This window comes from Pseudomonas sp. MIS38 (assembly GCF_019891575.1).
GTDB classification, from domain to species: Bacteria; Pseudomonadota; Gammaproteobacteria; order Pseudomonadales; family Pseudomonadaceae; genus Aquipseudomonas; species Aquipseudomonas putida_A.
The window spans coordinates 344,381-401,087 of sequence record NZ_JAFLXF010000001.1; the positions used below are offsets into that span (position 1 = coordinate 344,381).

At 61.4% G+C, this 56,707-nt stretch carries 52 protein-coding genes and 1 other RNA gene (1 of these 53 only partly in view); 22 read left to right on the forward strand and 31 right to left on the reverse strand.

All coding sequences use genetic code 11. The features are described 5' to 3' along the window. Positions 1-32 precede the first annotated feature (32 nt). From ssuB to J1G18_RS01565, 7 genes are all read right to left on the reverse strand, one after another. A complete protein-coding gene (ssuB, locus tag J1G18_RS01535) occupies positions 33-839 on the reverse strand; it encodes an aliphatic sulfonates ABC transporter ATP-binding protein (protein WP_223006991.1) in 807 nt (268 codons plus the stop codon). Continuing rightward, complete coding sequence (ssuC, locus tag J1G18_RS01540; protein ID WP_027610511.1) at positions 836-1,618, reverse strand: aliphatic sulfonate ABC transporter permease SsuC; 783 nt, start codon at positions 1,616-1,618, stop codon at positions 836-838. The genes ssuB and ssuC overlap by 4 nt, the downstream gene beginning before the upstream one ends. A gap of 8 nt (positions 1,619-1,626) precedes the next feature. Then, positions 1,627-2,775 carry an FMNH2-dependent alkanesulfonate monooxygenase gene (gene ssuD, locus J1G18_RS01545; RefSeq protein WP_210556381.1) on the reverse strand — a complete coding sequence of 383 codons (1,149 nt, stop codon included), beginning with the start codon at positions 2,773-2,775 and terminating at the stop codon, positions 1,627-1,629. 25 nt (positions 2,776-2,800) lie between these two features. Continuing rightward, complete coding sequence (locus J1G18_RS01550; RefSeq protein WP_223006992.1) at positions 2,801-3,781, reverse strand: sulfonate ABC transporter substrate-binding protein; 981 nt, start codon at positions 3,779-3,781, stop codon at positions 2,801-2,803. Between the two features lie 89 nt (positions 3,782-3,870). Continuing rightward, complete coding sequence (gene ssuE / locus J1G18_RS01555) at positions 3,871-4,464, reverse strand: NADPH-dependent FMN reductase (RefSeq protein WP_096797603.1); 594 nt, start codon at positions 4,462-4,464, stop codon at positions 3,871-3,873. 324 nt (positions 4,465-4,788) lie between these two features. Next, positions 4,789-5,427 (reverse strand): peroxiredoxin, encoded by a 639-nt coding sequence (locus J1G18_RS01560; RefSeq protein ID WP_223006993.1) that lies wholly within the window; start codon positions 5,425-5,427, stop codon positions 4,789-4,791. A gap of 296 nt (positions 5,428-5,723) precedes the next feature. Beyond that, positions 5,724-7,073: an OprD family porin gene (locus J1G18_RS01565; RefSeq protein ID WP_096797605.1), complete on the reverse strand. Its 1,350-nt coding sequence runs from the start codon at positions 7,071-7,073 to the stop codon at positions 5,724-5,726. Between the two features lie 364 nt (positions 7,074-7,437). On the opposite strand from J1G18_RS01565, the gene tauA reads away from it, so the two are divergent. Beyond that, positions 7,438-8,433, forward strand: a complete 996-nt coding sequence (gene tauA / locus J1G18_RS01570) for a taurine ABC transporter substrate-binding protein (RefSeq protein WP_098966160.1) — start codon at positions 7,438-7,440, stop codon at positions 8,431-8,433. 122 nt (positions 8,434-8,555) lie between these two features. On the opposite strand, the gene argA is transcribed toward tauA, so the two are convergent. Beyond that, a complete protein-coding gene (argA, locus tag J1G18_RS01575) occupies positions 8,556-9,854 on the reverse strand; it encodes an amino-acid N-acetyltransferase (RefSeq protein WP_007967974.1) in 1,299 nt (432 codons plus the stop codon). A gap of 267 nt (positions 9,855-10,121) precedes the next feature. After that, a complete protein-coding gene (argE, locus tag J1G18_RS01580; RefSeq protein WP_223006994.1) occupies positions 10,122-11,276 on the reverse strand; it encodes an acetylornithine deacetylase in 1,155 nt (384 codons plus the stop codon). 156 nt (positions 11,277-11,432) lie between these two features. On the opposite strand from argE, the gene J1G18_RS01585 reads away from it, so the two are divergent. After that, a complete protein-coding gene (locus J1G18_RS01585) occupies positions 11,433-12,803 on the forward strand; it encodes an inorganic triphosphatase (protein ID WP_096796143.1) in 1,371 nt (456 codons plus the stop codon). A 121-nt stretch (positions 12,804-12,924) separates the two neighbouring features. On the opposite strand, the gene J1G18_RS01590 is transcribed toward J1G18_RS01585, so the two are convergent. Then, positions 12,925-13,389, reverse strand: coding sequence for an Lrp/AsnC family transcriptional regulator (locus tag J1G18_RS01590; protein ID WP_223006995.1), 465 nt, complete (start codon positions 13,387-13,389; stop codon positions 12,925-12,927). 126 nt (positions 13,390-13,515) lie between these two features. Here J1G18_RS01590 and J1G18_RS01595 point away from each other — a divergent pair, with 126 nt between their 5' ends. From J1G18_RS01595 to J1G18_RS01605, 3 genes are all read left to right on the forward strand, one after another. Then, entirely contained in the window at positions 13,516-13,854 is a 339-nt protein-coding gene (locus J1G18_RS01595; RefSeq protein WP_103368200.1) for a hypothetical protein, read from the forward strand. Positions 13,855-13,944: 90 nt separating this feature from the next. After that, positions 13,945-15,729, forward strand: coding sequence for a GspE/PulE family protein (locus tag J1G18_RS01600; protein ID WP_007967966.1), 1,785 nt, complete (start codon positions 13,945-13,947; stop codon positions 15,727-15,729). A gap of 65 nt (positions 15,730-15,794) precedes the next feature. Then, entirely contained in the window at positions 15,795-16,115 is a 321-nt protein-coding gene (locus J1G18_RS01605) for a DUF2388 domain-containing protein (RefSeq protein ID WP_177409030.1), read from the forward strand. A 187-nt stretch (positions 16,116-16,302) separates the two neighbouring features. Here the strand turns inward: J1G18_RS01605 and gcvP are convergent, their stop codons facing one another. Continuing rightward, positions 16,303-19,176 carry an aminomethyl-transferring glycine dehydrogenase gene (gene gcvP / locus J1G18_RS01610; RefSeq protein ID WP_223006996.1) on the reverse strand — a complete coding sequence of 958 codons (2,874 nt, stop codon included), beginning with the start codon at positions 19,174-19,176 and terminating at the stop codon, positions 16,303-16,305. 156 nt (positions 19,177-19,332) lie between these two features. Here gcvP and J1G18_RS01615 point away from each other — a divergent pair, with 156 nt between their 5' ends. Continuing rightward, positions 19,333-20,475, forward strand: a complete 1,143-nt coding sequence (locus J1G18_RS01615) for a DegT/DnrJ/EryC1/StrS family aminotransferase (protein WP_223006997.1) — start codon at positions 19,333-19,335, stop codon at positions 20,473-20,475. A 56-nt stretch (positions 20,476-20,531) separates the two neighbouring features. On the opposite strand, the gene gcvH is transcribed toward J1G18_RS01615, so the two are convergent. The 8 genes from gcvH to J1G18_RS01655 all read right to left on the reverse strand — a co-directional run bounded on the left by gcvH (position 20,532) and on the right by J1G18_RS01655 (position 29,724). Continuing rightward, positions 20,532-20,915 (reverse strand): glycine cleavage system protein GcvH, encoded by a 384-nt coding sequence (gene gcvH, locus J1G18_RS01620; protein WP_027610498.1) that lies wholly within the window; start codon positions 20,913-20,915, stop codon positions 20,532-20,534. 49 nt (positions 20,916-20,964) lie between these two features. Beyond that, positions 20,965-22,047 carry a glycine cleavage system aminomethyltransferase GcvT gene (gcvT, locus tag J1G18_RS01625; RefSeq protein WP_027610497.1) on the reverse strand — a complete coding sequence of 361 codons (1,083 nt, stop codon included), beginning with the start codon at positions 22,045-22,047 and terminating at the stop codon, positions 20,965-20,967. A 156-nt stretch (positions 22,048-22,203) separates the two neighbouring features. After that, positions 22,204-23,820 carry an ABC transporter permease gene (locus tag J1G18_RS01630; protein WP_223006998.1) on the reverse strand — a complete coding sequence of 539 codons (1,617 nt, stop codon included), beginning with the start codon at positions 23,818-23,820 and terminating at the stop codon, positions 22,204-22,206. Between the two features lie 245 nt (positions 23,821-24,065). Next, positions 24,066-25,070 carry an extracellular solute-binding protein gene (locus J1G18_RS01635; RefSeq protein ID WP_135296801.1) on the reverse strand — a complete coding sequence of 335 codons (1,005 nt, stop codon included), beginning with the start codon at positions 25,068-25,070 and terminating at the stop codon, positions 24,066-24,068. A 220-nt stretch (positions 25,071-25,290) separates the two neighbouring features. Next, positions 25,291-26,508 carry a 2-octaprenyl-3-methyl-6-methoxy-1,4-benzoquinol hydroxylase gene (locus tag J1G18_RS01640; protein WP_171061890.1) on the reverse strand — a complete coding sequence of 406 codons (1,218 nt, stop codon included), beginning with the start codon at positions 26,506-26,508 and terminating at the stop codon, positions 25,291-25,293. A gap of 109 nt (positions 26,509-26,617) precedes the next feature. Next, positions 26,618-27,805 carry a 2-octaprenyl-6-methoxyphenyl hydroxylase gene (gene ubiH, locus J1G18_RS01645; RefSeq protein ID WP_098966175.1) on the reverse strand — a complete coding sequence of 396 codons (1,188 nt, stop codon included), beginning with the start codon at positions 27,803-27,805 and terminating at the stop codon, positions 26,618-26,620. Further along, the gene (pepP, locus tag J1G18_RS01650; protein WP_135296803.1) at positions 27,802-29,136 is read right to left on the reverse strand and encodes a Xaa-Pro aminopeptidase; all 1,335 of its coding nucleotides are present in this window, start codon (positions 29,134-29,136) and stop codon (positions 27,802-27,804) included. The genes ubiH and pepP overlap by 4 nt, the downstream gene beginning before the upstream one ends. Positions 29,137-29,163: 27 nt before the next feature. Further along, complete coding sequence (locus J1G18_RS01655) at positions 29,164-29,724, reverse strand: YecA family protein (protein WP_098966178.1); 561 nt, start codon at positions 29,722-29,724, stop codon at positions 29,164-29,166. 134 nt (positions 29,725-29,858) lie between these two features. Between J1G18_RS01655 and J1G18_RS01660 the strand changes: the two genes are divergently transcribed. The 4 genes from J1G18_RS01660 to J1G18_RS01675 all read left to right on the forward strand — a co-directional run bounded on the left by J1G18_RS01660 (position 29,859) and on the right by J1G18_RS01675 (position 31,277). Next, on the forward strand, positions 29,859-30,068 hold the full coding sequence (locus J1G18_RS01660; protein ID WP_047597101.1) for a TIGR02449 family protein: 210 nt from the start codon (positions 29,859-29,861) through the stop codon (positions 30,066-30,068). Beyond that, on the forward strand, positions 30,065-30,382 hold the full coding sequence (locus J1G18_RS01665; protein WP_007967943.1) for a cell division protein ZapA: 318 nt from the start codon (positions 30,065-30,067) through the stop codon (positions 30,380-30,382). The genes J1G18_RS01660 and J1G18_RS01665 overlap by 4 nt, the downstream gene beginning before the upstream one ends. 30 nt (positions 30,383-30,412) lie before the next feature. Beyond that, positions 30,413-30,591, forward strand: a non-coding RNA gene (ssrS, locus tag J1G18_RS01670) — 6S RNA. Positions 30,592-30,671: 80 nt separating this feature from the next. Next, complete coding sequence (locus J1G18_RS01675) at positions 30,672-31,277, forward strand: 5-formyltetrahydrofolate cyclo-ligase (RefSeq protein ID WP_003229306.1); 606 nt, start codon at positions 30,672-30,674, stop codon at positions 31,275-31,277. Between the two features lie 35 nt (positions 31,278-31,312). Here the strand turns inward: J1G18_RS01675 and J1G18_RS01680 are convergent, their stop codons facing one another. Beyond that, positions 31,313-31,468, reverse strand: coding sequence for a hypothetical protein (locus tag J1G18_RS01680; RefSeq protein WP_003229308.1), 156 nt, complete (start codon positions 31,466-31,468; stop codon positions 31,313-31,315). A gap of 197 nt (positions 31,469-31,665) precedes the next feature. On the opposite strand from J1G18_RS01680, the gene J1G18_RS01685 reads away from it, so the two are divergent. The 4 genes from J1G18_RS01685 to J1G18_RS01700 all read left to right on the forward strand — a co-directional run bounded on the left by J1G18_RS01685 (position 31,666) and on the right by J1G18_RS01700 (position 37,043). After that, a complete protein-coding gene (locus tag J1G18_RS01685; RefSeq protein ID WP_003229310.1) occupies positions 31,666-32,115 on the forward strand; it encodes an EVE domain-containing protein in 450 nt (149 codons plus the stop codon). Positions 32,116-32,236: 121 nt separating this feature from the next. Continuing rightward, positions 32,237-33,202, forward strand: a complete 966-nt coding sequence (locus J1G18_RS01690) for an HlyD family secretion protein (protein ID WP_098966184.1) — start codon at positions 32,237-32,239, stop codon at positions 33,200-33,202. Next, the gene (gene rbbA / locus J1G18_RS01695; protein ID WP_223006999.1) at positions 33,199-35,925 is read left to right on the forward strand and encodes a ribosome-associated ATPase/putative transporter RbbA; all 2,727 of its coding nucleotides are present in this window, start codon (positions 33,199-33,201) and stop codon (positions 35,923-35,925) included. Before J1G18_RS01690 ends, rbbA begins: the two co-directional genes overlap by 4 nt. Continuing rightward, positions 35,925-37,043 (forward strand): ABC transporter permease, encoded by a 1,119-nt coding sequence (locus J1G18_RS01700; protein ID WP_210556363.1) that lies wholly within the window; start codon positions 35,925-35,927, stop codon positions 37,041-37,043. Before rbbA ends, J1G18_RS01700 begins: the two co-directional genes overlap by 1 nt. Positions 37,044-37,059: 16 nt before the next feature. On the opposite strand, the gene J1G18_RS01705 is transcribed toward J1G18_RS01700, so the two are convergent. Beyond that, positions 37,060-37,467, reverse strand: coding sequence for a flagellar basal body-associated protein FliL (locus J1G18_RS01705; protein ID WP_027610485.1), 408 nt, complete (start codon positions 37,465-37,467; stop codon positions 37,060-37,062). Positions 37,468-37,617: 150 nt separating this feature from the next. Here J1G18_RS01705 and J1G18_RS01710 point away from each other — a divergent pair, with 150 nt between their 5' ends. Then, positions 37,618-38,595: an NADPH:quinone oxidoreductase family protein gene (locus J1G18_RS01710; RefSeq protein WP_098966187.1), complete on the forward strand. Its 978-nt coding sequence runs from the start codon at positions 37,618-37,620 to the stop codon at positions 38,593-38,595. Between the two features lie 71 nt (positions 38,596-38,666). Here J1G18_RS01710 and J1G18_RS01715 read toward each other — a convergent pair whose 3' ends face one another. Both J1G18_RS01715 and J1G18_RS01720 read right to left on the reverse strand, forming a co-directional pair. Then, positions 38,667-39,281 carry an energy transducer TonB gene (locus tag J1G18_RS01715; RefSeq protein WP_223007000.1) on the reverse strand — a complete coding sequence of 205 codons (615 nt, stop codon included), beginning with the start codon at positions 39,279-39,281 and terminating at the stop codon, positions 38,667-38,669. Between the two features lie 177 nt (positions 39,282-39,458). Then, on the reverse strand, positions 39,459-40,088 hold the full coding sequence (locus J1G18_RS01720; protein ID WP_223007001.1) for a flagellar basal body-associated protein FliL: 630 nt from the start codon (positions 40,086-40,088) through the stop codon (positions 39,459-39,461). 226 nt (positions 40,089-40,314) lie between these two features. Here J1G18_RS01720 and glpT point away from each other — a divergent pair, with 226 nt between their 5' ends. After that, positions 40,315-41,664, forward strand: a complete 1,350-nt coding sequence (glpT, locus tag J1G18_RS01725; RefSeq protein WP_027610481.1) for a glycerol-3-phosphate transporter — start codon at positions 40,315-40,317, stop codon at positions 41,662-41,664. On the opposite strand, the gene J1G18_RS01730 is transcribed toward glpT, so the two are convergent. Next, positions 41,640-42,308, reverse strand: coding sequence for a gamma-glutamylcyclotransferase (locus J1G18_RS01730; protein WP_098966192.1), 669 nt, complete (start codon positions 42,306-42,308; stop codon positions 41,640-41,642). The genes glpT and J1G18_RS01730 overlap by 25 nt on opposite strands. Before the next feature lie 354 nt (positions 42,309-42,662). Between J1G18_RS01730 and J1G18_RS01735 the strand changes: the two genes are divergently transcribed. After that, positions 42,663-43,136, forward strand: coding sequence for a sn-glycerol-3-phosphate transporter (locus J1G18_RS01735; RefSeq protein ID WP_139055148.1), 474 nt, complete (start codon positions 42,663-42,665; stop codon positions 43,134-43,136). A gap of 35 nt (positions 43,137-43,171) precedes the next feature. On the opposite strand, the gene J1G18_RS01740 is transcribed toward J1G18_RS01735, so the two are convergent. The 6 genes from J1G18_RS01740 to J1G18_RS01765 all read right to left on the reverse strand — a co-directional run bounded on the left by J1G18_RS01740 (position 43,172) and on the right by J1G18_RS01765 (position 50,536). Continuing rightward, a complete protein-coding gene (locus J1G18_RS01740; RefSeq protein WP_134784928.1) occupies positions 43,172-44,140 on the reverse strand; it encodes a CDP-6-deoxy-delta-3,4-glucoseen reductase in 969 nt (322 codons plus the stop codon). Continuing rightward, entirely contained in the window at positions 44,140-45,606 is a 1,467-nt protein-coding gene (gene ubiD, locus J1G18_RS01745; RefSeq protein ID WP_003229330.1) for a 4-hydroxy-3-polyprenylbenzoate decarboxylase, read from the reverse strand. Before ubiD ends, J1G18_RS01740 begins: the two co-directional genes overlap by 1 nt. Before the next feature lie 69 nt (positions 45,607-45,675). After that, positions 45,676-47,676: an acyltransferase family protein gene (locus J1G18_RS01750; RefSeq protein ID WP_223007002.1), complete on the reverse strand. Its 2,001-nt coding sequence runs from the start codon at positions 47,674-47,676 to the stop codon at positions 45,676-45,678. Positions 47,677-47,871: 195 nt separating this feature from the next. Next, on the reverse strand, positions 47,872-49,131 hold the full coding sequence (rho, locus tag J1G18_RS01755; protein WP_003229334.1) for a transcription termination factor Rho: 1,260 nt from the start codon (positions 49,129-49,131) through the stop codon (positions 47,872-47,874). Between the two features lie 247 nt (positions 49,132-49,378). Beyond that, on the reverse strand, positions 49,379-49,708 hold the full coding sequence (gene trxA / locus J1G18_RS01760) for a thioredoxin TrxA (RefSeq protein WP_003177349.1): 330 nt from the start codon (positions 49,706-49,708) through the stop codon (positions 49,379-49,381). A gap of 120 nt (positions 49,709-49,828) precedes the next feature. After that, positions 49,829-50,536: a FadR/GntR family transcriptional regulator gene (locus tag J1G18_RS01765; protein ID WP_223007003.1), complete on the reverse strand. Its 708-nt coding sequence runs from the start codon at positions 50,534-50,536 to the stop codon at positions 49,829-49,831. 256 nt (positions 50,537-50,792) lie between these two features. Here J1G18_RS01765 and J1G18_RS01770 point away from each other — a divergent pair, with 256 nt between their 5' ends. The 5 genes from J1G18_RS01770 (at position 50,793) to ppx (ending at position 55,378) form a co-directional block, all read left to right on the forward strand. Further along, positions 50,793-51,578, forward strand: a complete 786-nt coding sequence (locus tag J1G18_RS01770) for a transporter substrate-binding domain-containing protein (protein WP_103368182.1) — start codon at positions 50,793-50,795, stop codon at positions 51,576-51,578. 22 nt (positions 51,579-51,600) lie between these two features. Further along, entirely contained in the window at positions 51,601-52,269 is a 669-nt protein-coding gene (locus tag J1G18_RS01775; protein ID WP_027610474.1) for an amino acid ABC transporter permease, read from the forward strand. Then, entirely contained in the window at positions 52,266-52,916 is a 651-nt protein-coding gene (locus tag J1G18_RS01780; protein WP_095137639.1) for an amino acid ABC transporter permease, read from the forward strand. Before J1G18_RS01775 ends, J1G18_RS01780 begins: the two co-directional genes overlap by 4 nt. Next, a complete protein-coding gene (locus J1G18_RS01785) occupies positions 52,903-53,640 on the forward strand; it encodes an amino acid ABC transporter ATP-binding protein (protein WP_095137640.1) in 738 nt (245 codons plus the stop codon). The genes J1G18_RS01780 and J1G18_RS01785 overlap by 14 nt, the downstream gene beginning before the upstream one ends. Positions 53,641-53,875: 235 nt before the next feature. Then, a complete protein-coding gene (gene ppx, locus J1G18_RS01790) occupies positions 53,876-55,378 on the forward strand; it encodes an exopolyphosphatase (RefSeq protein WP_027610472.1) in 1,503 nt (500 codons plus the stop codon). Positions 55,379-55,620: 242 nt separating this feature from the next. Here the strand turns inward: ppx and ppk1 are convergent, their stop codons facing one another. After that, a protein-coding gene (ppk1, locus tag J1G18_RS01795) for a polyphosphate kinase 1 (protein WP_123585821.1) crosses the window boundary here: on the reverse strand, positions 55,621-56,707 show its final stretch. It continues 1,139 nt past the right edge of the window; 1,087 of the gene's 2,226 nt are visible here — the last part of the coding sequence; its start codon lies beyond the right edge, outside the window; the stop codon is at positions 55,621-55,623.

A 56,707-nucleotide genomic window follows, 5' to 3' on the forward strand; every position in this document is an offset into this window, starting at 1 on the left:
GCTTTGATTCCTGTCGTTGGATGTAACTTGAGTTATTGAGCCCAGCGCAATTGCGTAGGCAGTGGTGAAACAGGTTCCGGCTCCGGCGGCTCGCCGGGCAGGGACAGAACACGGTTGAGCACTTCGGTTTCCAGCGCCGCCAGTCGATGCGATCCGCGCACTCGCGGGCGTGGCAGTTCCACTTGCAGGTCGAGACCGACTTCGCCGTCCTCGATCAGAATCACCCGGTCGGCAATCGCCACCGCTTCGCTGACGTCATGGGTCACCAGCAGCACGGTGAACCCATGCTGCTGCCAGAGGCGTTCGATCAGTTGCTGCATCTCGATGCGGGTCAGCGCATCCAGCGCACCCAGCGGCTCGTCGAGCAACAGCAGGCGCGGCTGGTGAATCAGCGCCCGGGCCAGCGCCACACGCTGCTTCTGCCCGCCGGACAAGGCGGCCGGCCACTCGTTGGCGCGATCGGCCAGACCCACCGCTTCCAGCGCCTCCAGAGCTTGCGGGCGCCAGTTGCCTTTAAGGCCGAGGCCGACGTTGTCGATGATCTTTTTCCACGGCAGCAGCCGGGCTTCCTGGAACATCAGCCGGGTGTCTTCCCGCGCATCACTCAGCGGTGCGGCACCGGCCAGCAGCTCGCCGCCAGTCGGTTGGTCGAGGCCGGCGAGCAAGCGCAGGAAGGTGCTCTTGCCGCACCCGCTGCGTCCGACCACGGCGACGAATTGCCCCGCCGGAATGTGCAGGTCGATGTCACGCAACACCTGCCGAGCGCCAAAGGTTTTCTGCAGATTGCGCACCACCAGCGGAATCCCGCGCAGCAGGCGTGGGGGTTGTTGAGCGGTCATGCCGCACCTCCCTTGGCAACCTGATAAGCCGGATGCCAGCGCAACCACACACGCTCAAGTCCACGGGCGGCGAGATCAGCGAGTTTGCCGAGTACCGCGTAAAGCAGGATCGCCAGCACCACCACATCGGTCTGCAAAAACTCCCGGGCATTCATCGCCAGATAGCCGATGCCGGAGCTGGCGGAGATGGTTTCGGCAACGATCAGCGTCAGCCACATGAAGCCCAGCGCAAAGCGCACACCGACCAGAATCGAAGGCAACGCGCCCGGCAGAATCACCTGCCAGAACAAACTGAAACCGGACAGGCCATAACTGCGCGCCATTTCCACCAGCGCCGGGTCGACGTTGCGGATGCCGTGGTAGGTGTTGAGGTAGATCGGGAACAACGTGCCCAATGCGACCAGAAAAATCTTCGCCGACTCATCGATGCCGAACCACAGGATCACCAGCGGAATCAGCGCCAGGTGCGGCACGTTGCGGATCATCTGCACCGAGCTGTCGAGCAGGCGTTCGCCCCACTTCGACAGGCCGGTGATGAAGCCCAGCACCAGGCCGATGCTGCCGCCGATGGTGAAACCGAGTGCCGCGCGCCAGCCGCTGATTGCCAGGTGCGTCCAGATCTCGCCGCTGCGCACCAGACTGACACCGGCCTCGATCACTGCCACCGGTGCCGGCAGGATCCGCGTCGACAACCAGCCAGCCGACACCGACAACTGCCACACCGCCAGCAGGAGCACCGGCAACGCCCAGGGCGCGAGGCTGTGGATAAATTTGTTCATGGCGCGCCTCAGCTCTGCGACGCGGCTTTGGGAAGAATATCGTTGGCCACCATCTCGCCGAACGGGCTGACGTAACCGGCACTTTTCGGCAGCTCTGGGCGCTCGATCTCGAGGTGCGGGAACAGCAGTTCGGCGACGCGGTACGACTCTTCGAGGTGTGGATAACCGGAGAAGATGAAAGTATCGATACCCAGATCAGCGTATTCCTTCACGCGGGCGGCCACGGTTGGACCATCGCCGACCAGCGCGGTACCGGCACCGCCACGCACCAGGCCGACGCCGGCCCACAGATTCGGGCTGACTTCGAGGTTGTCGCGACTGCCGCCGTGCAGCGCGGCCATGCGTTGTTGACCGACCGAGTCGAAGCGCGCCAGCGATGCTTGCGCACGTTTGATGGTGTCGTCGTCCAGATGCGAAATCAGCCGGTCTGCCGCTTGCCAGGCTTCGGCGTTGGTTTCGCGCACGATCACATGCAGACGAATGCCGAAGCGCACGGTACGCCCGAGCTTGGCGGCTTTGGCGCGCACTTGTTCGATCTTCTCGGCCACCGCGGCTGGCGGCTCGCCCCAGGTCAGTACCATTTCGACCTGTTCGGCAGCCAGATCCTGCGCCGCTTCCGACGAGCCGCCGAAGTACAGCGGCGGACGCGGTTGCTGGATCGGCGGATAGAGCAGCTTGGCGCCCTTCACGCTGATGTGTTCGCCGTCGTAATCGACGGTTTCGCCTTCCAGCACCCGACGCCAGATCCGGGTGAACTCCACCGAGGCCTGATAACGCTCTTCATGGTTGAGAAACAGACCATCACCGGCCAACTCTTCCGGATCGCCACCGGTCACCAGGTTGAACAGCGCACGGCCGCCGGACAGACGATCCAGCGTCGCTGCCTGCCGCGCCGCGACCGTCGGGGAAATGATCCCGGGGCGCAGGGCGACAAGGAATTTCAGACGCTGGGTCACCGGGATCAGCGACGCGGCGACCAGCCACGAGTCCTCGCAGGAACGGCCGGTGGGAATCAGTACGCCGCCAAAGCCCAGACGATCCGCCGCTTGTGCGACCTGTTGCAGATAACCGTGATCAACGGCGCGGGCGCCTTCGGCGGTGCCAAGGTAATGGCCGTCGCCGTGGGTAGGCAGGAACCAGAAGATGTTGAGGCTCATGGAGTGGTCTCCTTGGGGATTCGATTTACTGGGTTTGGCTAACCGAGCTTTGGGCCACAGCGGCCGGTGGTGTCCAGATCACATCCTTGATGCTCAACGGCTTGGGAATCAGCTTGAGCTGGTAGAAGGTGTCGGCGATTTTCTGTTGCGCGGCGACCACGTCCGGGGTCAGGAACAGCGCACCGTAGCCCTGGCGTTTCACCGAGGTCAGGGTGATGTCCGCCGGCAGGCCGAGCAGCGGCGCGACCTGCTGGGTCACGTCTTCAGGGTTGGCTTTGGACCACTCGCCCACAGCGCGCACTTCTTCGACGAGGGTCTTGATCACTTCGGGATTTTTCTGCGCGTAAGGTTTGGTCGCGAGGTAGAACTGATGGTTGTCGACGATGCCTTTGCCGTCACGCAGGGTGTGCGCTTGCAGCTGTTTCTCGGCAGCGGCCTGGTACGGATCCCAGATTACCCAGGCATCGACGCTGCCACGCTCGAACGCGGCGCGAGCATCGGCCGGCGGCAGGAACACGGTCTGGATATCGGAGTATTTGAGGCCGGCATCTTCCAATGCGCGAACCAGCAGGTAGTGCACGTTGGAGCCTTTGTTCAGGGCGACTTTCTTGCCCTTGAGATCCGCTACCGATTTGATTGGCGAGTCTTTCGGTACGAGGATCGCTTCGCTGTTCGGCGCTGGCGGTTCGTAGGCGACGTAGAGCAGATCAGCGCCGGCAGCCTGAGCGAATACCGGAGGGGTTTCGCCGGTAACACCGAAGTCGATCGAGCCAACGTTCAGGCCTTCCAGCAGTTGCGGGCCGCCGGGGAATTCAGTCCATTGCACGTCCACGCCTTGGGCGGCCAGACGCTTTTCCAGAGTGCCTTTGGCCTTGAGCAGCACCAGCGTGCCGTACTTCTGATAACCGATCCGCAATGTCTCGGCTTGAGCTTGAGTCATGGCGCCGAAGGACACAGCCGCAGCAAACAGAGCGACCAGACCACGACGCAAAAATACAGTGCGCATAGCGCTCTCCTTTTTGCTGTTGGGTTTTGGCTGCACCTGCTTGGCCGTTAGCGGCTGAGTAAGGTGAGTGGAGCAAATTCGGGTAAGGCTCAAATGCTCCAGCGAGCACTCAATAAACGTTCATTCAACAGGCCCGGCTCCAGCGGTTTCGGCCGGCGAGCCATGGCACTGACAAACTGATCCAGCGCTTCATGCAGACGCTGTTCCAGCGCTGGCGCCAGTTGCGCCTGGGCGCTGCCTTCGCCGTAAGCGATCTGGCTGTCCTCGGCGAAAATGCCCTGGAGCATTTCCTGGGCTTTCAATGCCGACAGCACGGGCTTGAGCGCGTAATCGACCACCAGCATGTGGGCGATGCTGCCGCCGGTGGCCATCGGCAGAACAATCTTGTGATTCAAGGCGCGTTCGGGCAGCAGATCGAGTACGGTCTTCAGCGCCCCGGAAAACGACGCCTTGTACACCGGCGTGGCGATCAGCAGACCGTCAGCGTTTTCAATCTGCGCCAGCAGGTCGAGCACCTTCGGGCTGTCGAAGCGGGCGTGGAGCAAATCTTCGGCCGGGAAGTCCCGCACCTGATAACTCACCACTTCCACCCCTTGCGCCTGCAACCAGCGTTGCGAGCGCTCAAGCAACACTCCTGAGCGGGAGCGCTGGCTAGGACTGCCACCGAGTGAGACGACCAGCATTGAGACAATTCCTTAAGCGTTACAGGCGATTCGCGGGTTGCGATCTCGCTTCGATGGAAGTGACCTTACCAGCTGATTTATATATCCATAAATCATATTTATTCATTTGGTTATGCGTTTAAGAGATATGCGATTTGCTTTGTTCCGGGCAAAAAAACAGGCCGTGAAAACGGCCTGAAATCCCCTGCTTTGTGGTTCTGGATTTTGTGTCGGCTTGGCCGACGCCTTCGCGAGCAAGCCCGCTCCCACAGGGGAACGCATTCCAAATGCGGGAGCGGGCTTGCTCGCGAAGGCGGCGGTAGCTACAGCCCAAATTTCACTGATTCACTTGTTCGGCTGCGGCGTCAGGCGCAGGTATGGCTTCACAGCACGATAGCCTTTGGGAAAACGCCGCTTGATCTCTTCCTCATCCTTGAGCGACGGCACGATCACCACCTCATCACCGTCCTGCCAGTTGGCCGGGGTCGCCACTTTGTAGTTGTCGGTGAGTTGCAGCGAATCGATCACCCGCAGGATCTCGTGGAAGTTGCGCCCGGTACTCGCCGGGTAGGTGATGGTCAGGCGAATCTTCTTGTTCGGATCGATCACGAACAGCGAACGCACGGTCAGGGTGTCGTTGGCATTCGGATGGATCAGGTCATAGAGATCGGAAACCTTGCGATCGGCGTCGGCCAGGATCGGGAAATTGACGATGGTGTTCTGGGTTTCGTTGATGTCTTCGATCCACCTGTGGTGCGAGTCCACCGGGTCGACAGACAGCGCGATGGCTTTGACGCCGCGCTTGGCGAACTCATCCTTGAGCTTGGCAGTGAAGCCCAGCTCGGTGGTGCATACCGGGGTGAAGTCGGCCGGGTGGGAGAACAGCACGCCCCAGCTATCGCCCAGCCACTCGTGGAAACGAATCTTGCCGGCGCTGGAATCCTGTTCGAAGTCGGGGGCGATGTCGCCGAGTCTGAGGCTCATGATGCTGCTCCTGATGAGTTGTTGGAGAACTCAACTGTAGCTCGGGATTCGACATCATGAAAAAGAATAAATAAATAGATATTTAGAATCTAAAGGAATATTAAACATCGTTCACTGGACGCTCACCGGCATCGCGACGAACATCGCTCTCAAGGTTCGAGAAGGCCTTGAGTAGCTGCAAAAGAGGGAAATTTCGGAACAGGCTTACGGGGGTGAGCCTGACCCGAAAATGCAAAAGCCCCGTCCGGCGCGATGCCGGACGGGGCTTTTTTTACATCAACAGCTTGAACGCGCTGTTACAGCAGCGGGATCGAGTAGCTGACGATCAGGCGGTTTTCGTCCTGGTCGCGTTGACCTGGGATGTCGTTGCGCCAGGTAGCGTTTTTCCACATGAAGCCCAGGTTCTTGGCCGGGCCTTCAGGAATAACGTAACCGATGGTCAGATCGCGTTCCCACTCGGAAGCACCGGTACCGTTCTCACGACGGTTGGAGCCAACGGTGTCGATATCATCGCCACGCAGGTAGACCAAACCGGCGGTCAAGCCAGGCAGGCCGACTTTGGCGAAGTCATACGAGTAGCGTGCTTGCCAGGTTTTCTCGCCGGCACGACCGAACTTCTGGATCTGCATGTCGGTGATGGTGTAGTTCGACGAACCGTCGCCCTGGTTCAGCCAAGGGAAGTCGGAGCTGCCGTTGGAAACCTGGTAGCCGCCACCGAAGGTGTGGCCTTCAACGGTGTACAGGAACAGGCCGCTGTACAGATTGTTGTCGATCGGGCCTTTGCCGCTGACGTTGCCGACGTAGTTACCGTTACCGAAGTAGGCTGCGGTGTTGCCATTGGCGCCGTCGTCGCTGCTGTGGAAGTAGCGGAAGTCAGACTTCAGCACGCCCGGGCCGATTGCCCAGTTGTGAACCAGACCCAGGAAATGTTGCTTGTAGAAGTCTTCCAGGTTGCCGTAGTAGTACTGGGCAGTCAGGTCCTTGGTGATTTTGTAGTCACCACCGGCGTAGTAGAACTTGTTGCTGTTGGCAACGCGAGCGTTCGCACCACCAACGGACAGGTTCTCGTTGTTGCTGGAGTTACGACCTTTCACTGCTTCGATCTGACCAGCGACCAGGGTCAGGTCCTTGATCTCGCCGGAAGTGATCTGGCCACCCTGCCAGGTTTGTGGCAGCAGACGACCGTCGTTTGTCACGATGACCGGGTTCTTCGGCTGCAGGGTACCCAGCTTCAGTTCGGTCTGGGAGATCTTGGCCTTGGCGGTCAGGCCCAGGCTCGAGAAGTTATCAACAGCTTCGCCGTTGGACTTGCTCGGGAAAACAGTGCCACCGTAGGAAGTCGAGGTTGCACCGTTGGTGCCGCCGCCCGAATCCAGGCGCACGCCCAGCAGGCCGATGGCATCGATACCGAAGCCTACGGTGCCTTGGGTGTAACCGGAGATGAAACGCAGATCGAAGCCTTGGCCCCATTCTTCGTTCTTGTTCTGCGCGCCAGCCGCTTTGGTGCCGGAGTCACGGTTGTCAGTGTTGATGTAGAAGTTGCGCAAGCCCAGAGTGGCCTTGCTGTCTTCGATGAAACCGGCGGCGCCTGCCTGCTGCGCCATAACCCCTACGGCCACAGCCAGGGCCAAGGTGGACTTGTTCATGTAAAGCTCCTCTCGTTTCTAATTCTTGTGTTCCTGGCCCGGGGTCTGATGCCCTGGATCCTAAGATGCGCGATTAGCGCCAGACCGTGACTGACAAGTCAATCGTAACCTTGTGTGTCTACGACCAAGGTCTAATCGCAGTGATTTGGTCCGTGCAGAGTAAAGATTTCCTGATAAACCCAAAAAGAATTTATTCATTCTTTTTCATATCATTCGGGAATATGGCCACTATCTAGCCATCTTCGCCCGGATACAACGTATCGGCGACTAAGCTCATTCCTAAATGGTATTTGTTAGCCTTTTTTTATATCGATTAGCTTTGGCGCAACCCCAATTCGTCAAACCCTATCGAAAAGGCGACGCCATGATGGCTAAACGCGCACTATCTAGTCAATTTGTTACAGTTTGTGTGTCGACGCTGATTTGTTTTTCCGCGCAGGCTGCCAACCTCACCATCGGTTATCAAACCGGGATCGACCCCAGCAAAGTCCCCCAGGCCGACGGCACTTACGAAACAACCATCGGCCAGAAGATCGACTGGCGACGCTTCAATAGTGGCCCGGAAGTTGTGACAGCCATTGCCTCCGGCGATGTGCAGATCGGCAACCTCGGCTCCAGCCCGTTGGCAGCGGCCGCTTCACGCAATCTGCCGATCGTCGCCTTCATTGTTTCAGCGCAGATCAATGCCGCCGAGGCCTTGGTGGTGCGTAATGGCAGCGGCATCAATAGCCCGCAGGATCTGGTCGGTAAGACCATCGCCACGCCCTTCGTTTCCACGTCTCACTACAGCCTGCTCGGCGCACTCAAGCACTGGGGCCTGGACACCTCGAAAGTCAAAGTGGTGAACCTGCAACCGGCGGAAATCGCTGCGGCATGGAAGCGTGGCGACATCGACGGCGCATTTGTCTGGTCACCGGCACTGGGCGAAATCCGCAAGACCGGCAAGACCCTGACCGATGCCGCTCAAGTCGGCCAATGGGGCGCACCGACCTTCGAAGTCTGGGTCGCGCGCAAGGACTACGCCGAGAAACATCCTGAGGTGGTAGCCAAATTTGCCAAGGTCACTCTAGACGCGTTTGCCGATTACGCCAGCCATAAAGACAGCTGGACAGCGGACTCGGCGCCGGTGCAGAAAATCGCAAAACTGACGGGTGCCAATGCCGCCGACGTGCCGGAATTGCTCGCCGGTTCCGCGTTCCCTGATGCCAAGGCGCAGCAATCAACTGCACTGCTGGACGGCGGCACGGCGAAGGCGATTGGTGAGACGGCGAAGTTTTTGAAGGAACAAGGCAAGGTCGAGACGGTGCTGCCGGACTACTCGCCGTACGTCAGTGCGAAGTTTGTAACCGAAAACAATTGAATAGATGGCGAGGGGATTCATCCCCAATGGACTGCGCAGCAGTCCCCTGCTTTTGGTGAAGCGGGGCCGCTGCGCGGCCCATCGGGGATGAATCCCCTCGCCACAAGAATCCCTCGGTATCTTCAGAGGGTCTTTTCGAAGATCTTCGAGTTGCGCTGATAGTTGTAAAGCGACGCCCGCGCCGCCGGCAGACGCTCGACACTGCTAGGTTCGAACCCGCGCTCGCGGAACCAGTGCGCCGTGCGGGTGGTGAGGACGAACAGGGTTTTCAACCCTTGCGCCCGGGCACGGGTCTCGATGCGCTCCAGCAGCTCATCGCCGCGACCACCGTGACGGTACTCCGGATTCACCGCCAGGCACGCCAGTTCACCAGCGTCCGAATCGGCAATCTGGTACAACGCCGCACAGGCGATGATCATGCCTTCACGCTCGACCACGCTGAACTGCTCGATCTCGCGCTCCAGCACTTCGCGCGAACGACGCACCAGAATCCCCTGCTCTTCCAGCGGGCTGATCAAATCGAGCAAACCACCGACGTCTTCAATCGCCGCCTCGCGCACCAGTTCGAATTGCTCCTGAGCGACCAGTGTGCCGCCACCGTCGCGGGTGAACAGTTCGGTCAGCAGCGCGCCGTCTTCGGCGTAGCTGACGATATGGCTGCGCGCGACACCGCCACGGCAAGCCTCGGCAGCAGCATCCAGCAGTTCCGCCTGATAGTTATTGCCCAGACGCGCCAGATGCGCAGGCACCTGTTGCGGACGCAGTTCGCGCACCAGTTTGCCGTTCTCGTCGATCAGACCGAGGTCGGCGCCGAACAGCAGCAGCTTGTCGGCACCGAGGTCGATGGCGGCGCGGGTGGCGACGTCTTCGCAGGCGAGGTTGAAGATTTCCCCGGTCGGCGAGTAGCCCAGCGGCGACAGCAGCACGATCGAACGCTCGTCGAGCAGACGATTGATGCCTTTGCGATCGACCCGGCGCACTTCACCGGTGTGGTGATAGTCGACACCTTCAAGCACACCGATCGGCCGGGCGGTAACGAGGTTGCCGCTGGCCACCCGCAGGCGCGAGCCCTGCATCGGCGACGAGGCCATGTCCATCGACAGCCGCGCTTCGATAGCGATACGCAGCTGACCGACCGCGTCGATCACGCACTCCAGCGTCGCCGCATCGGTGATGCGCATGCCGTGGTGGTAGTGCGGGGTCAGGCCGCGAGCGGCGAGGCGGGTTTCAATCTGCGGGCGCGAACCGTGGACCAGCACCAGACGCACGCCGAGGCTGTGCAGGAGCACCAGGTCGTGGACTATGTTGCCGAAATTCGGATGCTCCACGCCGTCGCCGGGCAGCATGACGACGAAGGTGCAGTCGCGGTGGGCATTGATGTAAGGGGACGCGTGACGAAGCCAATTGACGTATTCGGGCATGAACCTGGGCCTGTAATAAATAGCAGCCGAAAAAAGGGCGAAACGGAAAACGCACAGCGGGCTGATGGTTATCGTCGGAACAGGCTTGGCGACACGCGCGCTCTCCTCATGAATACGGGTTGGGGTGCTGGCAATTTACAGCGTTTGGTCTGACAAAACACCGTCCCCCCTGTGGGAGCGGGCTTGCTCGCGAAAGCGGTGTATCAGGTACATCCATGTCGACTGACCCACCGTCTTCGCGAGCAAGCCCGCTCCCACAGGTGGACATCATCGTTTGTCCGGGCTCAGGCAGTAATGTTCAATCAACTGCCGCAATAGATGCACGGTAGGCTGCAAACGTGACATTTCAAGGTATTCGCCGGGCTGGTGTGCACAGGCGATATCGCCGGGGCCGAGCACGATGGTTTCGCAGCCAAGGCGCTGAAGATAAGGCGCTTCGGTGCCGAACGCTACTGCTTCGGCACTGTGGCCGGTGAGCTTTTCGGCGATGCGCACCAATTCGGCGTCTTCGGCCTGCTCGAATGGCGGCACTTCCGGGAACAACGGCTGGTAGTCGATCTTCACCTGATGACGTTCCGCAACCGGATTGAGCTTGCGCAGAATCTCCGCACGCAGGACTTTCGGGTCCATGCCCGGCAACGGGCGCAGATCGAACTCCAGCGAACACTGGCCGCAGATGCGATTCGGATTGTCGCCGCCATGAATACAGCCGAAGTTCATGGTCGGCTGTGGAACACTGAACTGCGGGTTGTTGAATTCACGCTGCCATAGCAGACGCAAACCGCGCAGCTCGCCAATGGCATCGTGCATCGCTTCGAGGGCGCTGTGGCCGAGGCGCGGATCCGACGAATGGCCGCTCTGCCCGAGGATATCGATGCGCTCCATCATGATGCCCTTGTGCATGCGGATCGGTTTGAGCCCGGTCGGCTCGCCGATCACCGCCGCACGGCCCAGTGGCTTGCCGGCCTCGGCCAGCGCCCGGGCACCGGACATCGAGCTCTCTTCATCACAGGTGGCGAGGATCAGCAGCGGTTGCTTGAACGGCTGGTCGAGCAGCGGCTGCACGGCCTCGATGATCAGCGCGAAAAAACCCTTCATGTCGCAACTGCCCAGCCCGACCCAGCGGCCATCGACTTCGGTGAGTTTCAGCGGATCGGTCTGCCACAGCGCATCGTCGTACGGCACCGTGTCGCTGTGCCCGGCCAATACCAGACCGCCGGGGCCACTGCCAAAACTGGCGAGCAGGTTGAATTTGCCGGGGCTGACCTGCTGGATATCGCAGCTGAAGCCCAGATCCCCCAGCCAACCGGCAAGCAAATCGATCACCGCCCGGTTGGACTGATCCAGGCTCGGTTGGGTGCAACTGACCGACGGTGCGGCGATCAGTGCCGCGAACTGGTCTTGCATGGATGGCAAAGGCATCGCTGACTCCAACTCCCGATTTGAAGTCCATCATAGAGCCATCCGGCGCTCGGAATAAACCGCCGCAGGGCGTAGGAAGTTTGAGTCCTGTACACTGCACGGCCTTGGCAGCCACACATTCCCCCGGCTGCGCTCCCGATCCTGGATTTTCCGGCCATGCAGAAAGAAACCGAAATCAAACTCCGCGTCAGCCGCGAAACCCTCGCTGCCCTGCGCGAGCACCCGCTCCTGAAAAAACGCAACAAAAATGGCTGGGAACGCCGTGAGTTGATGAACCAGTACTTCGACACCCCCGAGCGCGACCTGGCTCAGGCCAAAGTCGCCCTGCGCCTGCGCAAGGACGGTGACGAAGTGATTCAGACCCTCAAGACCCGTGGTCAGAGTGTTGCCGGTCTGTCCGAGCGTAACGAGTACGACTGGAAATTGCCCAAAGCCAAGCTCGACGTGAAGAAACTCGACGGCGAATGCTGGCCCGAGTCGCTGGCCGAGCTGGACAAGAAAACCCTGAAGCCGATCTTCACCACCGATTTCGTCCGCGAGCGCGCGGAAATCGCCTGGGGCCGCGGCAAGGCCAAAGTGGTGATCGAAGCCGCGCTGGACCTCGGTCACGTGGTGGTCGGCAAACAGAAAGAAGAAATCTGCGAGCTGGAACTGGAACTGCGCGAAGGTGAGCCTGCCGCGTTGCTGGAACTGGCCGCCGAACTGGCCGAAACCCTGGCCCTGATGCCGTGCGACATCAGCAAGGCCGAGCGCGGCTACCGTCTGTACGACGCCAACAGCTACTCGCTGAGCCTGCCGGCGCCGCAATTGACGCCGGAAACCCAACTCGACGACGCCTTCGCCGCACTGGCCTGGCACTTGCTCGGCAGCAGCCAGCGTCTGGCCGAACAATATCGCTTCAACGGCCACTGGCGCCTGCTGCAGGACTGGGTCGAGAACCTCGCGGAAATGCGCGCCCTGCTCAGCAGCCTCGGCCAGGCCGCACCGCGTCCGGCCACTCACGACCTGCGGGTGGCGCTGGATGCACTGCTGGAAGACTGGCGCCCACTGGTTCAGGTCGGTATCGAAGACGAAGACGTACGCAAGGCCGCGCCGGAGCAATTCCTCGAAGAACTGGAAGACCCACGCTGGGGCCTGTTCTCGCTGACTGTTTCGCGCTGGCTGCTGGCCCGCACCTGGGCCGCCGAGCGCAACACCCGCGGCAATCGTCAGGGCGCCGCGCAACTGCACAGCTGGCTGCCGCGCATGCTCGGCGAAGAAGCCACGTCCCTGCAACTGCAGCGCTATCAGCAGCAGCCGGAAGATCTGGCCGAGCAACTGCCGCGCATCGAACGCATCCAGGTCTGGCTGCACCACGCGCGTAACGTGCTGGAGATCGCGGAAATGGATCGCCTGTACGGCGAGCTGAACAAACTGGCGCAACTGGCCAACGAGCCGACGATCACTGACGAACTGCTCGATGCGCGCAAGCAGCAGGCGATTGCGGTTTATCAGAATCGTGCGTGGAAAATGCTGCTGCGCATGTGATGACTGTGTGGTGAGGGGATTCATCCCCGATGGACTGCGCAGCAGTCCCTGCTTTCTACTAAAGCGGGGCCGCTTCGCGACCCATCGGGGATAAATCCCCTCGCCACGGAGGCCATCCGTGCTAGACCGGGAGGCTGGTCGTCGACTTGATCTCCGACAGCGCCACAATCGAGTTCACCTCCTGAATCCCTGGCACCAGCGACAGCTTTTCGAAGAAGAACCGCTCATACGCCTCGATGTCCGCCGCGACAATCCGCAACAAAAAATCCACCGCACCCATCAGCACATAACACTCCAGCACTTCCGGAAAACCGCGAATCGCCTCGGTGAATTCGGTGAAGTTCGAACGCCCGTGGGCGTTGAGCTTGATCTCGGCGAAGATCTGCGTGTTCAGGCCGATCTTCTTGCGATCAAGCAAGGTCACCTGCCCGCGAATGATCCCCTCCTCCTTCATCCGCTGAATCCGCCGCCAGCACGGCGATTGCGACAGGCCCACCTGCTCGGCGATCTGCGCGCTGGACAGTGACGCGTCCTCTTGCAGCAGGGCGAGAATCCGCCGGTCGTAGCTGTCCAGCTCGCCATGCATAATCAATCCTCAAAATGATCATTTTGCGAATCGTTCCAGTCGAGTAATCCGCGAATTCGCTCATCTTAGACAAGAAATGCCCGGCATCGAATGTAAAAATTCCTCCACTGACTCTGGAGACCGGACATGCCTCACCTCGAAGCCGTGAATACCCCCGCGCCCCGCGCCGATGTGTGGAACGTCAACAATGCCCACTGCTGCGCGCGTTATCAGTTGCTTGCCGAGGCCGAGCCGGATCTGCTGGTGCGGGTGCTGAATCTATTTGCGCTGCAATTCCTCACGCCGCAACAGGTCCACGTCGAGCGGCTCGACGATCTGCTGTCGATCGATATCGTCATCGATGGTCTGAGCTGGCATCGCGCCCAGGTGATTGCGGAAAAACTTCGTAACCTGATCAGCGTCTGCTCGGTGAACCTGCAAGACGCCGACACGGCGTGGGCTGCGCCCGCGCAAGCGGCCGGCTGACAAATCCGGCAACGGCTTTGTCGGGTAGTGGCCCAACAGTCTGCGGGGCCACGACTATCCTTTGCGCACAGTCGTTCAAAAGGAGCCCGCATGTCCGTTCAACTCGCCACTCAGGACCGCTGGCTGGATCTCAACGATGTGTTGCGTGAACTGGTCGCCCAGGGTTTTATCAGCCAGGACTCGGCGGAGCAGGCGCTCAACGCCCGCCGCCGCCACGCGACCCACGGCCAGCAACATCCGCTGGAGTTCATCGCCAGCCAGCAACTGGATGACCTCAGCCGTCCAGGCAAACATCTGGACCTGGAAAGCCTGACCCTGTGGCTGGCGCAGCAGGCCGGCCAGCCGTACATGCGCATCGACCCGTTGAAGATCAACGTCGCGGCGATCACTCCGCTGATGTCCTACGCCTTTGCCCAACGGCACAAGATTCTCGCGGTGGCGGTCGACCGCGACGCAGTGGTCGTGGCCAGCGCCCAGCCCTACGTCACCGGTTGGGAGGCTGACCTGACCCACGTGCTGAAGCTGCCGATCAAACGGGTGGTCGCCAACCCGGTGGATATCCAGCGTTTCAGCGTCGAGTTCTTTCGCCTGGCCAAATCGGTCAGCGGCGCCAGCACTGCCGACGCGCAGAGCGGTAACCTCGGCAACTTCGAACAACTGCTCAACCTCGGCGCCAGCGATCAGGAACCGGACGCCAACGACGCGCACATCGTCAACATCGTCGACTGGCTGTTCCAGTACGCCTTCCAGCAGCGCGCCAGCGATATCCACATCGAACCGCGCCGCGAACAGGGCACCGTGCGTTTCCGCATCGACGGCGTGCTGCACAACGTCTATCAATTCCCGCCGCAGGTGACCATGGCGATCGTCAGTCGCCTGAAAAGCCTCGGGCGGATGAACGTCGCCGAGAAGCGCAAACCCCAGGACGGCCGGGTCAAGACCAAAACCCCGGACGGCGGCGAGGTGGAGCTGCGGCTCTCAACGCTGCCCACCGCGTTTGGCGAAAAAATGGTCATGCGGATTTTTGACCCGGAAGTGCTGCTCAAGGACTTCGATCAGTTGGGCTTTTCCGCCGACGACCTGCGCCGCTGGCAGGACATGACCCGTCAGCCCAACGGCATCATTCTGGTGACCGGGCCCACTGGTTCGGGCAAGACCACCACGCTCTACACCACGCTGAAAAAACTGGCGACGCCGGAGATCAACCTCTGCACCATCGAAGACCCGATCGAAATGGTCGAGCCGGCGTTCAACCAGATGCAGGTGCAGCACAACATCGACCTGAGCTTCGCCGCCGGCGTGCGCGCGCTGATGCGGCAAGACCCGGACATCATCATGATCGGCGAGATCCGTGACCTGGAAACCGCAGAAATGGCGATTCAGGCGGCACTCACCGGCCACCTAGTGCTGTCGACCCTGCACACCAACGATGCCCCCAGCGCGATCAGTCGGCTATTGGAACTCGGCGTGCCGCACTATCTGATTAAAGCCACGGTGCTCGGGGTCATGGCCCAGCGTCTGGTGCGCACCCTGTGCCCGCACTGCAAGGCGCCGCTGACGCTGGAAGAGGAAGACTGGCAAACCCTGACCCGGCCCTGGCAGGCGCCGCTGCCGGGCAATGCGCAACGCGCTATCGGTTGCCTGGAGTGTCGCGACACCGGTTATCGCGGACGCGCCGGGGTCTACGAAATCATGCAGTTGAGCGATAGCCTCAAAGCGCTCATCACCCCCGACACCGACCTCACCGCCATCCGCCGGCAAGCCTTCAAGGAAGGCATGCGCAGCCTGCGCCTGTCGGGTGCGCAGAAGGTCGCGGCGGGGCTGACCACCCTCGAAGAAGTGCTGCGGGTGACACCGCAGAGCGAGCAGAAATAGGCCACTACGGAACCGGATTGGCGAATCGTTATCCAACGCCGTAGTTAACCCCCAGGAGTCACTCAATCATGCGTCTCAAACTTGCTGTCGCCACCGTTGCCTTGCTGTCCCTTCCCGTTGGTTCAGCGATGGCCGACAGCTTTTGGCGTAACGTCATTTCGTCCGGCGCCACCACCGGTTCGACCTACCTGACCTTCAAGGATCACAAGCTGATCGTTGCCGCACAGGACGATGCCGGCAGCTTCGTTGCCAGCGATGGCGGCATCCGTGGGCCGTACCTGGAAGCAGCGATGCAGAAAGTCCGCGCCGACAATCCGGGCCTGCAGGCCACGGACATGGAACTGGCGAATGCGATTCTGGCGAAGAACGCAGTGGCCTCCGAGTAAGCCAGGCGCCAACAAAAATGCCGCTCGATCGAGCGGCATTTTTTTGCCCGTAATGTCGAATTCACCACGACCCCCTGTGGGAGCGGGCTTGCTCGCGAAGGCGGTGGGTCAGACGCATCCATTTTTCTGACACGACGCCTTCGCGAGCAAGCCCGCTCCCACTATGGCTCTGCGTGTTGCCTGAAGATCAGCGGTAATCGTCTACCGGGACGCAGGCACAAAACAGATTGCGATCCCCATAAACGTTATCCACCCGATTCACCGCCGGCCAATACTTGTGCGCCTTGGTGTGCGCATCCGGGGTGATCCCCTGCTCGATGCTGTAAGGCCGCTCCCACACTCCGGTGACATCCGCCAGGGTATGCGGCGCGCGCTTGAGCGGGTTGTCTTCCGCCGGCCAGTTGCCGTTCTGCACTTCGGTGATTTCCGCGCGGATGCTCAGCATCGCGCCGATGAAACGATCGAGTTCGGCCTTGGACTCGCTCTCGGTCGGCTCGACCATCAACGTCCCTGGCACCGGGAAGGACATGGTCGGCGCATGGAAACCATAGTCCATCAGGCGCTTGGCGACGTCCTCTTCACTGATCCCGGTCTGCGCCTTCAAGGGCCGCAGGTCGAGAATGCATTCGTGAGCGACCCGCCCGTTGCGCCCGGTGTACAACACCGGGAATGCGCCGGATAAATGCTGCGCCAGATAGTTCGCCGCGAGGATCGCCACTTCGCTGGCATCCGCCAGTTGCGGCCCCATCATCGCGATGTACATCCAGCTGATCGGCAAAATGCTCGCACTGCCCCACGGCGCCGCGCTGACTGCGCCGTTCTGTGGCAAAGGGCCGTCAATCGGCACCACCGGGTGATTGGCAACGAACGGCGCCAGATGCGCGCGAATACCGATCGGCCCCATGCCCGGCCCGCCACCGCCGTGGGGAATGCAGAAAGTCTTGTGCAGGTTCATGTGCGACACGTCGGCGCCGATGTCCGCCGGCCGCGCCAGCCCGACCTGCGCATTGAGGTTCGCGCCATCCATGTACACCTGACCACCATGCTTGTGGATAACTTCGCAGATTTCGCTGATGCCCTCCTCGTACACACCATGGGTCGACGGATAGGTCGCCATCAGGCACGACAACTTGTCCCCCGCCTCGGCAGCCTTGGTTTTCAGGTCGTCCAGATCGACGTTGCCGGCCTCGTCGCACTCGACGATCACCACGCGCATCCCGGCCATCTGCGCCGAGGCCGGGTTGGTGCCGTGCGCCGAGGACGGGATCAGGCAGATATCCCGCGCGCCCTGCTGCCGGCTCTCGTGATATTTGCGAATCGCCAGCAGCCCGGCGTACTCGCCCTGAGCGCCGGAGTTGGGCTGCATGCAAATCGCATCGAACCCGGTGATCGCGCACAACCAACGCTCCAGTTCTTCAATCATCAAGGTGTAACCGACCGCCTGTTCCCGTGGCGCGAACGGGTGCAGGTTGGCGAACTGCGGCCAGGTGATCGGGATCATCTCGCTGGTGGCGTTGAGTTTCATGGTGCAGGAGCCCAGTGGGATCATCGACTGGTTGAGCGCCAGATCCTTATTTTCCAGTTGCTTGAGGTAGCGCAGCATCTCGGTTTCGCTGTGATGCGCGTTGAACACCGGGTGGCGCAGGTACGGCGTGTTGCGCTGCAGGTGGTCGGGAATGCCGGAAACCAGTGCTTCTGCGTCAATGTCGTCGACGTTCAAACTATGATCGGCACCGAGCAGCACGTCGAACAGTTTGGCCACCGTGTTTTCATCGCAAGTCTCGTCGAGGCTCAAGCCGACTCGGCCACGGCCGAGAATCCGCAGGTTGATCTGCGCAGCCTTGGCGCTATCGATGATCGCGCTCTGCGCGCCGCCAACCTCCAGCGTGAGGGTGTCGAAAAACTGTGCGTTGACCCGCGCAATACCATGGCGCTCAAGGCCCGCCGCCAGGATGCAGGTCAAGCGGTGCACGCGCTGGGCGATGCGTTTCAAGCCTTGCGGCCCGTGATACACCGCGTAGCAACTGGCGATGTTGGCCAGCAGCACCTGCGCGGTGCAGATGTTCGAGTTGGCCTTCTCGCGGCGAATATGCTGCTCACGGGTTTGCAGGGCCATGCGCAATGCGACGTTGCCACGAGCGTCTTTCGACACGCCGATGATCCGCCCCGGAATCGCCCGTTTGTACTCCTCGCGACTGGCAAAAAACGCCGCATGCGGGCCACCGTAGCCCATCGGTACGCCAAAGCGCTGGGACGAACCGAACACGACATCCGCGCCCAATTCACCCGGCGGTGTCAGCAGCAACAGGCTCAGCAGATCGGTGGCGACACACGCTAACGCCTGCTGCGCGTGTAACTGATCGATGACCGGACGCAGATCACGGATCTCGCCGTGAGTGTCGGGATACTGCAGCAACGCGCCGAACACCTGATGCTGGTTGAGGTTATCCACAGCGTCGATGATCAGCTCGAAGCCGAAACCTTCGGCGCGGGTTTGCACCACGGAGATGGTTTGCGGATGACAGTTCTCATCGACGAAAAACAGATTGCTCTTCGACTTCGCCACACGCTTGGCCAGCGCCATGGCTTCTGCAGCGGCGGTGGCTTCGTCGAGCAAAGAGGCGTTGGCCAGTTCAAGACCGGTGAGGTCGATGGTCAGTTGCTGAAAATTCAACAACGCTTCGAGACGGCCCTGGGCGATCTCCGGTTGATACGGGGTGTACGCGGTGTACCAGCCGGGATTTTCCAGCACGTTGCGCAGGATGACCGTCGGCGTCAGCGTGCCGTGGTAGCCCATGCCGATCAGGCTGGTCCAGACCTGATTCTGCTCGGCGTAACCGCGCAGCTTGGCCAGCGCCGCCTGCTCATCAAGGGCCGGCGGCAAGTCCAGCGCCCGATTCAGGCGAATGCCCGGCGGCACCGTCTGCTCGATCAGTTCGACCCGGCTGCCCAGACCGAGGCTGTCGAGCATCGCCTGCTGTTCGGCGGCGTCGGGGCCCAAATGGCGGCGCAGAAAGGCTTCGGGGTCGCGTAACTGGCTCAAGGATGGCAACTGGGACATGACGGGCTCTCTCTTGGCTGGCGCTCGGCGTCAATGCAACACGGTCAAACCAGCATAGCAGCCGATCCCGACGCGCACGGCTTGGCGGCAGAGGAGGTTCCGGGGCATGCTGTAGCGCCTGCATCAGGCGTCCAACTTTCGGATGATCGAATCCTCATGAGCCAACTGCCGTTCCTGCCGTTTTCCAAACCTGTCATTGATGAAGCCACGATTGCCGCCGTCGGCGATGTACTGCGCTCCGGCTGGATCACCAGCGGGCCGAAGGTCCAGGCCTTTGAAGCACAACTGTCGGAATACTTCGGCGGGCGCCCGGTGCGCACCTTCAACTCCGGCACCTGCACCATGGAAATCGCCTTGCGCATCGCCGGCATCGGGCCGGGTGACGAAGTGATCACCACGCCGATTTCCTGGGTCGCCACCGCCAACGTGATCCTCGAAGTCGGCGCCACACCGGTGTTTGCCGACATCGACCCGGTGACCCGCAATATCGATCTGGACCGGCTCGAAGCGGCGATCACCCCACGCACCAAAGCAGTGATTCCGGTGTACCTCGCCGGCCTGCCGGTGGACATGGAACGCTTGTACGCCATCGCCCGCAAACACAACTTGCGCATTGTCGAAGACGCCGCTCAGGCCCTGGGGTCGAGCTGGAACGGCCAGCGCATCGGCGCCACCGGCGATTTCGTGTCGTTCAGCTTTCAGGCGAACAAGAACGTCACCTGTTCCGAGGGCGGCTGCCTGGTGCTGAACACCCCGGAAGAAGCACGGCTGGCGGAGAAGTACCGCTTGCAGGGCGTGACCCGCAACGGCTTTGATGGTCTGGACGTTGATGTGCTCGGCGGCAAGTTCAACATGACCGATGTCGCTGCCACCATCGGCCTCGGCCAGTTCGCCCATATCGAGGCGCTGACCGCCCATCGTCAGGAACTGGCCCGGCACTACTTCAAATGTTTTGGCGATGACTTTGAAGCGACTTATGGCGCCCAACTGCCACCGGCGGACTTCACCCAGAGCAACTGGCACCTGTTCCAGCTGGTCCTGCCGGAGCGCAAGGACGGCTTGCCGGCCCGCGCCACGTTCATGGAGCAGATGCAGGCCAAAGGCATCGGCATCGGCTATCACTACCCGCCGATTCACTTGCTGAGTCTGTACCGCGAGCGCGGTTTCAAGGAAGGGATGTTGCCGGTGGCCGAGCGGGTCGGGCGACTGATTGTGTCGTTGCCGATGTTCACCACCATGACCAAGGACGACGTCGAGCGTTCGGTGGCGGCGGTGAAAGCGGTGCTGCGCGACGCCTGATCGGCGCCCACAAAAAAGCCCCGAGAGATCGGGGCTTTTGCAGTATTACAGTCTGCTTATTCGCCGATGGCAGCCTTGTAGGCAGCAGCGTCCAGCAGCTTGTCCAGCTCGGCCTTGTCGCTTGGCTTGAGCTTGAAGATCCATGCGGCGTACGGATCGTTGTTCAGCTCTTCCGGCGAGTCAGCCAGCGTTTCGTTGACCGCGATCACTTCACCGCCGATCGGGGAGTAGATGTCGGACGCGGCCTTCACCGACTCGACAACACCGGCAGCCTCACCGGCAGCAAACACCTTGCCGACTTCGGCCAGTTCAACGAACACCACATCGCCCAGCGCTTCCTGCGCGTGATCGCTGATGCCCACGGTAACGGTGCCGTCGGCTTCCAGGCGTGCCCATTCATGACTTTCGGCAAAACGCAGTTCAGCGGGGATATTGCTCATGCTCGGTGTCCTCAAGAAAATTGTCAGCGGTCAGGCCCGCCGGAAAAGGTCAGATCAAGGTTTTACCATGGCGCACGAAGGTCGGTTTGACCACTCGTACCGGATACCACTTGCCACGGATTTCCACTTCGGCGCGGTCGGCGGTAGCCATCGGTACACGCGCCAGGGCAATCGATTTGCTTAGCGTAGGAGAGAAACTACCACTGGTGATCTCTCCTTCGCCAACATCGGCGATACGAACCACTTGATGGGCGCGCAAAACACCGCGCTCCTCAAGCACCAGACCCACCAGTTTGTGCGCAACGCCGGCGGCTTTTTCCGCTTCCAGCGCCGAGCGACCGATGAACTGCCGCGAAGCCGGTTCCCAAGCGATGCTCCAGGCCATATTGGACGCCAGCGGCGAGACATCCTGATGAATGTCCTGGCCGTAGAGGTTCATCCCGGCTTCGACCCGCAACGTGTCGCGGGCGCCGAGGCCGATTGGCGAAATACCGGCACCGACCAGATCGTTGAAAAATCCCGGCGCCTGCTCGGCCGGCAAAGCGATTTCCAGGCCGTCTTCACCGGTATAACCGGTGCGGGCGATGAACCAGTCGCCATCGACTTCGGCTTCGAACGGTTTGAGGTGCTGGATCAGTGCGGCGCGGGACTGGGTCACCAGTTCGGCAATCTTCTGCCGGGCCTGCGGGCCTTGAATGGCGAGCATCGCCAGATCCTGACGCTCGTGCAGATGCACGTCGTAACCGGCGACCTGCGCCTGCATCCACGCCAGATCCTGGTCGCGAGTGGAGGCGTTGAACACCAGACGATAACGGTCTTCGAGGCGATAGACGATCATGTCGTCGACGATGCCGCCACGTTCGTTGAGCATCGTGCTGTAGAGCGCGCGGCCGGGGCGATGCAGGCGTTCGACGTCATTGGCCAGCAAATGCTGCAGCCAGGCCTTGGCCTGGGGGCCGTCAATGTCGATAACGGTCATATGGGAAACATCGAACACCCCGCAATCGCGGCGCACCTCGTGGTGTTCCTCGACCTGCGAGCCGTAATGCAGTGGCATGTCCCAACCGCCAAAATCGACCATCTTCGCGCCGAGGGCGAGATGCAGGTCATACAGAGGCGTACGCTGTCCCATGGGTTTCTCCTTCCGGGCGTGGCGAAGGTGCGGACAGCCGCTGTACGGGGTGAAAGCCTCGAAATAGAAGGCTTTCAGCCGATTTCAGCGAACGGGTCTGTCAGACGAACCGCACCGAATGCCGCGCATTGTAGCCGCATGATTCAGGACTGACGACTAAGTGTTTCGGTGCGCCGAGCGGCGGATCAGGCCGATGACCGGTAACAGGCCGACCAACACCAGGGTCAGCGCCGGCAGCGATGCCCGCGCCCACTCCCCTTCACTGGTCATTTCGAAGATCCGCACCGCCAGCGTGTCCCAGCCAAACGGGCGCATCAGCAGGGTCGCGGGCATTTCCTTGAGCACATCGACGAACACCAGCAACGCCGCGCTCAGTGTGCCGGGCAGCAACAGCGGCAGATACACTTTGAAAAACAGTCGCGGCCCACTGACACCCAGACTACGTGCCGCTTCGGGCAATGAAGGCCGTATACGCGCCAGACTGTTTTCCAGTGGTCCGTAGGCCACCGCGATAAAGCGCACCAGATAGGCCATCAGCAACGCCGCCAGACTGCCCAGCAGCAATAGCTTGCCGGCGCCGCCGAGCCAGCCCGACAGCGGAATCACCAGTTCGCGGTCGAGATAACTGAACGCCAGCATGATCGACACCGCCAGCACCGAACCCGGCAGCGCATAACCAAGATTGGCCAGACTGACCCCGGAACGGATTGCCCGGGTCGGCGCCAGACGTCGGGCAAACGCCAGCAACAGCGCGACGCTGACGGTGATCAACGCCGCCATGCCGCCCAGATACAGGGTGTGCAGGATCAGCCCGGCATAACGCTCATCGAGATCGAAGCGCCCGCGCTGCCAGAACCATACGAGCAGTTGCAGCAACGGAATCACGAACGCGCAGGCAAACACCAACGTGCACCAGCCGGTCGCCGCGAACGCCTTTAGCCCGCGCAGCTGATACAACGCCTTGACCCTGGGGCGCTCGTTGCTCGCCCGGTTGGCGCCACGGGCGCGCCGCTCTCCGTACAGCACCAGCATCACCACCAGCAGCAACAGGCTCGCCAGTTGTGCGGCGCTCGGCAGGCTGAAGAAGCCGTACCAGGTCTTGTAGATGGCGGTGGTGAAGGTGTCGAAGTTGAACACCGACACCGCGCCGAAATCCGCCAGCGTCTCCATCAGCGCCAGCGCCACACCGGCGCCAATCGCCGGACGCGCCATCGGCAACGCCACCCGCCAGAACGCCTGCCATGGCGATTGCCCGAGTACCCGCGCCGCCTCCATCAAGCCTTTGCCCTGCGCGAGAAACGCGGTGCGCGCCAGCAGGTAGACGTAGGGATAAAACACCAGCACCAGTACCACAATCACCCCGCCGGTAGAGCGCACGCGCGGCAGGCGTAAGCCGCTGCCGAACCACTCACGCAGCAGGGTCTGCACCGGGCCGGCGAAGTCCAGCAGGCCGACGAAGACGAACGCCAGCACGTAGGCCGGGATGGCGAACGGCAGCATCAGCGCCCAGTCGAGCCAGCGCCGTCCGGGGAATTCGCAGAGGCTGGTGAGCCACGCCAGACTGACACCGAGCAGCGTCACACCGACGCCAACGCCGAGCACCAGCGTCAGGGTGTTGCCGAGCAGGCGCGGCATCTGGGTTTCCCAGAGGTGCGACCAGATCTGCTGATCGATGGTCTGCCACGACAGCAGCAGGACACTCAGGGGCAACAGCACCAGCGCGGCAATGGCGAGGACGATGGGGTACCAGCGGCGTTGGGCGGGGTGGGCCACTTTTGGGACTCTGAGGGGTGGTTGGTGGTTCTGATTCAGGTGTTTCAGCTCGAGATTGCTGCCCTCACCCTAACCCTCTCCCGGAGGGAGAGGGGACTGAACGTGGTGATCTTTCGATTTACGCCGACCTGATACATCGAGCCGAGCTCCGGTCTTGAAAGCCATGGAGATCGGCTCCCTCTCCCCCCGGGAGAGGGCTGGGGTGAGGGCAGCGATCTTGAGCGAACACAGCGACCGGCAAATACTCAGTTCCAACCCGCCCGATCCATCATGCGGATCGCTTCCGCCTGACGCTTGCCCGCCACTTCCACCGGCAAGGTGTCAGCGACGAACTTGCCCCACGCCGCCACTTCTTCCGAAGGTTTCACTGCCGGGTTGGCCGGGAACTCCTGGTTGACGTCGGCGAAGATTTTCTGCGCTTCAGGTGTGGTCATCCATTCGACCAGCGCCTTGGCTGCTTCCGGGTGCGGTGCATGTTGGGTCAGGCCGATACCGGACAGGTTTACATGCACGCCGCGATCGGCCTGATTCGGCCAGAACAGTTTCACCGGCAGGTCGGGCTTCTGCTTGTGCAGGCGCCCGTAGTAGTAGGTGTTGACGATGCCGACGTCGCACTGCCCGGCGTTGATCGCTTCCAGCACCGCAACGTCGTCGGAGAACACATCGGTGGACAGGTTGTTGACCCAGCCCTTGAGGATCTTCTCGGTCTTCTCGGCGCCGTGCACTTCGATCATGGTCGCGGTCAGCGACTGGTTGTAGACCTTCTTCGCCGTGCGCAGGCACAGACGCCCTTCCCAATTCTTGTCGGCCAACGCTTCGTAGGTGGTCAACTCGCCCGGTTTCACCCGTTCGGTGGAATAGGCGATGGTCCGCGCGCGCAGGCTCAGGCCGGTCCAGGCGTGGCTGGAGGAGCGGTATTGCGCGGGAATGTTGCTGTCGATGGTCTTCGAGGTGAACGGCTGGAGGATGCCCATCTGTTCGGCCTGCCAGAGGTTGCCGGCATCCACGGTGAGCAGCAGGTCGGCGGTGGCGTTTTCGCCCTCGGCCTTGATCCGCTGCATCAGCGGCGCTTCCTTGTCGGTGATGAACTTGATCTTCACCCCGGTTTTCGCGGTGTAGGCGTCGAACACCGGTTTGATCAACTCATCGATACGCGAGGAGTAGACCACCACCTCGTCGGCGGCCTGGGCGGCAGTGCTGCCGATCAGGGTCAGGGCCAGTGCGGTCAGGAGACGCTTGGGTGCCAACATGGGAGTGATCTCTCGGTCGGAAAATGTGGGCCAAATGATAAGGACTCACATTTACCAGCTCAATCGAACACTTGGGCAAGGAGTTACCAGATGTTGCACAAGCTGAAATTCATGGCGTCGGTTCTGGCCCCTTCGCGAGCAAGCCCGCTCCCACCCCTGAAATGTATTCCAATGTGGGAGCGGGCTTGCTCGCGAAGAGGCCATCAGCCTCAAACAAATCTCAGGGTTTGGCCAGTACCGGCAGATCCCCGGTCAACCCCAGCGCCTCACGCACAAACAACGCCTTGGCCTCCGGCATCTGCTCCACCAGTTTCAATCCGGCGTTGCGCAACCAGCGCACCGGCAACGGGTCAGCCTGGAACAAGCGCTCGAAGCCCTCCATCGCCGCCATCAATGCCAGGTTGTGCGGCATGCGCCGGCGCTCGTAGCGGCTCAGCACCTTCACATCCGCCAGCCGTTCGCCGCGTTCCGCCGCTTGCAACAGCACTTCAGCCAGCACCGCCGCATCGAGGAAACCCAGGTTCACACCCTGCCCGGCCAACGGGTGAATGGTGTGCGCGGCGTCGCCGATCAGTGCCAGGCCTTCGGCCACGTAGCGTTTGGCGTGGCGTTGACGCAAAGGCACGCACAGCCGTGGATCAGCACTGACGACTTCGCCCAGGCAACCTTCAAAGGCTCGCTCCAGCTCACGACAGAATGCCGCTTCATCCAGCGCCATCAGGCGTTCGGCTTCACTTGGCGTTGTCGACCAGACGATCGAGCACCAGTCCTGCTGCCCGTCACGCTCCAGCGGCAGAAACGCCAGCGGCCCGTGATCGGTGAAACGCTGCCACGCGGTCATCCGGTGCGGCTTGCTGCTGCGCACGCTGGTAACGATGGCATGGTGCAGGTAATCCCACTCGCGAGTAGCGACGCCGGTCAGACGGCGTACCGCCGAATTGGCGCCGTCCGCCGCAATCACCAGCGGCGCACGCAACTGCCGACCATCGGCCAGAGTCAGAAGCCAGTCGTCACCGGAGCGGCGCATCTGTTCCAGCCGTGCGTTGGCCAGCATGCCCAGATCGCAATCGTGCAAACGATCGAGCAAGGCATCCTGCACCACGCGGTTTTCGACGATATGGCCGAGCACTTCGGCATGCACACTGCTCGCCGAGAAATGAATCTGCCCGGTGCCGCTGCCGTCCCACACGTGCATGTCGGTGTACGGGCTGCTGCGGCGCTTGGCGATGCCGTCCCAGACGCCAAGGCGTTCGAGTATCCGCTGGCTGGCCGCCGACAAGGCGCTCACTCGCGGCTCGAACGGCGCGGCGGCGTCGAACGGTTTGACGCTCAGCGGGCTGCCGTCGAGCAGCAACACTTCCAGGCCGCTGTCCTGCAACGCCAACGCGAGGGCGCTGCCGACCATTCCGGCTCCGACAATCAGCAGATCTGCGCGCATTTCCATGCTTTAAGCCTGTCTCGCTGGCGGCATACGCCGCCCGTAAAGGGTTTTAGCCAGCGCGCCAGTTGGCGGCGCGCTGCTGAAAGTGAAAGTGCCGACCCGCCGCTCAAGCATCCGGCCGCGTCCCCAGCCCCATGGCCTGACGAGCAAACCAGCGCTTGGCCGGTGGCAACAGATCGAGACCGAGCAGGCCGATGTTGCGGCCCAGCGAGATCAGCGGCTGGGTGCTGCCGAACAGCCGGGTGACCTGATCGGAGAAGCCCACGGTGAGCTCCTGATCCAGACGCTGCCGCTCGCGATAGGCCTGCAAGGTGGCGAAGTCGCCCAGCGGTTTGTCGCTGGCGAGCAGTGCGGCAGCCAGTGCATCAGCATCCCGCAGGGACAGGTTGAAACCTTGTCCGGCAATCGGGTGCAGGCTGTGCGCGGCATTGCCGAGTACGGCCAAATGCGAGCGCACCTGCTCTTCGGCCTCGACCAGTGACAACGGATACAGATGCCGCGCGCCGACCTGTTTCAAGGTGCCGAGGCGGTAGCCGAACACGCCTTGCAGTTCGCTGAGGAAATCGCGCTCGCTGAGGTCTGCCAGGCGTTGCGCATCCATGCCCAGGCGGGTCCAGACCAGTGCGCAACGGTTGTCCGGCAGCGGCAGCAAGGCCATCGGCCCTTCGTCGGTGAAGCGCTCGAAGGCCATGCCGTTGTGTGATTCGCTCGGGGTGATGTTGGCGATCAGCGCGCTCTGGTTGTACGGACGCTTGCGCACGTTGATGCCCAGTTGTTCGCGCAGACCGGAGCGACCACCATCGGCGAGCACCGCCAGATCGCACTCGACGGTGGTTTCATCATTGAGGGTCAGGCGATAGCCGTCAGGCAGCGGCTCCATGCGCGTGACTTCCGCCGGGCAGCGCCAACTGATCACGTCTTTGTCCAGGTGCTGCCACAGGCACTGGCCGAGCCAGGCGTTTTCCACCACGTAGCCGAGTGCCGGCACGCCCTCTTCCATCGCCGACAGACGGGCGGTGGAGAAGCGGCCACGGTCGGACACGTGAATCTGTTTGATCGGCTCGGCGCGGCGGGAAATCTCCTGCCACACGCCCAGCCGTTGATAGATCTGCCGGGAACCGAAGGACAGCGCCGACGAACGTGCGTCGTAGCTCGGCTGCCAGCTGTCGCCGGGGGCGAACGGTTCGATCAGGACGATTTTCCAGCCACGCGCCTTGGCCCCGGCCTGCAAGGCCAACGCCAGGCTGGCGCCGACCAGGCCGCCACCGATGATTGCCAGATTGACTCGACTCATGCCGCGTGTGTCCGTGCTTGCGCCATCAGCGCTTCGATTTCGGCGACGGTTTTCGGTACGCCGCTGGTCAATATTTCACAACCGGTCTTGGTCACTACCACGTCATCCTCAATGCGCACGCCAATGCCGCGCCATTTCTTTGCCACGTTCTGGTTGTCCGGGGCGATGTAGATGCCCGGTTCCACGGTCAGCGCCATGCCAACCTCAAGCACCCGCCATTCGCCGCCGACCTTGTACTCGCCAACGTCATGTACATCCATGCCCAGCCAATGGCCGGCACGATGCATGTAAAACGCTTTATAGGCTTCGGTCGCGATCAACTCATCGACCTCGCCTTGCAGGATTCCGAGCTTGACCAGGCCTGCGGTAATCACCCGTACCGTGGCTTCGTGCGCCTGGTTCCAGTTTTTGTTCGGAGCGATTTCAGCGAATGCGGCTTCCTGCGAGGCCAGCACCAATTCGTAGATCGCTTTCTGCTCGGCGGAAAACTTGCCGTTGACCGGCCAGGTGCGGGTGATGTCGCTGGCGTAGCAGTCGATCTCGCAACCGGCGTCGATCAACACCAGGTCGCCGTCCTTGAGCAGCGCGTCATTCTGCTGGTAATGCAGGATGCAACTGTTGCGCCCGGCGGCGACGATGGAACCGTAGGCCGGCATCTTCGCCCCGCCCTTGCGGAACTCGTAATCGAGCTCGGCTTCGAGGCTGTATTCGTACAGTCCCGGCCGGCTGGCCTGCATCGCGCGGATATGCGCCTGAGCGGAAATCCGTGCGGCTTCGCGCATCACCTTCACTTCTGCCGCCGATTTATACAGGCGCATGTCGTGCAGCAGATGATCCAGGGCAACGAATTCGTTCGGTGGCTGGGCGCCGAGGTGCGCCTTGGAGCGGATCACGTTGATCCAGTCCATCAGATGGCGGTCGAACTCCGGGTTGCTTCCCATCGCCGAATACACCCGGTCGCGGCCTTCGATCAGGCCCGGCAGGATGTCGTCGATGTCGGTAATCGGGAACGCGTCGTCAGCGCCGTAATCACGGATTGCGCCTTCCTGGCCGGCGCGCAGGCCGTCCCATAACTCGCGTTCGGCATTGCGCTCGCGGCAGAACAGCACGTACTCGCCGTGCTCGCGGCCGGGCATCAGGACGATGACCGCCTGTGGCTCGGGGAAACCGCTGAGGTACTGAAAGTCGCTGTCCTGACGGTAGACGTGCTCGACGTCGCGGTTGCGGATCGCGACTGCGGCGGCGGGCAGGATCGCGATGCTGTTGGGTTCCATCTGCGCCATCAGGGCCTTGCGGCGACGGCTGTATTCCGCTTTGGGGATATGGATCATGGGCAGATGGCTTTCCCTGGCACGCGATTAATGCAGCGACGGCTTGGCGGCTGGCGGCACGTCGGCTTTCTTGGTTTCCGAGAACAGCAGCAGCGGCGCGACGCGCAGGTATTCCATGACTTCCATGTAGTCGCTTTCGCCGTCTTCGGATTCTTCCAGAGCGTCTTGCACCTGGGAGATCGCCGCCAGATCCTGCAGCACTTCGGTGGCTTCAGTGCTGAGCATGCTGCTGTCGCGGCAGTTCAGGCCGAAACCGCTGAGGAAGCCCTGGCACCATTGGCCCAGTGCGGCGGCGCGGTCGGCCAGGGGCGCGTCATCGGTCGGCAGCAGCAGAACGACGGTGACGTCGTCACCGGTCAACTCACCCTTGACCATCTCTTGCAGGCCGATCAGGGCGTTGCGGACGTTGTCCTGTGGCTCGTTTTCCAGAAGTTCGGCGGCATCGATCAGCCACTCGTCGGCGTTGAAGCCGGCACCGGCGCAGCTGCGGCCGAGCAGCAGGCCGTGCAGTTCGGCAGGCGAGACGTTGTGGCCGCTGGACGTCAGCAGGGTGGCAAAGGCTTGATACGGGGAATTCGCAATGGTCATGGGCAGCTAGGCGCCAGACGGCGCTATGTCTAGAATGAAGGCCTTGTATCCTACATCGACAGACTCGCCAAGACTATTAAAGGCTGTCCGCCAGCCAGGCGCCTGCCGCCCATCAGATGAATTCAGTGGACACAATGGAAGACACCGACCTGCAAGCGCTGATGGCCAGACTCGAAAAGCTGATTAGCCGAGTCGAGCAACTAAAGAGTCAAAACGCACTCTTACTAGCTCAGGAAAAGACCTGGCGCGAGGAACGCGCTCACCTCATTGAAAAAAACGAAATCGCCCGGCGTAAGGTCGAATCGATGATTTCGCGCCTCAAGGCCCTGGAGCAAGACTCATGAGTTCAAGCAATAGCGTTACCGTGCAGATCCTCGACAAAGAATATTCGATCATCTGCCCCCAGGAAGAACGCAGCAATCTGGTCAGCGCCGCCCGCTACCTGGACGGCAAGATGCGCGAGATCCGCAGCAGCGGCAAAGTCATCGGCGCCGACCGTATTGCGGTAATGGCCGCGCTGAACATCACCCACGACCTCTTGCACAAAGAAGAGCGCCCGGACATCCAGGCCAGCGGCTCGACCCGTGAACAGGTGCGCGACTTGCTCGATCGTGTCGATCTGGTGCTGGCCGACGATCCGGACATCAGCAAGGGCTGATTCGCCAGGCCGCTTGAGGTATACTCGCGGCACTCCCTGGGGTGCTTGCCAGTTGACGATGTCCCTGAGCCGATTCGCACTACCCTGGAAGTTGCACGTTGGGCTGGTGTGCATGTCCGCCAGACGGAAAGCCTTAAAGTCTACTGCATCTTCCACCTTGAACTTTCGGGTTCAAGGGCTAAGTTGACAGCGGTTCATCCGGGGAGCCTGATTCGAATCCGATGCCGGTTTTTGCCGGCATCGGATTTTTTATGCGTGCGTTTTCGCCCTCACCTGCCGAAGCCGAACCATGACCGAACCTGCGCTGCTGCCCCGCCCGCAACTCCGCCGCCTGCTGCGCAAGGCGCGTCGTTCACTGACTCCCGGTGAACAGCGGCAGGCCGCCAAAGGCCTGTTCCGCCAACTGGCGCAAGACCCGCACTTCCGCCGGGCCCGACATATTTCGCTTTATCTGCCCACCGACGGTGAAATCGACCCGCGCCTGCTGCTGCGTGAAGCCCAGCGTCGCGGCAAGGCCACCTACCTGCCGGTGCTCAGCGCCTGGCCGCGAACCAAAATGGTGTTCCAGCGGATTCGCCCCGGCGACAAGCTCAAGCCCAACCGCTTCCGCATTCTCGAACCACGAGCCAATCTGGCCCATCAGCGCAAGATCTGGACCCTGGATCTGGTGTTGTTGCCACTGGTGGGGTTTGACGATGCTGGCGGACGCCTGGGGATGGGCGGCGGATTCTACGATCGCAGTCTGGCGTACCTGGCCCGGCGCAAGAACTGGCGCAAGCCGACGTTGCTGGGCCTGGCCCATGAATGTCAGAAGGTCGAACGCCTGGCGCAGGCCAGCTGGGATGTACCGTTGCAGGGCACGGTCACCGATAAAGCGTGGTATTTCGCGGGATAGACGCCGCGCAGATCAGCGGCGTCGGGAAGGCAGTTTCAGCGTTTGAAGGCGGTCGACTGTTGGACCTGTTGCGCGACTTCAACCGGAGCATCGGTCTTGCTCGTCCACAGACTTTGCGCGTAACCGGTGGTCACGACACCAAGGCCGAACAAAATAACCAAAGTCCATAGCAAATCCGGTTTGCGTTTCATCGATTGCCCCCCTCAAGGCACATCATCACGATGACAGCAGCGGTTTCCGTTCGTAGGCCGTGCAGCAGCGTCAAGCTTTAAAGGCCGGCATTTTGCGACAACGTGAACCCGGGCGCAAACGCTGACGTCAACCGACCGTCGGTTTGTCATAAAATTGCCCGACAACCTGCCCAATCACCGCTTGAGGAGCAAAAGACATGGCCTATTGGCTGATGAAATCCGAGCCCGACGAACTCTCGATCAAAGATCTGGAGAAACTCGGCAAAGCGCGCTGGGACGGGGTTCGCAACTATCAGGCGCGCAATTTCCTGCGGGCGATGGCGGTGGGCGATGAGTTCTTTTTCTACCACTCCAGTTGCCCGGAGCCGGGTATCGCCGGAATCGGCAAAATAATCGAGGCGGCGTACCCGGATCCCACCGCACTGGAACCCGAGAGCCATTACTTCGACCCGAAGGCCACACCCGAGAAAAACGCCTGGAGTGCGATTGATGTGGCACACGTCGAGACGTTTGCCCGGGTGCTGAAGCTCGATTACCTGAAACAGCAGACTGCGCTGGCCGAAATGCCGCTGGTGCAAAAAGGCAGTCGCCTGTCGGTGATGCCGGTGACGGCCGAACAGTGGGCCGCCGTGCTCGGCTTGCGCTGAGAACTTGCCGGTCACGGTTTTTACCGACAAAAGGGGCTAGGCTTGACGCTCATTTGACTGACATCAAGCGAATGGAACGCTTGAACAGTCAGACTGCAAGCCACTGCCGCAGGATGCCCCCATGTCGACGCACAGCCGTTCTTCACTTCTATACGCCGGTTCGCTCCTGGTATTACTCGCCGTCGCTGGCGGCCTCGGTTACTGGATGTCCATCAGCAGCCGCCTGGTCGAAGGACTGTCGATGGGCAACGGGCGGCTGGAAGCCACCGAAGTGCAGATCGCCAGCAAGACTCCCGGGCGCCTCGCCGAAGTACTGGTCGACGAAGGCGACAAGGTCAGCAAGGGCCAACTGCTGGCGCGTATGGACACCCGCACCCTCGAAGCCCAGCGCAATCAGGCCGAAGCCGAAGTGTTGCGCGCCCGGGAGAATCTCAACGCCGCTCAGGCCAACGTGCAATTGCGCCAGAGTGAACTGCTGCTGGCCCAGCAAGAACTCGGCCGCTCGCAATCACTGTTCAAGCACGGTTACGTCAGCGCGCAGATCATCGATCAGTTGCAGTCACGCATCGGCACTGGCAACGCTGCCGTTGTCGCCGCCCGGGCCCAGGTGTCTGCTGTCAGTGCGGCGATTGGCGCGGCACAGGCTCAAGTCGCACAGTTGACCAGTGAAATTGACGACAGCAGTCTGCGCGCGCCGATTGATGGCGTGATCCAGCTGCGCATGGCCGAGCCCGGCGAAGTGCTGGGGGCCGGTGGTCGCGTGCTGCTGCTGATCGATCCCAACGACCAGTACATGAACCTCTATCTGTCAGCCGCGGTGGCTGGGCGCCTGGCGGTGGGCGATGAGGCTCGCGTGCTGCTCGATGCCTTGCCCGATAACCCGCTGCCGGCAAAAATCAGCTTCGTCGCAGCCAAATCGCAGTTCACTCCCAAAGAGGTCGAGACCCGCGACGAGCGGCAAAAACTGGTGTTCCGCGTCAAGCTGCGCCTGGTTCAGCCCAGCGCCGTGCCGCAGGCCAAACCCGGCATGCCCGGGGCCGGCTACGTGCGGATCGCGCCCGTCGAATGGCCGGCCAATCTGCAATGAGCGGCCTTGCGGTTCAAGCGAACGGTATCGCGCACCGCTACGGCAAACAGCAAGCGCTGAGCGATATCGCCTTCAGCCTGCCCGCCGGTAAGCGCTGCGGGCTGATCGGCCCCGATGGCGCCGGCAAATCCAGCCTGCTGGGGTTGATTGCCGGCGTGAAGACCTTGCAGCAAGGGCAACTGGACGTGCTCGGTGGCGCGATCGAGGATCGCCGGCATCGCGACACACTCTATGCGCGCATCGCCTTCATGCCGCAGGGGCTGGGCGGCAACCTGTACCCGGAGCTGTCGATCCGCGAGAACATCCAGTTCTTCTCGACGCTGTTCGGCCTGTCCAAGGCTGAAAGCGAGCAGCGCATGCACAGCCTGTTGCTCGCCACGGATCTGCTGAAGTTCGCCGAGCGCCCCGCCGGCAAGTTGTCCGGCGGCATGAAGCAGAAACTCGGGCTGTGCTGCGCGCTGATCCATGAACCGGATCTGCTGATCCTCGATGAGCCGACCACCGGCGTCGACCCGCTCTCGCGCCGGCGCTTCTGGGAGTTGGTCGACGATGTGCGACGCCAGCGCCCGCAACTGACGCTGCTGGTCGCCACGGCCTATATGGAAGAAGCCGAACAGTTCGAGCATTGCCTGATGCTCGACGCCGGCAAATTGATCGCCACCGGCCTGAGCCGCGAGCTGGCGAACGTCACCCCCAGCGCCAAACTCGATGACGCCTTCACCCATTTTCAGGGTGACAGCCAGCATGACGCTCAGCCGCTGGTGATTCCACCGCGCACCGGCAACAGCAGCGACATCGCCATCGAAGCCCACGACCTGACGCTGCGCTTCGGCGACTTCACCGCTGTGGATCACGTCAGTTTTGCCATTGGGCGTGGCGAGATTTTCGGCTTTCTTGGCTCCAACGGTTGCGGCAAGACCACCACCATGAAAGTCCTGACCGGGTTGATGCCGGCCAGCGAAGGCAGTGCGACGCTGCTCGGCAACCCGGTGAACGCCAAGGATCTGGCCACGCGCAAGCGGGTCGGCTTCATGTCGCAGAGTTTTTCGCTGTATGGCGAACTCAGTGTGCGGCAGAACCTCGAACTGCACGCGCGGCTGTTCGACCTGCCCAAAACCGAGAGCGCACAACGCATCGAGGCGTTGATTCAGCGCTTCAATCTGCTCGCTGTAGCCGACCAACCATCCGGGGCGTTGCCATTGGGGCTGCGCCAGCGTCTGTCACTGGCGGTGGCGGTGCTGCACCGCCCGGAAGTGCTGATCCTCGATGAGCCGACTTCCGGCGTCGATCCGGCAGCCCGTGATGATTTCTGGCGACTGTTGATCGAGTTGTCCCGCGAACAGGGCGTGACGATCTTCCTCTCCACGCATTTCATGAACGAAGCGCAGCGCTGCGACCGCATCTCGCTGATGCACGCCGGCAAGGTCCTCGCCTGCGACACCCCGGCGGCGCTGCAACGCCAGTTTGCCGGCGAGACGCTGGAAGCGGCCTTCGTCACTTGCCTGGAACAGGCTCAGGACGCTCAGCCATCAGCGCCTGTGGCCGAACCGCAAATGGCGCCGCCGAGCGCAGCGACAACACCGCTGCCCCGTCACGGTTTCAGCCTCGGTCGCCTGTTGGCCGTGGCCAGTCGCGAAGGCAAGGAGCTGTTGCGCGACAAAGTGCGCATGGCGTTCGCCTTGGCCGGGGCGATTTTCATGATGGTGATCTTCGGCTACGGCATCTCGCTGGACGTGGAAAACCTCGCGTTTGCCGTGTACGACCAGGATCAGACACCGCAAAGCCGAGCTTATCTGGAGGCGTTTCGCGGCTCCCGGTACTTCGACGAACAGCCGGCCATTCATGACCCGCAGGAACTGCACCGGCGCCTGCAACGCTCGGAAATCAAACTGGCGCTGGAGATTCCCCCCGGATTCGGCCGCGATCTGTACGCCGGGCGCCAACCCGCTGTGGCGGCGTGGCTGGATGGCGGCATGCCGTTTCGCGCCGAAACCAGCCGTAACTATGTTGAAGCCGTGCACCTGGGCAATCTGCAACAGCTGGCCCAGCAGAGCAGCCCCGCGCTGGCCCACCCGGCGGCCGCCAGCCTGGAAACCCGCTTTCGCTACAACCAGGACGTGGTCAGCGTCAACGCTATCGGCCCCGGGGTCATGGCGCTGATTCTCGCCTTTATTCCGGCGATGCTCACGGCGCTGGGCATCGTGCGCGAAAAGGAGTTGGGCTCGATCACCAATTTCTACGCCACGCCCCTGACCCGTCTGGAGTTTCTGCTGGGCAAACAGGCGCCGTACCTGCTGGTCAGTCTGGTCAATCTGGCGCTGCTGGTGGCGATGAATCGCTGGCTGTTCGGCGTGCCGTTCAAGGGCAGCCTGCTGACACTGGCATTCGGCGGACTGCTGTATGTGTTGGCGACCACCAGCATGGGCCTGCTGATTTCGGCATTCACCCGCACGCAAATCGCCGCGATCCTCGGCACCATGATCATCACCAGCCTGCCGACCATCCAGTTCTCCGGGCTGATCGTGCCGCGCTCGTCGCTGGAAGGTGCGGCAGCAGTGATGGGCATGCTGTTTCCGGCGGGGCACTTCCTCGACATCGCGGTGGGTACGTTCACCAAAGCGCTGGACTTGCGTCAACTGTGGCCACAGTGCCTGGCGCTGTTCGGGTTCTTTGTCGGGTTCACCGGGCTGAGCCTGATCATGCTGAAAAAGCAGGAGGCCTGATGCACAAGTTCGCGCACATCCTGCGCCTGGGACTCAAGGAACTGACCAGCCTGCGCCATGACAGCGTGTTGCTGCTGTTCCTGTTCTACGCCTTCACCGTGGCGATTTACATGCCCGCCGCCGGTTCGGTGATCGGCGTGCACAACGCCAGCGTGGCCATCGTCGACGAAGACCACAGCGCCCTCTCACGCCAATTGGCCCAGGCCCTGCAGCCGCCGGAATTCCAGACGCCGGTGCTGCTGCCTTATGCGCAACTGGATCAGGTCATGGACAGCGGTGAGTACACCTTCGTGATCAATATTCCGGCGGGCTTTCAAACCGACTTGCTCGCCGCGCGGCAACCGGCGATTCAGGTCAACGTCGATGCCACAGCGATGAGCCAGGCGTTCATGGGCGCCGGCTACATCGGCCGGATCTTCCAGCGCGAATTGCTCGACTATGCCGGTCAGGGCGGTGCAGCGGCCAAGGCACCCGTGCAACTGACTACTCGCGCCCTGTTCAACACCAATCTGGAGGGCGGCTGGTTTCTGGCGGTGATTCAGATCGTCAACAACATCACTATTCTGGCGATCATCCTCACCGGCACGGCGCTGCTGCGCGAACGCGAACACGGCACGCTCGACCATTTGCTGGTGCTGCCGCTGACGGCCCTGGAAATCATGCTGGCGAAAATCTGGAGCAACCTGCTGGTGGTGGTGTTGTGCACCTGGCTGTCGCTGGAGGTGGTGGTCAAAGGCCTGCTGGATGTGCCGTTGGCCGGCTCGATGAGCCTGTTTTTGCTGGTGACTGCGGTTTATCTGTTTGCCAGTACCGCGCTGGGCATCTTTCTGGCGACGCTGGCGCGTTCGACGCCGCAGTTCGGCCTGCTGGCGATTCCGGTGATCATCCCGATGTTGCTGCTGTCCGGCGGCAGCACGCCATTGGACAGCATGCCGCAGTGGCTGCAATGGGTCATGCAGGGCTCGCCGTCCACACACTTTGTCAGCCTCAGCGCCGCGATTCTGTTTCGCGATGCCGGGCTGAGCGTGGTCTGGCCGGACTTGCTGGCGCTGACGGCCATCGGCCTGCTGTTCTTCGTTATCGCCTTGGCGCGCTTTCGCAAAAGCCTGGCGTCCTGAACAGCGGCCAGCGTGGTTACTGAATGATCAGGTTGTTGAACAACAGATCTTCAACCACCGGTTTGCCGGTCTCGTCATTCATCACTTGCTGGGTCTGCTTCAGGGCTTCCTGACGCAGCTTTTCCTTGCCTTCGATGCTGCCCATCGCCTCGGTGGTCTGCTGAGTGAACAGCGCCACCAGTTGATTGCGGATCAGCGGCTCGTTGGCCTTGACCAGTTTGGTCGCCTCTTCGCCGGTCACACGCAGCGCCACGTCGGCCTTGTAGACCTTCAGCTTCGGCGTGCCGTCCAGCCCGTAATTGCCCACGAACGGCGGGCTCAGGGTGATGTAGTTGACCTTCGGCGCCTCGCCTTCTTTGGCTTCTTCGGCCAGCGCTGCCACAGGCAGAGACAGGGCCAGCAACAACATGATCCACGCTTTCACAATTCGCTCCTTATCCGGTTTGCGGCCTAGCATAACGACCCGCCGCGCAAGCACAAGCTTATGGCTGACTATCAGGGCCGGGCATGCTCGTTGACCCGTTGACTGACACACCTACACTTATCGGCCATCACTCCCAAAGGAATAGCCCTGATGAAAGCCGTGCTGTGCAAAGCCTTCGGCCCTGCCGAATCGCTGGTGCTGGAAGACGTCGCCAGTCCTGTCGCGAAGAAGAACGAAATCCTGCTGGAGGTGCACGCCGCCGGGGTCAACTTCCCGGACACGCTGATCATCGAGGGCAAGTATCAGTTCAAGCCGCCCTTCCCGTTTTCGCCGGGGGGCGAAGCGGCCGGCGTGGTCAGCGCCGTCGGTGAGAAAGTCAGCCACCTGAAAGTCGGCGACCGGGTCATGGCCCTGACCGGCTGGGGCAGCTTCGCCGAACAGGTCGCGGTGCCGGGTTACAACGTGCTGCCGATCCCGCCGTCGATGGATTTCAACACCGCCGCCGCGTTCAGCATGACCTACGGCACTTCGATGCACGCCCTCAAGCAACGGGCCAACCTGCAACCGGGCGAGACCCTGCTGGTGCTCGGCGCCTCCGGTGGCGTGGGCCTGGCGGCGGTGGAAATCGGCAAAGCCATGGGTGCCCGGGTCATCGCCGCCGCCAGCAGTGCAGAGAAACTCGCCGTGGCCAAGGCCGCCGGTGCCGACGAACTGATCAACTACAGCGAAAGCAGCCTCAAGGACGAAATCAAACGCCTCACCGACGGCCAGGGCGCCGACGTGATCTACGACCCGGTCGGCGGCGACCTGTTTGATCAGGCCATCCGCGCCATCGCCTGGAACGGTCGCCTGCTGGTGGTCGGCTTCGCCAGCGGTCGCATTCCCGAACTGCCGGTCAACCTCGCCCTGCTCAAGGGCGCCGCGGTACTCGGCGTGTTCTGGGGCTCCTTTGCCCAGCGTCAGCCGCAGGACAACGCGGCGAACTTCCAGCAACTGTTCGGCTGGTTCGCCGAGGGCAAGTTGAAACCGCTGGTGTCGCAGGTGTACCCGCTGAGCAATGCGGCGCAGGCGATCAACGATCTGGGCCAGCGCAAGGCGGTGGGCAAGGTGGTGGTGCAGGTGCGCTGAGTGTTTTCTGGCCGGTGACCTCTCGGAGCCGGCCTGATTCGCGCCAGGCAGCAACACAGCGTCGCTGGCTATCAAAGCAACTCACGAACCTCTCCCGGCAGAAAACTCATGTAGCTACGCATAGGAGCTTCCCGGCAGCCTCTGACGATCATCGGTACGCGCCGGTTCATCTTGGCGATGATTGCCAGACGTTGTTCATCGGCCAACTGACTCTTGAGAATCACGTTGGAAACGTAAGCACGGGTGTAATTAAACACTTCTGCGTCGACCCAGGCGTGCTCAGGCCTGTTCCTGAAACCGTCATTGATGACGCGACACTTTACTGACTTCAGCCACTGGTTGATGTCGATCGGCTGATCCCTCGCCAATCGAAAGAGCATCGGCGCCACGATGGGCTGTTCCGCAGGCCGACCGTCTTCAACCGTCCAGGGCCTGAAGCGCCACTGTGTTATGGCGTCTTTGACCGCCTCAGCCAGATCGGGGTGATCACTTTGCACGATGTCGATTGCGCTGACCGAGCCATCCGCCTTGACGATAAAGCTGACCCTGACCTCGCCTTCGACCCCTGCCCTGGACAACCTCTTCGGGTAAATCGGCTGCGGGTTGTTTTCAGGTATGAGTAACCCTTCTGCCGCCAGTGCAAGACTGAAGATCGTCAATAAAAGCCCTGCAAAAAACCACCGCATGATCGCGCCCCTTCCCTATTGAGATGCCTGTCCGGCAACAACAGAAAGTTTACGGAGCACTGTCTTTTAACTGAATGGCGCAGCTTCGCTATTGAATGCAGGACATTTCCTGATCCCGATGGGAAATCCGACGAAACCGCTGGGCAAATGACGGCAGGTAAATTTTCTGACGGACGTTTAGCCGCCGTTCGGCCCGGCAGAGTCGCCCGACAACAAGTGCTCCTGCACCTTCAGACTGCGCGACGGAATCAGCCGGCCCTTGTCATCGAAGCGCAGGACGATCAGCCAGTCGAAGACCTCATCCGGCCATTTTTCCTGACCCATCAGGGCTATGGGGTCGCCGCCAAAGGCTTTGAGCAGTTTATTGATATGGCCGTGATGCCAGGCGATCAGCACCGTCTGCGCCTGATTGCTCTTGCGCAACAGTTTGACCAGTTGATGCAGATCGCCATTGACGAAGGGCTGCTCGATCGCAAGGTTCAGGCGCTGGGCCAGCGGGGTCAGGGTCAGGCGTGAGCGCGAACTTTCCGGGGTATCGCCGGCAGCGATCAAACGCTGGGGCGTGAGTGTCTGGCCGTCGAGTTTCAGCGGATTGAAATAGTCGACGTAGGCGGCGGCGCGTTGCTCGCCTCGGGCATTGAGCACCGATCCTGTATCCGGTTTTTCCGCATGCCGAATGATCAGCACCGTGGCGTTGCGCAGGCCGGAATGAGAAGGATGATCGGTGACGATCAATGCCAGCAACACGACGGCTAGTCCCGCTGCCACCAAAAATCTCGGCACCAACATGCGAACCTTCAGTGACATTGCTTATCTCGGCTGATCAATCGGCTGAACGGGCCGCGAGTCTAAGTCACTCCATGTAGATAAGTGGTGAAAACGCCCTGTTCTTACAGCTGAGCGACAGGTTCGTAAAAGAACGTGCGACTTCCAACATTTTCCGCTGTTTTGCCGATGCGAACCGGTGCTATTTTCGGTAACGAAACTGTAACATTCGCATCCGCAGTCAAAACAAGAAATCTGGAGCTCTTGAATGTTTGCTTTCTTTCGTCCTGCCGCACATCAGGCTCCATTGCCTGAAGAAAAAATAGACAGTACTTACCGACGCCTGCGCTGGCAGATCTTCGCCGGTATCTTCTTTGGCTACGCGGGTTACTACCTGCTGCGCAAAAACTTCTCGCTGGCCATGCCGTACCTGATCGACGAAGGCTACAGCCGTGGCGATCTGGGTCTGGCGATGTCGGCCATCGCCATTGCCTACGGGCTGTCGAAGTTCCTGATGGGCCTGGTGTCCGACCGTTCCAACCCGCGCTACTTCCTGCCATTCGGCCTGCTGGTGTCGGCCGGGGTGATGTTCATTTTCGGTTTCGCGCCGTGGGCGACTTCCAGCGTGACCATGATGTTCATCCTGCTGTTCATCAACGGCTGGGCCCAGGGCATGGGCTGGCCGCCGAGCGGACGCACCATGGTGCACTGGTGGTCGCAGAAGGAACGTGGCGGCGTGGTTTCGGTGTGGAACGTGGCGCATAACGTCGGTGGCGGTCTGATCGGCCCGCTGTTCCTGATCGGCATGGGCCTGTTCAATGACTGGCACGCAGCCTTCTACGTTCCGGCAGCGGTGGCGCTGGGCGTGGCGGTGTTTGCCTTCATCACCATGCGTGACACCCCGCAATCGGTCGGCCTGCCGCCGATCGAGAAGTACAAGAACGATTACCCGGAAGGCTACGACGCCAGCCACGAAGACGAATTCAGCGCCAAGGAAATTTTCGTCAAATACGTGCTGCGCAACAAAATGCTCTGGTACATCGCCATGGCCAACGTGTTCGTTTACCTGCTGCGCTACGGCGTACTGGATTGGGCGCCGACCTACCTGAAAGAAGCCAAAGGTTTCACCGTGGATAAAACCTCGTGGGCCTATTTCTTCTACGAGTGGGCGGGCATTCCGGGCACGCTGCTGTGCGGCTGGATGTCGGACAAGATCTTCCGTGGCAATCGTGGCCTGACCGGCATGGTGTTCATGGCGCTGGTGACCGTGGCGACGCTGGTGTACTGGCTGAACCCGGCCGGCAACCCGACGGTGGACATGATCGCGCTGTTCTCGATCGGCTTCCTGATCTATGGCCCGGTGATGCTGATCGGCCTGCAGGCGCTGGAACTGGCACCGAAGAAAGCCGCCGGCACGGCTGCGGGCTTCACCGGTCTGTTCGGTTACCTGGGTGGTTCGGTCGCGGCGAGTGCGGCGATGGGCTACACCGTTGACCACTTCGGCTGGAACGGTGGTTTTGTCCTGCTGGTGGGCGCTTGCCTGCTGTCGATGGCCTTCCTGGCCCCGACCCTGTGGCACAAGCAAGTCGCCAGTCAGAGCCGCGAAGCCGTCGCCTGATCGGCTTTTGACTGACAGCGCTTGAGCCGCGCCTCCAGATTTCGATCCGGCATGGCGTGGCTGCGCAGGGCGTGGGCGGTCTGCTCGACATAATCGCGAGTGGTGCCGTAACGCCCGCAAGCGCTTTCGAACACCTGACTCAGCACGTGATCCGGCAAGTTGCCGGCATAGCTGGGCAGGTGTCGCTCCAGAACAAACCCCAACGCCTGCACCTGACTGCCATCTTCGAGCCGGCAGTTCAGCCAGTGCGGGCGATAGGACGGGAACGGCATCTCGCGTTTCCATAGCGCGTACAGCGCAGCGTCGAGGTTCTCTTCCGGCAGCCGATAGGCGAAGCCGCTGCACGAACCGCCGCGATCCAGACCAAATACCAGCCCGGGCATTTCCGGCGTCCCCCGATGCTCGTGCGACCACAAATACAGGCCGCGGTGGTAGCCATGGACGCGGCCGCGCACCCGCTCCACCGCCGTACATTCCGGGCGCCAGATCAGCGACCCGTAGGCGAACAGCCACACCGGGCCGCCCTTGTGGCGCGCCATGGTCGATTGCATGGAAGCGAGAAGTTGTTCGTGAGTGAGCTGCGGCCCCAGATCGAGCCGCGGAGGATAAGCCAGATTCAGAAAAGCAGATTCTATGGCTGTCATGACGGAAGTGTTCGGCCCCGCAAGTATTACAAGATGTAAGCGCAATTCGTTCGTTAGAACATATAGCAGTAAATCTAAAACGAAAAGTGCTAAAGGATGTATGACCTGCTCGATAGCGCTAAATCGGGTGTATTAGTCAACGCTATGCGGTTTTATATAGCCTAATACCATTGCCGAAATATCTTAAATACCCGAATGAAATATGCATAAGCCTTCGCTTGTTCAGGATTGGTTCAAGAACGCGCAGGAATCTTCCTACTAAAATGTCGGACTTTCTTTCTTCTCCGTCGCTGAACGCCTACGTATAACGGCTTTCCTCTGGCGCAAGCCATCCCGTTTAACTGAGGCTGCACTATGAAAATCCCAAGACTTCTGGCCGCGTTGCTGATGGCTCAGGCCGGCCATGCATTGGCCGAGGACAATGCGCAAGGCAAAGGCTTCTGGTATGCCCAGACCAGTGTCTACACCCGACATTACTCGCCCGACCCCGAGCACAATAATCATCAGGACTTGATCGGCATCGAACGCAATCAGGCGTCCGGCTGGGTATTTGGCGGGGCAACTTTCCGTAACTCGTTCCGCCAGCGCTCGAACTACGCCTATGTCGGCAAGCGCTATGACAGCAGCGAATATCCGCTGTATCTGAAACTCACGGGTGGGCTGTTGCAGGGTTATCGCGGTGATTACAAGGACAAGATTCCTTTGAACCGCTACGGCGTTGCGCCGGTGATCATTCCGTCCGTCGGGACTCACTACGGCCCATTGGCCGCCGAGCTGGTATTTCTCGGCGCCAATGCGGCGATGGTGACTAGCGGCGTGCGTTTCTAGAAGCGCGGCTCAGGCGCGGGACGCAAGAGCTCGGCTCAAGAGCGCGGCGCATACGCAAATACATCGGCGCGCATCTGGTGCGCATCCATCCCGGCTTCCACCAGCGCATCCAGCGTGCCGTAGACCATCGCCGGCGAGCCGCTGGCGTATACATGCAGGGACTTCAGATCGGCGAAGTCTTCGCACACGGCCTGGTGCAGCATCCCGCAGCGCCCTTCCCAACCGCACTGGTCGCTGACGACTTTGTGCAGGAACAGATTGGGCAGCTTCAACCATTCGTCCCAATGTTCGATCTCGTAGAAATCTTCCGGACGGCGTACCCCCCAATACAGATGCACCGGGTGTTTGAAGCCGTTGGCACGGCAGTGTTCGATCAGGCTGTGGATCTGGCCCATGCCGGTGCCGGCGGCGATCAACACCAGTGGCCCGTCAGGCAACTCGGCGAGGTGAGTGTCACCGAATGGCAGCTCGACGCGCACCATCGCGTTGCGTTGCAACTGCTCGATCAGACTTAGCGCACTGGCCTCACGGGCCAGCACGTGGATTTCCAGATCGCGCCCGCCGTGCGGCGCCGAGGCCATGGAGAACGCCGACTTCTCGCCGTTTTCACGCTCGATCATCAGGTACTGCCCGGCGTGATAACGCGGCGGCTTGCCGGCCGGCGCACGCAGGCGCACGCGCCAGGTGTCGCCACCGACATCCCGGCATTCGATGACCTGACACGACAGGCTGCGCACCGGCAGTTCTCCCAGCGCGAGCACGCCATCCCACAGCAGGACGCAGTCTTCCAGCGGCTCGGCTATGCAAGTGTAGAACTCGCCGTGGTCGTGCACCTTGCCGGCCTGCTCGACCCGGCCTTCCACCAGCAGCGCCGCACATACGTGGCAATTGCCGTTGCGGCAGCTTTGCGGGCATTCATAGCCCAGGCGCCGCGCACCATCGAGAATCCGCTCGCCGGGCCGTATCTCAAGCACCGCTCCGGAGGGCTGCAGGGTTACACGCATCAATCTATTCCTAACTGATTCCAGATGGCATCGATCCGCTGGGTGACGGCGTCGTCCTTGACGATTACGCGGCCCCACTCGCGAGTGGTTTCGCCCGGCCACTTGTGGGTGGCATCCAGGCCCATTTTCGAGCCCAGGCCGGACACCGGCGAGGCGAAGTCGAGGTAGTCGATCGGCGTGTTGTCGATCATCACCGTGTCGCGCTTGGGGTCCATGCGCGTGGTGATGGCCCAGATCACGTCGTTCCAGTCCCGGGCGTTGATATCGTCGTCAGTGACGATAACGAACTTGGTGTACATGAACTGTCGCAAAAACGACCAGACACCGAGCATCACGCGCTTGGCATGCCCCGGATACGACTTCTTCATCGTCACCACGGCCATGCGGTACGAGCAGCCTTCGGGCGGCAGATAGAAATCGGTGATCTCCGGGAACTGCTTCTGCAGGATCGGCACGAACACTTCGTTCAGCGCCACGCCGAGGATCGCCGGCTCATCCGGTGGACGGCCGGTGTAGGTGCTGTGGTAGATCGGCTTGATCCGGTGGGTAATGCGCTCGACGGTGAACACCGGGAAGCTGTCGACTTCGTTGTAGTAACCGGTGTGGTCGCCGTACGGGCCTTCGTCGGCCATTTCGCCCGGATGGATCACCCCTTCGAGGATGATCTCGGCAGTGGCCGGCACTTGCAGGTCGTTGCCACGGCACTTGACCAGCTCGGTGCGGTTACCGCGCAACAGGCCGGCGAAAGCGTATTCGGAGAGACTGTCCGGCACCGGCGTCACGGCGCCGAGAATGGTCGCAGGGTCGGCGCCCAGTGCCACGGAGACCGGGAACGGCTGGCCCGGATGCTTCTCGCACCACTCACGGAAGTCCAGCGCACCGCCACGGTGGCTGAGCCAGCGCATGATCACCTTGTTGCGGCCGATCACTTGCTGACGGTAGATACCGAGGTTCTGGCGATCCTTGTTCGGGCCTTTGGTGACGGTCAGGCCCCAAGTGATCAGCGGGCCGACGTCGCCGGGCCAGCAGGTCTGCACCGGCAGCATCGCCAGGTCGACGTCGTCGCCTTCGATGACCACTTCCTGGCACACCGCGTCTTTGACGACTTTCGGCGCCATCGAGATGATCTTGCGGAAGATCGGCAGTTTCGACCACGCGTCCTTCAAGCCCTTCGGTGGCTCCGGCTCCTTGAGGAAAGCCAGGAGCTTGCCGATCTCGCGCAGTTCGCTGACCGACTCGGCGCCCATGCCCATGGCCACCCGCTCCGGGGTGCCAAACAGGTTGCCGAGCACCGGGATGTCGTAGCCGGTCGGCTTCTCGAACAGCAGCGCCGGGCCCTTGGCCCGCAGCGTACGGTCGCACACCTCGGTCATCTCCAGCACCGGCGAGACGGGAATCTGGATGCGTTTCAACTCTCCGCGCTGCTCAAGCTGCTGCACGAAATCCCGAAGATCCTTGAATTTCATTGACGATGGCACCCTCAAAATAGGCGTACATCCTACCTGCTATGCAGCCCTGTGGCAGCCTGTCGCTGCTTACTTGGCTGCATTCGTCTGCGCTTTGCCAAGGTTTTCCCGGCCTTGCAGGCCGATAAACAGCGGCTCGAGGATCGGCGCCACAAACCGCGCACCGACTTCGGACAGGTGATTGTCATCGGTGTACAGCGAGTAGCCGCCGAGCTCGGCGTGGCACAGGCCGTTTTCATCACACAGTCGCGGCGCCGGATCGACCACGCGCACCGCCGGATCATTCTGCGCCAACTGCGCGAACAACTGACTGATGAACACCTGACGCTTGTGGTGCGCCTCGACGGCCAGCCCGACGTCATCCACCGGACGATGGAGCATCGCCAGTCGCGTCAGCCGATACGGCGGGCTGAATGCCTGCAAAGGCGCCTCTTTCACCAGCCATACGCGATGCCCGGCCCCCCGCAATTGCGCGACGCGAGTGCGCAGGCCTTCGGCAAAACGCTGCTCGGCCTCGGCGCGATCGTAACGACCGTCTGGCGTTCTCAAGACATGCCCGAGATCACCCTTGGCATCGCCGTACAGGTACAGGCTCCAGCGGGCGACCAGCACCACATCGCTGATCGCCTGGGTTTTCAGCCCCTGCTCGACCCGCTTGTTGAAGCGTGCACAAACCCCGTCATGCTCCAGCCCATCGACCGGAATGCAACCCGGAGAACTGGCCAGAATCACGCTGACACCGTGAGCTTTGGCACCGTCATCGAACACCGGGATCAGCGCCGTGGCATGGCTGTCGCCCCAGACCAGCGCGCGGGTCGGCAGATCCACCACGCCGTAATGGCAGAACAGCTTGTCGTCAGGGGTCTTGTCGTCCGCCAGACATGCCATCAGCTCCGGCCGCCACTCGCGGCCCTTGGCATATTGCAGCGCCTGCTCGGACAGGCGCCATGGCAAGCCATCGGTCCAGCGCAGTGATTGCCCGGCCAGACCGAGCACCAGGATCCCGCAGAAACCGGCCAGCAGAATCTGCCGACGACCGGCGAGCAGGCGCCGTTCACGGAACGGCGTTTCGACGAACTTCCATGACAGATAACCCAGCACCAGGGTCAGCAGAATCAACCCGGCCGTGTCGAGCGCGCCCGGCTCATCGACACTGGCGTAGCTGGAAAACACGAATACCGGCCAGTGCCACAAATACCAGGAATAGGAGATCAGCCCGAGGCCGACCATCACCCGACTGCTCAACAATTGACCAACCAGCGTTTCGCGATGACCGTTGGCCAGAATCAGCAGCACCACGCCCAGCACCGGCAGCAACGCCGTGACACCCGGGAACGGCGTCGACTTGTCATAGGCAAACACCGCCAGCAGGATCAACCCCATGCCGAGCAGGCTCAAGGCCTGGGCGGCCAGCGGCTTCAAGCGCCAGGCGTGTTTCGGCGCAACCGCCAGCATCGCCCCGGCCAGCAACTCCCAGGCGCGCATCGGCAGCAGGAAGAAGGCTTTCTCCGGATGATGCTGGATCGCCCACACACTCAGCCCGAACGACACCAGCAGCACGCCGAACAGCGCCAGCCGCCAGTGTTTCAGGCGGCTCGAGAGCAACGTCAGCAGCAGCGGGAAGAAGATGTAGAACTGCTCCTCCACCGCCAGTGACCACGTGTGCAACAGCGGTTTCAGGTCAGAGGCAACGTCGAAGTAGCCGTCCTGACGCATGAACAGGATGTTCGAGACGAACGTCACCTGATAGCGCACCGAGCGCCCCAGCTCTTCGTAGTCCTTGGGCGCCAGCAGGAACCAGCCCACCGCCAGCACCGCAATGATCATCGCGAACAGCGCCGGCAGAATCCGCCGCGCACGCCGCGCCCAGAACTCGACGAAGCTGAAACGGCCAGCCTGACGCTGATTCCAGATGATCGAGGTGATGAGGTAGCCGGAAATCACGAAGAACACGTCCACGCCGACAAAACCGCCGGTAAACCCCGGGACGCCAAAATGGAACAGCACCACGGCGATCACCGCGACTGCGCGCAGGCCGTCGATATCCCTTCGATAAGCGAGTGTGCTCATAAAATCTTTAATGCCAATCAGGTGGTTGTTTTTTGTACAGCACGAGCCTTAATCACAGAGGCTCCGAGCGCTGTTTGTGGGTTGCCCGATCACAGACCTTACCAGATCAGGAACCTCCCATTGCCGGGGTAAATTTCATGCAAAAAAAAGGCGCCCCCCAAAGGGGCGCCCTTTTTATCGGTTCAACCGGCGATGTTACTTGCGCTTCATCGACAGGAAGAACTCGTCGTTGGTCTTGGTCGTTTTCAGCTTGTCGACCAGGAACTCGATGGCAGCGACTTCGTCCATCGGGTGCAGCAGCTTGCGCAGGATCCACATGCGCTGCAGTTCGTCGTCGGCGGTCAGCAACTCTTCGCGGCGGGTGCCGGAACGGTTGATGTTGATGGCCGGGAACACACGCTTCTCGGCGATCTTGCGATCCAGAGGCAGTTCCATGTTGCCGGTACCCTTGAACTCTTCGTAGATCACTTCGTCCATCTTCGAGCCGGTTTCAACCAGCGCGGTGGCGATAATGGTCAGCGAGCCGCCTTCTTCGATGTTGCGCGCAGCACCGAAGAAACGCTTCGGTTTCTCCAGGGCGTGAGCATCGACACCACCGGTCAGCACCTTGCCGGAGCTCGGGATCACGGTGTTGTAGGCGCGGGCCAGACGGGTGATGGAGTCGAGCAGGATCACCACGTCCTTCTTGTGTTCGACCAGGCGCTTGGCCTTCTCGATCACCATTTCGGCAACCTGCACGTGACGGGTCGGCGGTTCGTCGAAGGTCGAGGCAACCACTTCGCCGCGCACGGTGCGCTGCATTTCGGTTACTTCTTCCGGACGTTCGTCGATCAACAGCACGATCAGGTGAACTTCAGGGTTGTTACGGGCGATGTTCGCCGCGATGTTCTGCAGCATGATCGTCTTACCGGCTTTCGGCGGTGCAACGATCAGACCACGCTGGCCTTTGCCGATCGGGGCGCACAGGTCGATCACACGACCGGTCAAGTCTTCGGTGGAACCGTTGCCGGCCTCCATCTTCATGCGCACGGTCGGGAACAGCGGGGTCAGGTTCTCGAAGAGAATCTTGTTCTTCGCGTTCTCCGGACGATCGAAGTTGATCGTGTCGACCTTGAGCAGAGCGAAGTAACGCTCGCCTTCCTTCGGAGGGCGGATCTTGCCAACGATGGTGTCACCGGTGCGCAAGTTGAAACGACGGATCTGGCTCGGCGAGACGTAGATATCGTCCGGGCCGGCGAGGTAGGAAGCGTCAGCGGAGCGCAGGAAGCCGAAGCCGTCCTGGAGAATCTCCAGCACGCCATCACCGGAGATTTCCTCGCCGCTTTTCGCGTGCTTTTTCAGCAGGGAGAAAATCACGTCCTGCTTGCGCGAACGGGCCATATTTTCTATGCCCATCTGTTCGGCCAATTCGAGCAGTTCGGTAATCGGCTTTTGCTTGAGTTCAGTCAGATTCATATAGGAATGACGTAATCATTTATGGAGGGGGGAAATTAAGCTTTTGGCTTAATGAGGCCGCGCCGCGGAGAAGGCGACAGGATCGCGAACTTGTTCGAAAAGGAGTGCGTCGGCGACGGCTAGCAGGGGGCAGTGGAGAAACCAGTGCGGGGCCGAATGTACCACCTGAGTTTCGGAGCGTCTAGCCCTGAATACGCAAAAAGCCCCGCAAATTGCGAGGCTTTTTTTCGGCGATTTACTGCGACGCTTAGATGTTGGCGTCGAGGAAAGCAGCCAGTTGCGACTTCGACAGGGCGCCGACCTTGGTCGCTTCAACGTTGCCGTTCTTGAACAGCATCAGCGTCGGGATACCACGCACGCCGTGCTTGGCCGGGGTTTCCTGGTTTTCGTCAATGTTCAGTTTGGCGATGGTCAGCTTGCCTTTGTAAGTCTCGGCAATCTCGTCCAGAACCGGAGCGATCATTTTGCAAGGGCCGCACCATTCAGCCCAGTAGTCGACCAGTACAGCGCCTTCGGCCTTGAGTACGTCGGCTTCGAAGCTGGCGTCGCTAACGTGTTTGATAAGATCGCTGCTCATGGAATTCTCCAGGTTGTAAGCAAAAAAACGTGGCCCATCATAGCCGCCCTTCCCTTGTTCAGGAAGCCGCAGTTGATTGAGTCTTGCTATGGCACTCGATGAGTTTGGGTATAGCCCAAGTCACGCCGTGGCGGGGGCAATGAAGGAAATTCCGGTGCGCAGGGCCGCATTGCGCACGTGCTCCTGCATGGCCTTCTGGGCCGCAGCGGACGCCCGGCGCGCGAGGGCACGAAGGATCTTGCGGTGCTCCTGCCAGGTTTCCATCGCCCGTTCGGCGCGGATGAACGGTAGCTTCTGGCTCTCCAGAAAGATCTCGGCGCTGGCGGTGAGGATGCTCAGCATCGCCTGATTGCCGCTGGCCAGCAGAATGCGCCGGTGGAATTCGAAGTCGAGTTTCGCCGCAGCCTCGAAGTCCCCAGCCTTCAATTGCTCGCGCATCGCCGCAACGTTGTCCTCCAGCGCATCCAGGTCAAACGTGCTCAAGGTCACCGCCGCCAGCCCGGCGGCAAACCCCTCCAGCGCATAGCGCAACTGAAAGATGTCGAGCGGCGAGGCCTGCGCTGCGAACGGCCAGCCCGGCGCATTGTCACCCTGCGCAATGTCCACCGGTGCCTGCACGAACACGCCTTTGCCCGGATGGATACTGACCACGCCCAGCGCACTGAGCGACGACAGCGCCTCGCGCAACGACGCCCGACTGACCCCCAGTTGCACCGCCAGATCCCGTTGCGACGGCAACGCATCGCCCGCACCGAAACCCTGCTCGGTGATCAGTTTGCGAATGGCTTGCAGCGCCACTTCGGGTACGGCGCGGGAGATCGAGTTCATGGTTTTTCAGACGAGCCAGGCCAAGGTGCGGCTAGTTGTAAAGCTATTCGCCGGATCCGGCAAGTCGTGCCCCAGCGGGGTTCGGCGCCCGCTGCCGGTGCGCCATCGGAGTGCGAAAAACAACCTGACTGTTCAGACCAGTAAGACCGAATAAACCCGGCAAACCCGCGGCCTGCCGGGGATAAATCCGGGTATTGGCACGGCCCGTGCTCTGTCCGATCGCAGAAATCACTTCCCGTCGATCCGGAGATTTGCCATGACCCTGCGTTACCGAGCCCTCCTCGCCGCTCTGTTTTCCAGCTTGATGCTGAGCCAGATCCCCGCCCACGCCGATGGCCTGGAAGATGTGGTCAAACGCGGCACACTGAAAGTTGCCGTGCCTCAGGACTTCCCGCCATTCGGCTCGGTCGGCCCGGACATGAAACCCCGTGGCCTGGATATCGACACGGCAAAACTGCTGGCCGAGCAACTCAAGGTCAAACTCGAGCTGACCCCGGTCAACAGCACCAACCGCATCCCGTTCCTCACCACCGGCAAGGTCGACCTGGTGATCTCCAGCCTCGGCAAGAACCCGGAGCGCGAGAAAGTCATCGACTTCTCCCACGCCTACGCGCCTTTCTACCTCGCGGTGTTCGGCCCGCCTGATGCCGCCGTCACTACGCTCGACGACCTCAAGGGCAAAACCATCAGCGTCACCCGTGGCGCCATCGAAGACATCGAGCTGACCAAGGTCGCCCCCGAAGGCGTGACCATCAAGCGCTTCGAGGACAATAACTCGACCATCGCCGCCTACCTCGCAGGGCAAGTCGATCTGATCGCCAGCGGCAACGTGGTGATGGTGGCGATCAGCGAGAAGAACCCGAAACGCGTGCCGGCGCTCAAAGTGAAGCTCAAGGATTCGCCGGTCTACGTCGGCGTGAACAAGAACGAGCCTGCGCTGCTGAGCAAGGTCAACGAGATCCTCGCCACCGCCAAGGCTGACGGCGCGCTGGAGAAAAACTCGCAGACCTGGCTCAAAGAGCCGCTGCCGGCCGACCTCTGATCGGTCGCGCGGGAGACAATCGATGGCTTATCAGTTCGATTTCATGCCGGTGGTGCAAAACACCGACCTGCTGCTGCGCGGCGCCCTGTTCACCCTGGAGCTGACGGCGATTGGCGCGCTGTTCGGGGTCGGCGTGGGCATCGTCGGCGCACTGGTGCGGGCGTGGAACATCCGCCCGTTCTCGGCACTCTTCGGCGTCTACGTCGAGTTGATCCGCAACACGCCATTTCTGGTGCAACTGTTCTTCATCTTCTTCGGCCTGCCCTCGCTCGGGGTGCAGATTTCCGAGTGGCAGGCGGCGGTGCTGGCGATGGTGATCAACCTCGGCGCGTATTCGACCGAGATCATCCGCGCCGGCATCCAGGCGATTCCGCGCGGACAACTGGAAGCCGCTGCCGCACTGGCGATGAGCCGTTTCGAAGCGTTCCGCCATGTGGTCCTGCTGCCGGCACTGGGCAAGGTCTGGCCGGCCCTGAGCAGCCAGATCATCATCGTCATGCTCGGTTCGGCGGTGTGTTCGCAGATCGCCACCGAGGAGCTGAGCTTCGCCGCCAACTTCATTCAGTCGCGCAACTTCCGCGCCTTTGAAACCTATGCGCTGACCACGCTGATCTACCTGTGCATGGCGCTGCTGATCCGCCAGTTGCTGAACTGGATCGGCCGCCGCTATATCGCGAGGAGCAGCCAATGAGCGACTTCACCTTCTGGGACATCCTGCGCAACCTGCTCACCGGCCTGCAATGGACGCTGGCGTTGTCGCTGGTGGCGTTCATTGGCGGCGGGATCGTCGGGCTGCTGATTCTGATCATGCGCATCTCGAAAAACCCGTTGCCGAGCAATATCGCCCGCACCTGGATCGAGCTGTTCCAGGGCACACCGCTGCTGATGCAGCTGTTTCTGGTGTTCTTCGGCGTGGCGCTGGCCGGGATCGAGATCTCGCCGTGGATGGCGGCGGCGATTGCCCTGACATTGTTCACCAGCGCCTATCTGGCGGAGATCTGGCGCGGTTGCGTCGAAGCGATCCCCAATGGCCAGTGGGAAGCCTCGTCGAGCCTGGCGCTGAATCCACTGGAGCAATTGCGTTACGTGATCCTGCCGCAGGCGCTGCGCATCGCCGTGGCGCCGACCGTGGGCTTCTCGGTGCAAGTGGTCAAAGGCACTGCGGTAACCTCGATCATCGGCTTCACCGAGCTGACCAAGACCGGCGGCATGCTCGCCAACGCCACTTTCGAACCGTTCATGGTCTACGGCCTCGTCGCCCTCGGCTACTTCCTGCTCTGCTACCCCTTGTCGCTCAGCGCGCGCTACCTGGAAAGGAGACTGCATGCCTCTGCTTAGAATTTCCGCCCTGCATAAATACTACGGCGATCACCACGTGCTCAAAGGCATCGACCTGAGCGTCGAGGAAGGCCAGGTGGTGGCGATCATCGGCCGCAGCGGCTCGGGCAAATCGACCCTGCTGCGCACCCTCAATGGTCTGGAGTCGATCAACGACGGGGTGATCGAAGTCGACGGCGAATACCTCGACGCCGCCCGCGCCGACCTGCGCAGCCTGCGGCAGAAAGTCGGCATGGTGTTCCAGCAGTTCAACCTGTTCCCGCACCTGACCGTCGGCGAGAACGTGATGCTCGCGCCGCAAGTGGTGCAGAAAGTACCGAAGGCCAAGGCGGCCGAACTGGCGCGCAAGATGCTCGAACGCGTCGGGCTGGGGGAGAAGTTCGACGCCTTCCCGGATCGGTTGTCCGGCGGACAGCAACAGCGCGTGGCGATTGCCCGGGCACTGGCGATGTCGCCGAAAGTGTTGCTGTGCGACGAGATCACCTCGGCGCTGGACCCGGAGCTGGTCAATGAAGTGCTCGCCGTGGTGCGCCAACTGGCCAAGGAAGGCATGACGCTGATCATGGTCACCCACGAAATGCGCTTTGCCCGGGAAGTCGGTGACAAACTGGTGTTCATGCACCATGGCAAGGTGCATGAAGTGGGGGATCCGAAGGTGTTGTTTGCCAATCCGCAGACGGCGGAGCTGGCGAATTTCATTGGTACGGTTGAAGCGACAGCCTGAAGGTTATTCAGGGACTTTAGCGGCCCCTTCGCGGGCAAGCCCGCTCCCACAGGGTTCTGCGGCGGAACATGATTGTGTGTTCGACACAAAAACCTGTGGGAGCGAGCCTGCTCGCGAATGGCCGCGCCGCGGTCTCAAGCTTTTATGCGCAGGATCAACGGTTTGAGCCATGCGCGTTGGCGTCAGCGTTTGATCGTGGCACGATGGCGGGGTTATCGACCGAGACCCCCTGACCATGCCGCAATCCAAAGCCAAGAATCTGTCCCTGATCGCCGCAATCGACCTGGGCTCCAACAGCTTCCACATGGTCGTGGCCAAGGCCCAGAACGGTGAGATCCGCATCCTGGAGCGCCTCGGAGAGAAAGTGCAGCTCGCCGCCGGTATCGACGATGAGCGCCATCTCAACGAAGAATCGATGCAGCGCGGCCTCGACTGCCTCAAGCGTTTTGCCCAACTGATCAACGGCATGCCACTGGGCGCCGTGCGGATCGTCGGCACCAACGCCCTGCGCGAAGCGCGCAATCGCCTGGAATTCATCCACCGCGCCGAAGAAATCCTCGGTCACCCGGTGGAAGTCATCTCCGGCCGTGAAGAAGCGCGGCTGATTTATCTGGGCGTTTCGCACACCCTCGCCGACACCCCGGGCAAGCGTCTGGTGGCCGACATCGGCGGCGGCAGTACTGAATTCATCATCGGGCAGCGTTTTGAACCGCTGCTGCGCGAAAGCCTGCAAATGGGCTGCGTCAGCTTCACTCAGCGTTATTTCAAGGACGGCAAGATCACCCCGGCCCGTTACGCCCAGGCGTACACCGCGGCGCGGCTGGAGATCATGAGCATCGAGCACGCCCTGCACCGCCTGACCTGGGATGAAGCCATCGGCTCCTCGGGCACCATCCGCGCCATCGGCCTGGCGCTGAAGGCCGGCGGGCATGGCACCGGCGAAGTGAATGCCGAAGGCCTGGCCTGGCTCAAACGTCGTCTGTTCAAACTGGGGGATGTCGACAAGATCGACTTCGAAGGCATCAAGCCTGACCGTCGGGCAATCTTCCCGGCTGGCCTGGCGATTCTCGAAGCGATCTTCGACGCCCTCGAACTGCAACGCATGGATCATTGCGAAGGCGCACTGCGTGAAGGCGTGCTCTACGACCTGCTCGGGCGCCATCATCACGAAGACGTGCGCGAGCGCACCCTGACTTCGCTGATGGAGCGCTATCACGTCGACCTGGAACAAGCGGCGCGGGTAGAACGCAAAGCCCTGCACGCCTTCGATCAGGTCGCCGCGGACTGGGAGCTGGATGACGGCATCTGGCGTGAACTGCTGGGCTGGGCGGCGAAAGTCCACGAAGTCGGCCTCGACATCGCGCACTATCACTACCACAAGCACGGCGCCTACCTGATCGAGCACTCGGACCTTGCCGGTTTCTCCCGCGAAGACCAGCAAATGCTCGCTCTGCTGGTGCGCGGCCACCGCCGCAACATCCCCAAGGACAAGTTCGCCGAGTTCGGTGACGACGGCGACAAGCTGATCCGCCTGTGCGTGCTGCTGCGCTTCGCGATCCTGTTCCACCACATCCGTGGCACCCAGGCGATGCCACAAGTGACGCTGCATGCCAAAGGCAACACCCTCGACGTGGAATTTCCGGAGAACTGGTTGGATGAAAACCAGCTGACTCAGGCGGACTTTGGCCTCGAAGCCGACTGGCTGACGCGGGTGGGGATTGTCCTCACTGTTCACTGAGTTAAATTTCAGGTGCAAAAAAGGCGATCCTTCTGGATCGCCTTTTTTATTGGGTTCGACTTGAGTGCGGGTGTGGACCTGCCCCTCACCCCAGCCCTCTCCCGAGGGAGAGGGAGCCGATCCGTGTTGTTTTCAAAGCCTGAGTTCGACTCGAAATCTCAGGTCGATGTACCTCGAACATCCAACTCGGTCAGTCCCCTCTCCCTCCGGGAGAGGGTTAGGGTGAGGGCGCTTTTAAGCTGTTAGCTGCTCACCGGCAGAATCGGGCTGCCCAGGCGTTCCAGCAACGTCGCCTGCGCGCTGCGCGGGTTCTGGTTGCCGGTTGGCGTGTTGCGGATGTAACGGCCATCCGACTGCAGGCTCCAGCTGTGGGTATTGTCGGTCAGGTACAGCTCCAGCTCTTTCTTCACGCGAGTCAGCAGCTTCTTGCCTTCCACCGGGAAGCAAGTCTCGACGCGCTTGTCGAGGTTGCGCTCCATCCAGTCGGCGCTGGAGAGGAACATCTGCTCCTCGCCGCCGTTGAGGAAGTAGAACACTCGGGTGTGTTCAAGGAAGCGACCGATGATCGAGCGCACATGGATGTTGTGCGAAACCCCGGCGATGCCCGGACGCAGGCAGCACATGCCACGCACCACCAGATCAATGCGCACGCCGGACTGGCTGGCCTTGTACAGCGCGCGGATGATCTTCGGATCGGTCAGCGAGTTGAACTTGGCGATGATGTGAGCCGGTTTGCCTTCGACGGCGAACTGGGTTTCCCGGGCAATCATGTCGAGCATGCCCTTCTTCAGGGTGAACGGCGCATGCAGCAGCTTCTTCATGCGCAGGGTTTTACCCATGCCGATCAACTGGCTGAACAGTTTGCCGACGTCTTCGCACAAGGCGTCGTCGGAGGTCAGCAGGCTGTAATCGGTGTACAGACGCGCATTGCCGGCGTGGTAGTTACCGGTGCCGAGGTGCGCGTAACGCACGATTTCACCGGCCTCGCGACGCAGGATCAGCATCATCTTGGCGTGGGTCTTGAAGCCGACCACGCCGTAAATCACCACAGCACCGGCCGCTTGCAGACGGCTGGCCAGTTGCAGGTTGGACTCTTCGTCAAAGCGTGCACGCAGTTCGATGACTGCGGTCACTTCCTTGCCGTTACGCGCGGCGTCCACCAGCGCATCGACGATTTCCGAGTTGGCGCCGGAGCGGTACAGGGTCTGGCGCACGGCCAGAACGTGCGGGTCCTTCGCCGCCTGGCGCAGCAGGTCGACCACCGGAGTGAACGACTCGAACGGGTGCAGCAGCAGGATGTCCTGCTTGCTCACCACACTGAAAATGTTC

Excerpts from the sequence above, each read along its gene's own strand:
- ubiD (WP_003229330.1), bottom strand. The coding sequence starts at position 45,606 with ATGAAATTCAAGGATCTTCGGGATTTCGTGCAGCAGCTTGAGCAGCGC.
- J1G18_RS01585 (WP_096796143.1), top strand. The coding sequence starts at position 11,433 with ATGCAGAAAGAAACCGAAATCAAACTCCGCGTCAGCCGCGAAACCCTC.
- J1G18_RS01740 (WP_134784928.1), bottom strand. The coding sequence starts at position 44,140 with ATGCGTGTAACCCTGCAGCCCTCCGGAGCGGTGCTTGAGATACGGCCC.
- tauA (WP_098966160.1), top strand. The coding sequence starts at position 7,438 with ATGATGGCTAAACGCGCACTATCTAGTCAATTTGTTACAGTTTGTGTG.
- ssuC (WP_027610511.1), bottom strand. The coding sequence starts at position 1,618 with ATGAACAAATTTATCCACAGCCTCGCGCCCTGGGCGTTGCCGGTGCTC.
- J1G18_RS01775 (WP_027610474.1), top strand. The coding sequence starts at position 51,601 with ATGGCTTATCAGTTCGATTTCATGCCGGTGGTGCAAAACACCGACCTG.
- J1G18_RS01710 (WP_098966187.1), top strand. The coding sequence starts at position 37,618 with ATGAAAGCCGTGCTGTGCAAAGCCTTCGGCCCTGCCGAATCGCTGGTG.
- J1G18_RS01785 (WP_095137640.1), top strand. The coding sequence starts at position 52,903 with ATGCCTCTGCTTAGAATTTCCGCCCTGCATAAATACTACGGCGATCAC.
- J1G18_RS01665 (WP_007967943.1), top strand. The coding sequence starts at position 30,065 with ATGAGTTCAAGCAATAGCGTTACCGTGCAGATCCTCGACAAAGAATAT.
- gcvT (WP_027610497.1), bottom strand. The coding sequence starts at position 22,047 with ATGGGACAGCGTACGCCTCTGTATGACCTGCATCTCGCCCTCGGCGCG.
- J1G18_RS01715 (WP_223007000.1), bottom strand. The coding sequence starts at position 39,281 with ATGCGGTGGTTTTTTGCAGGGCTTTTATTGACGATCTTCAGTCTTGCA.
- glpT (WP_027610481.1), top strand. The coding sequence starts at position 40,315 with ATGTTTGCTTTCTTTCGTCCTGCCGCACATCAGGCTCCATTGCCTGAA.
- J1G18_RS01780 (WP_095137639.1), top strand. The coding sequence starts at position 52,266 with ATGAGCGACTTCACCTTCTGGGACATCCTGCGCAACCTGCTCACCGGC.
- J1G18_RS01640 (WP_171061890.1), bottom strand. The coding sequence starts at position 26,508 with ATGCGCGCAGATCTGCTGATTGTCGGAGCCGGAATGGTCGGCAGCGCC.
- J1G18_RS01720 (WP_223007001.1), bottom strand. The coding sequence starts at position 40,088 with ATGTCACTGAAGGTTCGCATGTTGGTGCCGAGATTTTTGGTGGCAGCG.
- J1G18_RS01730 (WP_098966192.1), bottom strand. The coding sequence starts at position 42,308 with ATGACAGCCATAGAATCTGCTTTTCTGAATCTGGCTTATCCTCCGCGG.
- J1G18_RS01765 (WP_223007003.1), bottom strand. The coding sequence starts at position 50,536 with ATGAACTCGATCTCCCGCGCCGTACCCGAAGTGGCGCTGCAAGCCATT.
- J1G18_RS01600 (WP_007967966.1), top strand. The coding sequence starts at position 13,945 with ATGTCCGTTCAACTCGCCACTCAGGACCGCTGGCTGGATCTCAACGAT.
- J1G18_RS01770 (WP_103368182.1), top strand. The coding sequence starts at position 50,793 with ATGACCCTGCGTTACCGAGCCCTCCTCGCCGCTCTGTTTTCCAGCTTG.
- trxA (WP_003177349.1), bottom strand. The coding sequence starts at position 49,708 with ATGAGCAGCGATCTTATCAAACACGTTAGCGACGCCAGCTTCGAAGCC.
- J1G18_RS01560 (WP_223006993.1), bottom strand. The coding sequence starts at position 5,427 with ATGAGCCTCAGACTCGGCGACATCGCCCCCGACTTCGAACAGGATTCC.
- gcvH (WP_027610498.1), bottom strand. The coding sequence starts at position 20,915 with ATGAGCAATATCCCCGCTGAACTGCGTTTTGCCGAAAGTCATGAATGG.
- J1G18_RS01690 (WP_098966184.1), top strand. The coding sequence starts at position 32,237 with ATGTCGACGCACAGCCGTTCTTCACTTCTATACGCCGGTTCGCTCCTG.
- rbbA (WP_223006999.1), top strand. The coding sequence starts at position 33,199 with ATGAGCGGCCTTGCGGTTCAAGCGAACGGTATCGCGCACCGCTACGGC.
- pepP (WP_135296803.1), bottom strand. The coding sequence starts at position 29,136 with ATGATCCATATCCCCAAAGCGGAATACAGCCGTCGCCGCAAGGCCCTG.
- J1G18_RS01750 (WP_223007002.1), bottom strand. The coding sequence starts at position 47,676 with ATGAGCACACTCGCTTATCGAAGGGATATCGACGGCCTGCGCGCAGTC.
- ssuE (WP_096797603.1), bottom strand. The coding sequence starts at position 4,464 with ATGCTGGTCGTCTCACTCGGTGGCAGTCCTAGCCAGCGCTCCCGCTCA.
- J1G18_RS01550 (WP_223006992.1), bottom strand. The coding sequence starts at position 3,781 with ATGCGCACTGTATTTTTGCGTCGTGGTCTGGTCGCTCTGTTTGCTGCG.
- J1G18_RS01685 (WP_003229310.1), top strand. The coding sequence starts at position 31,666 with ATGGCCTATTGGCTGATGAAATCCGAGCCCGACGAACTCTCGATCAAA.
- J1G18_RS01680 (WP_003229308.1), bottom strand. The coding sequence starts at position 31,468 with ATGAAACGCAAACCGGATTTGCTATGGACTTTGGTTATTTTGTTCGGC.
- J1G18_RS01735 (WP_139055148.1), top strand. The coding sequence starts at position 42,663 with ATGAAAATCCCAAGACTTCTGGCCGCGTTGCTGATGGCTCAGGCCGGC.
- ppx (WP_027610472.1), top strand. The coding sequence starts at position 53,876 with ATGCCGCAATCCAAAGCCAAGAATCTGTCCCTGATCGCCGCAATCGAC.
- ubiH (WP_098966175.1), bottom strand. The coding sequence starts at position 27,805 with ATGAGTCGAGTCAATCTGGCAATCATCGGTGGCGGCCTGGTCGGCGCC.
- ssuB (WP_223006991.1), bottom strand. The coding sequence starts at position 839 with ATGACCGCTCAACAACCCCCACGCCTGCTGCGCGGGATTCCGCTGGTG.
- J1G18_RS01700 (WP_210556363.1), top strand. The coding sequence starts at position 35,925 with ATGCACAAGTTCGCGCACATCCTGCGCCTGGGACTCAAGGAACTGACC.
- J1G18_RS01635 (WP_135296801.1), bottom strand. The coding sequence starts at position 25,070 with ATGTTGGCACCCAAGCGTCTCCTGACCGCACTGGCCCTGACCCTGATC.
- argA (WP_007967974.1), bottom strand. The coding sequence starts at position 9,854 with ATGCCCGAATACGTCAATTGGCTTCGTCACGCGTCCCCTTACATCAAT.
- J1G18_RS01660 (WP_047597101.1), top strand. The coding sequence starts at position 29,859 with ATGGAAGACACCGACCTGCAAGCGCTGATGGCCAGACTCGAAAAGCTG.
- rho (WP_003229334.1), bottom strand. The coding sequence starts at position 49,131 with ATGAATCTGACTGAACTCAAGCAAAAGCCGATTACCGAACTGCTCGAA.
- J1G18_RS01675 (WP_003229306.1), top strand. The coding sequence starts at position 30,672 with ATGACCGAACCTGCGCTGCTGCCCCGCCCGCAACTCCGCCGCCTGCTG.
- J1G18_RS01655 (WP_098966178.1), bottom strand. The coding sequence starts at position 29,724 with ATGACCATTGCGAATTCCCCGTATCAAGCCTTTGCCACCCTGCTGACG.
- gcvP (WP_223006996.1), bottom strand. The coding sequence starts at position 19,176 with ATGTCCCAGTTGCCATCCTTGAGCCAGTTACGCGACCCCGAAGCCTTT.
- ssuD (WP_210556381.1), bottom strand. The coding sequence starts at position 2,775 with ATGAGCCTCAACATCTTCTGGTTCCTGCCTACCCACGGCGACGGCCAT.
- J1G18_RS01595 (WP_103368200.1), top strand. The coding sequence starts at position 13,516 with ATGCCTCACCTCGAAGCCGTGAATACCCCCGCGCCCCGCGCCGATGTG.
- J1G18_RS01615 (WP_223006997.1), top strand. The coding sequence starts at position 19,333 with ATGAGCCAACTGCCGTTCCTGCCGTTTTCCAAACCTGTCATTGATGAA.
- J1G18_RS01590 (WP_223006995.1), bottom strand. The coding sequence starts at position 13,389 with ATGCATGGCGAGCTGGACAGCTACGACCGGCGGATTCTCGCCCTGCTG.
- argE (WP_223006994.1), bottom strand. The coding sequence starts at position 11,276 with ATGCCTTTGCCATCCATGCAAGACCAGTTCGCGGCACTGATCGCCGCA.
- J1G18_RS01565 (WP_096797605.1), bottom strand. The coding sequence starts at position 7,073 with ATGAACAAGTCCACCTTGGCCCTGGCTGTGGCCGTAGGGGTTATGGCG.